Source organism: Enterococcus sp. AZ188 (assembly GCF_050544075.1).
GTDB classification, from domain to species: Bacteria; Bacillota; Bacilli; order Lactobacillales; family Enterococcaceae; genus Enterococcus_D; species Enterococcus_D entomosocium.
The window spans coordinates 3208253-3265923 of sequence record NZ_CP172943.1 but is presented as its reverse complement, the minus strand read 5'-3'; the positions used below and the strand labels follow the sequence as shown (position 1 = coordinate 3265923).

Annotated in this window: 50 protein-coding genes (2 of these 50 running past the window's edge); 40 read left to right on the top strand and 10 right to left on the bottom strand. The window is 42.9% G+C overall.

The annotated features are described in order from the left end of the window. The 12 genes from IGI86_RS14960 to IGI86_RS14905 all read left to right on the top strand — a co-directional run. A protein-coding gene (locus IGI86_RS14960) for a D-alanine--D-alanine ligase (protein WP_005233659.1) crosses the window boundary here: on the top strand, positions 1–328 show its end. Its footprint begins 767 nt before the window's first position; 328 of the gene's 1095 nt are visible here — the last part of the coding sequence; its start codon lies off the left edge, out of view; the stop codon is at positions 326–328. A gap of 86 nt (positions 329–414) precedes the next feature. Further along, a complete protein-coding gene (locus IGI86_RS14955; protein WP_008379410.1) occupies positions 415–1764 on the top strand; it encodes a UDP-N-acetylmuramoyl-tripeptide--D-alanyl-D-alanine ligase in 1350 nt (449 codons plus the stop codon). A 290-nt stretch (positions 1765–2054) separates the two neighbouring features. After that, complete coding sequence (gene cshA, locus IGI86_RS14950; protein WP_005233663.1) at positions 2055–3581, top strand: degradosome RNA helicase CshA; 1527 nt, start codon at positions 2055–2057, stop codon at positions 3579–3581. 202 nt (positions 3582–3783) lie between these two features. Next, entirely contained in the window at positions 3784–4149 is a 366-nt protein-coding gene (acpS, locus tag IGI86_RS14945; protein WP_005233665.1) for a holo-ACP synthase, read from the top strand. 121 nt (positions 4150–4270) lie between these two features. Beyond that, on the top strand, positions 4271–5392 hold the full coding sequence (gene alr, locus IGI86_RS14940) for an alanine racemase (protein ID WP_061053329.1): 1122 nt from the start codon (positions 4271–4273) through the stop codon (positions 5390–5392). A gap of 9 nt (positions 5393–5401) precedes the next feature. After that, on the top strand, positions 5402–5773 hold the full coding sequence (locus tag IGI86_RS14935; protein ID WP_005227961.1) for a type II toxin-antitoxin system PemK/MazF family toxin: 372 nt from the start codon (positions 5402–5404) through the stop codon (positions 5771–5773). A gap of 8 nt (positions 5774–5781) precedes the next feature. After that, positions 5782–6078, top strand: a complete 297-nt coding sequence (locus IGI86_RS14930; RefSeq protein WP_016612926.1) for a hypothetical protein — start codon at positions 5782–5784, stop codon at positions 6076–6078. A gap of 305 nt (positions 6079–6383) precedes the next feature. Continuing rightward, positions 6384–7451 (top strand): 23S rRNA (adenine(2503)-C(2))-methyltransferase RlmN, encoded by a 1068-nt coding sequence (rlmN, locus tag IGI86_RS14925; RefSeq protein ID WP_010749104.1) that lies wholly within the window; start codon positions 6384–6386, stop codon positions 7449–7451. A 196-nt stretch (positions 7452–7647) separates the two neighbouring features. Then, a complete protein-coding gene (locus IGI86_RS14920) occupies positions 7648–8331 on the top strand; it encodes a DUF969 domain-containing protein (RefSeq protein WP_005233676.1) in 684 nt (227 codons plus the stop codon). Then, a complete protein-coding gene (locus IGI86_RS14915; RefSeq protein WP_005233677.1) occupies positions 8332–9252 on the top strand; it encodes a DUF979 domain-containing protein in 921 nt (306 codons plus the stop codon). 30 nt (positions 9253–9282) lie between these two features. After that, the gene (gene pcp / locus IGI86_RS14910) at positions 9283–9930 is read left to right on the top strand and encodes a pyroglutamyl-peptidase I (RefSeq protein WP_008379428.1); all 648 of its coding nucleotides are present in this window, start codon (positions 9283–9285) and stop codon (positions 9928–9930) included. Positions 9931–10371: 441 nt separating this feature from the next. Then, positions 10372–12033 (top strand): peptide ABC transporter substrate-binding protein, encoded by a 1662-nt coding sequence (locus tag IGI86_RS14905; RefSeq protein WP_005233679.1) that lies wholly within the window; start codon positions 10372–10374, stop codon positions 12031–12033. A 100-nt stretch (positions 12034–12133) separates the two neighbouring features. Here the strand turns inward: IGI86_RS14905 and IGI86_RS14900 are convergent, their stop codons facing one another. Continuing rightward, the gene (locus IGI86_RS14900) at positions 12134–12469 is read right to left on the bottom strand and encodes a DUF3899 domain-containing protein (protein ID WP_005227990.1); all 336 of its coding nucleotides are present in this window, start codon (positions 12467–12469) and stop codon (positions 12134–12136) included. Between the two features lie 84 nt (positions 12470–12553). Here IGI86_RS14900 and opp3b point away from each other — a divergent pair, with 84 nt between their 5' ends. Genes opp3b through IGI86_RS14875 form a run of 5 tightly spaced genes read left to right on the top strand, consistent with a single transcriptional unit; the run spans position 12554 to position 17572 of the window. Then, complete coding sequence (gene opp3b, locus IGI86_RS14895) at positions 12554–13495, top strand: oligopeptide ABC transporter permease (protein WP_005233681.1); 942 nt, start codon at positions 12554–12556, stop codon at positions 13493–13495. Beyond that, positions 13495–14538 carry an ABC transporter permease gene (locus tag IGI86_RS14890; protein ID WP_005233683.1) on the top strand — a complete coding sequence of 348 codons (1044 nt, stop codon included), beginning with the start codon at positions 13495–13497 and terminating at the stop codon, positions 14536–14538. Before opp3b ends, IGI86_RS14890 begins: the two co-directional genes overlap by 1 nt. Beyond that, on the top strand, positions 14538–15590 hold the full coding sequence (locus IGI86_RS14885; RefSeq protein WP_216593164.1) for an ABC transporter ATP-binding protein: 1053 nt from the start codon (positions 14538–14540) through the stop codon (positions 15588–15590). The genes IGI86_RS14890 and IGI86_RS14885 overlap by 1 nt, the downstream gene beginning before the upstream one ends. Before the next feature lie 14 nt (positions 15591–15604). Then, the gene (locus IGI86_RS14880) at positions 15605–16543 is read left to right on the top strand and encodes an ABC transporter ATP-binding protein (protein ID WP_005233685.1); all 939 of its coding nucleotides are present in this window, start codon (positions 15605–15607) and stop codon (positions 16541–16543) included. Between the two features lie 30 nt (positions 16544–16573). Continuing rightward, positions 16574–17572, top strand: coding sequence for an RNA-guided endonuclease TnpB family protein (locus IGI86_RS14875; RefSeq protein WP_008379437.1), 999 nt, complete (start codon positions 16574–16576; stop codon positions 17570–17572). Positions 17573–17717: 145 nt separating this feature from the next. Here IGI86_RS14875 and IGI86_RS14870 read toward each other — a convergent pair whose 3' ends face one another. Both IGI86_RS14870 and IGI86_RS14865 read right to left on the bottom strand, forming a co-directional pair. Continuing rightward, the gene (locus IGI86_RS14870; protein ID WP_430617507.1) at positions 17718–18548 is read right to left on the bottom strand and encodes an NUDIX domain-containing protein; all 831 of its coding nucleotides are present in this window, start codon (positions 18546–18548) and stop codon (positions 17718–17720) included. 50 nt (positions 18549–18598) lie between these two features. Further along, positions 18599–18874, bottom strand: a complete 276-nt coding sequence (locus IGI86_RS14865; protein ID WP_034872151.1) for a hypothetical protein — start codon at positions 18872–18874, stop codon at positions 18599–18601. Between the two features lie 356 nt (positions 18875–19230). Between IGI86_RS14865 and metG the strand changes: the two genes are divergently transcribed. The 10 genes from metG (at position 19231) to IGI86_RS14815 (ending at position 34312) form a co-directional block, all read left to right on the top strand. Beyond that, a complete protein-coding gene (gene metG, locus IGI86_RS14860) occupies positions 19231–21237 on the top strand; it encodes a methionine--tRNA ligase (RefSeq protein ID WP_005233704.1) in 2007 nt (668 codons plus the stop codon). A 262-nt stretch (positions 21238–21499) separates the two neighbouring features. After that, complete coding sequence (locus tag IGI86_RS14855) at positions 21500–24178, top strand: cation-translocating P-type ATPase (RefSeq protein WP_086332708.1); 2679 nt, start codon at positions 21500–21502, stop codon at positions 24176–24178. A gap of 171 nt (positions 24179–24349) precedes the next feature. Then, positions 24350–24778 (top strand): hypothetical protein, encoded by a 429-nt coding sequence (locus IGI86_RS14850; RefSeq protein WP_005228008.1) that lies wholly within the window; start codon positions 24350–24352, stop codon positions 24776–24778. A gap of 485 nt (positions 24779–25263) precedes the next feature. After that, the gene (gene abc-f / locus IGI86_RS14845; protein ID WP_086316601.1) at positions 25264–26766 is read left to right on the top strand and encodes a ribosomal protection-like ABC-F family protein; all 1503 of its coding nucleotides are present in this window, start codon (positions 25264–25266) and stop codon (positions 26764–26766) included. A gap of 469 nt (positions 26767–27235) precedes the next feature. Beyond that, complete coding sequence (locus IGI86_RS14840; protein ID WP_005233711.1) at positions 27236–28309, top strand: ABC transporter ATP-binding protein; 1074 nt, start codon at positions 27236–27238, stop codon at positions 28307–28309. Next, complete coding sequence (locus IGI86_RS14835) at positions 28309–29190, top strand: carbohydrate ABC transporter permease (RefSeq protein ID WP_008379450.1); 882 nt, start codon at positions 28309–28311, stop codon at positions 29188–29190. The genes IGI86_RS14840 and IGI86_RS14835 overlap by 1 nt, the downstream gene beginning before the upstream one ends. A 4-nt stretch (positions 29191–29194) precedes the next feature. Next, the gene (locus tag IGI86_RS14830; protein ID WP_005228015.1) at positions 29195–30013 is read left to right on the top strand and encodes a carbohydrate ABC transporter permease; all 819 of its coding nucleotides are present in this window, start codon (positions 29195–29197) and stop codon (positions 30011–30013) included. After that, positions 29997–31289: an MBL fold metallo-hydrolase gene (locus tag IGI86_RS14825; RefSeq protein ID WP_008379452.1), complete on the top strand. Its 1293-nt coding sequence runs from the start codon at positions 29997–29999 to the stop codon at positions 31287–31289. The genes IGI86_RS14830 and IGI86_RS14825 overlap by 17 nt, the downstream gene beginning before the upstream one ends. Before the next feature lie 16 nt (positions 31290–31305). Beyond that, complete coding sequence (locus IGI86_RS14820) at positions 31306–32589, top strand: ABC transporter substrate-binding protein (RefSeq protein ID WP_008379453.1); 1284 nt, start codon at positions 31306–31308, stop codon at positions 32587–32589. A 175-nt stretch (positions 32590–32764) separates the two neighbouring features. After that, positions 32765–34312 carry a bifunctional metallophosphatase/5'-nucleotidase gene (locus IGI86_RS14815; protein WP_005228018.1) on the top strand — a complete coding sequence of 516 codons (1548 nt, stop codon included), beginning with the start codon at positions 32765–32767 and terminating at the stop codon, positions 34310–34312. A gap of 43 nt (positions 34313–34355) precedes the next feature. On the opposite strand, the gene IGI86_RS14810 is transcribed toward IGI86_RS14815, so the two are convergent. Genes IGI86_RS14810 through IGI86_RS14800 form a run of 3 tightly spaced genes read right to left on the bottom strand, consistent with a single transcriptional unit; the run spans position 34356 to position 35943 of the window. Then, the gene (locus IGI86_RS14810; protein ID WP_005233739.1) at positions 34356–34517 is read right to left on the bottom strand and encodes a hypothetical protein; all 162 of its coding nucleotides are present in this window, start codon (positions 34515–34517) and stop codon (positions 34356–34358) included. A gap of 33 nt (positions 34518–34550) precedes the next feature. After that, positions 34551–34901 (bottom strand): hypothetical protein, encoded by a 351-nt coding sequence (locus tag IGI86_RS14805; RefSeq protein WP_005233740.1) that lies wholly within the window; start codon positions 34899–34901, stop codon positions 34551–34553. A 19-nt stretch (positions 34902–34920) separates the two neighbouring features. Beyond that, entirely contained in the window at positions 34921–35943 is a 1023-nt protein-coding gene (locus tag IGI86_RS14800; protein WP_008379454.1) for a lactonase family protein, read from the bottom strand. Positions 35944–36061: 118 nt separating this feature from the next. Here IGI86_RS14800 and IGI86_RS14795 point away from each other — a divergent pair, with 118 nt between their 5' ends. From IGI86_RS14795 to IGI86_RS14760, 8 genes are all read left to right on the top strand, one after another. Next, complete coding sequence (locus IGI86_RS14795; RefSeq protein ID WP_008379455.1) at positions 36062–36415, top strand: PTS glucitol/sorbitol transporter subunit IIA; 354 nt, start codon at positions 36062–36064, stop codon at positions 36413–36415. A 15-nt stretch (positions 36416–36430) separates the two neighbouring features. Then, positions 36431–37612, top strand: coding sequence for an AI-2E family transporter (locus IGI86_RS14790; protein WP_005233743.1), 1182 nt, complete (start codon positions 36431–36433; stop codon positions 37610–37612). Positions 37613–37894: 282 nt separating this feature from the next. Next, a complete protein-coding gene (locus IGI86_RS14785) occupies positions 37895–38476 on the top strand; it encodes a TetR/AcrR family transcriptional regulator (protein WP_008379456.1) in 582 nt (193 codons plus the stop codon). 19 nt (positions 38477–38495) lie between these two features. Then, positions 38496–39032 (top strand): flavodoxin domain-containing protein, encoded by a 537-nt coding sequence (locus tag IGI86_RS14780; RefSeq protein ID WP_008379457.1) that lies wholly within the window; start codon positions 38496–38498, stop codon positions 39030–39032. Between the two features lie 530 nt (positions 39033–39562). After that, the gene (locus IGI86_RS14775) at positions 39563–40489 is read left to right on the top strand and encodes an ROK family protein (RefSeq protein WP_101699360.1); all 927 of its coding nucleotides are present in this window, start codon (positions 39563–39565) and stop codon (positions 40487–40489) included. Between the two features lie 129 nt (positions 40490–40618). Continuing rightward, positions 40619–42886 carry a helix-turn-helix domain-containing protein gene (locus IGI86_RS14770; RefSeq protein WP_430617506.1) on the top strand — a complete coding sequence of 756 codons (2268 nt, stop codon included), beginning with the start codon at positions 40619–40621 and terminating at the stop codon, positions 42884–42886. A gap of 19 nt (positions 42887–42905) precedes the next feature. Continuing rightward, positions 42906–44207, top strand: a complete 1302-nt coding sequence (locus IGI86_RS14765) for a family 20 glycosylhydrolase (RefSeq protein ID WP_430617505.1) — start codon at positions 42906–42908, stop codon at positions 44205–44207. A gap of 150 nt (positions 44208–44357) precedes the next feature. Further along, positions 44358–44858, top strand: a complete 501-nt coding sequence (locus IGI86_RS14760; RefSeq protein WP_005233764.1) for a GNAT family N-acetyltransferase — start codon at positions 44358–44360, stop codon at positions 44856–44858. A gap of 238 nt (positions 44859–45096) precedes the next feature. Here IGI86_RS14760 and IGI86_RS14755 read toward each other — a convergent pair whose 3' ends face one another. From IGI86_RS14755 to IGI86_RS14740, 4 genes are read right to left on the bottom strand one after another with little or no spacing between them, the layout of a single operon-like run. Continuing rightward, the gene (locus IGI86_RS14755) at positions 45097–46401 is read right to left on the bottom strand and encodes an alpha-L-fucosidase (protein WP_016612908.1); all 1305 of its coding nucleotides are present in this window, start codon (positions 46399–46401) and stop codon (positions 45097–45099) included. Between the two features lie 25 nt (positions 46402–46426). Beyond that, positions 46427–46924, bottom strand: coding sequence for a hypothetical protein (locus IGI86_RS14750; RefSeq protein ID WP_060791531.1), 498 nt, complete (start codon positions 46922–46924; stop codon positions 46427–46429). An 18-nt stretch (positions 46925–46942) separates the two neighbouring features. Then, positions 46943–48814 carry a beta-N-acetylhexosaminidase gene (locus IGI86_RS14745; RefSeq protein WP_301387851.1) on the bottom strand — a complete coding sequence of 624 codons (1872 nt, stop codon included), beginning with the start codon at positions 48812–48814 and terminating at the stop codon, positions 46943–46945. A gap of 15 nt (positions 48815–48829) precedes the next feature. Continuing rightward, on the bottom strand, positions 48830–49459 hold the full coding sequence (locus tag IGI86_RS14740) for a YesL family protein (RefSeq protein ID WP_005233769.1): 630 nt from the start codon (positions 49457–49459) through the stop codon (positions 48830–48832). 296 nt (positions 49460–49755) lie between these two features. Between IGI86_RS14740 and IGI86_RS14735 the strand changes: the two genes are divergently transcribed. From IGI86_RS14735 to IGI86_RS14715, 5 genes are all read left to right on the top strand, one after another. Further along, positions 49756–51114 (top strand): alpha-L-fucosidase, encoded by a 1359-nt coding sequence (locus IGI86_RS14735; RefSeq protein WP_005233770.1) that lies wholly within the window; start codon positions 49756–49758, stop codon positions 51112–51114. Positions 51115–51169: 55 nt separating this feature from the next. Further along, a complete protein-coding gene (locus IGI86_RS14730) occupies positions 51170–52123 on the top strand; it encodes an ABC transporter permease (protein ID WP_008379472.1) in 954 nt (317 codons plus the stop codon). Positions 52124–52138: 15 nt separating this feature from the next. Next, positions 52139–53053 carry a carbohydrate ABC transporter permease gene (locus tag IGI86_RS14725; RefSeq protein WP_008379474.1) on the top strand — a complete coding sequence of 305 codons (915 nt, stop codon included), beginning with the start codon at positions 52139–52141 and terminating at the stop codon, positions 53051–53053. 21 nt (positions 53054–53074) lie between these two features. Beyond that, positions 53075–54727 carry an extracellular solute-binding protein gene (locus IGI86_RS14720; RefSeq protein WP_008379477.1) on the top strand — a complete coding sequence of 551 codons (1653 nt, stop codon included), beginning with the start codon at positions 53075–53077 and terminating at the stop codon, positions 54725–54727. Between the two features lie 84 nt (positions 54728–54811). Beyond that, positions 54812–57671: the 5' portion of an alpha-mannosidase gene (locus IGI86_RS14715; protein WP_430617504.1), read on the top strand. The gene runs 188 nt beyond the window's last position; the window shows 2860 of its 3048 coding nt (coding positions 1–2860); the start codon lies at positions 54812–54814; its stop codon lies beyond the right edge, outside the window.

Sequence of the window (57671 nt, the reverse complement as noted above, 5' to 3'; positions counted from 1 at the left end):
TCCTGCACAAATTCCCGAAGAAACACAAGCCAAAGCCCAAGAGTTTGCGAAAAAAGCCTATACGATGTTGGGCGGCAGTGGGTTGAGCCGTTGTGATTTCTTTTTGACCAATAAAAACGAGCTCTTTTTAAATGAGCTGAACACGATGCCGGGATTCACTGAATTCAGCATGTACCCATTGCTATGGGAAAAGACCGGATTGCCGTATGGTGATTTGATTGAAGAATTGATCCAATTAGGGATGAATCGTTTCAACCAAAGACGTTCTTTCTTGACGAATGTGGAAGAAGCAGAAGTTGAAGCAGAGAATGAAAAAGAAGCAGAATAAATAGCAGGAAGAAAGCCAGCTCAACTCAAGGAAAATACTTGAAGCGATCTTGGGCTTTCTTTTTTTGTAAAAAAGGAGCGAAACTGATGAATTTTACTGTAAAAGAAGCCGCTGCCGTATTTGGTCAGCCAATTGAAAATGAGACACCACTTGCCTCTGTGGAGTTTGACAGCCGTCTAATCAAAGAAAACAGTCTTTTTGTTCCCTTGGCGGGGACTCGGGATGGACATGAATTTGCCCAACAAGCCAAAGACAATGGTGCGATCGCGACATTGTGGAGTCATCCCACCATCCAACCACCGCAAGGCATCCTTGTGATCCCCGTCAAGGATACTGTCAAAGCGTTCCAACAGTTAGCACGAGCCTACAAAGAAAAACTTGCGCCAAAAATCATCGCTATTACCGGAAGTAATGGGAAAACAACCACAAAAGATATGGTAGACGCGGTTATGGCACAAAAATACCAGACCTACAAAACTCAAGGTAACCATAACAATGAACTAGGCGTGCCTTTGACTATCTTGCATGCACCAGAAGATACGCAAGTGTTGATTTTAGAAATGGGAATGGACCATGCAGGAGAGATCGAAGTCCTTTCGCGCTTAGCAGAACCTGATGCTGCTGCTATCACGTTGATTGGCGAAGCCCACATTGAAAACTTAGGGTCCAGAGAAGGGATCGCCAAAGCCAAAATGGAGATCACCGCAGGATTGAAAAAAGACGGCTTCTTTATGATGCCGGCGGATGAACCATTGTTAGACCCCTTTGTTCCTAACTTGACGCAGCCCATTGAAACTTTTGGCTTAACAGAGGGAGATCTGCAAGGAGACATCGTAGAGGAATCGCAAGATCAAACGATTTTTACGGTAGCAGGTACGACTTTTACCTTACCGGTATTAGGCGGTTATAATGTCAAAAATGCCTTGATCGCGATTGGTTTAGGACGTCATTTTGGTGTATCAAATGAAGCCATCAAGGAGGGCTTGGCGCATTTTCAATTAACGAAAAATCGGACCCAATGGGTGACTGCCGGTAATGGAGCAGCGATTTTGAGCGATATTTACAATGCCAATCCGACTGCCATGGGTCTCGTATTGGATAGTTTCCGCAAATTGCCGTTAGAAGGACGACGGATCGCCGTATTGGCAGATATGCTTGAATTAGGACCAGATTCTGCACAAATGCACGAGCAGATGGCCGCACATTTAGATGACTCGTTCCAACTAGTTTTTCTTTATGGCAAAGAAATGCAAGCATTGCAAAAACGACTAGCTCAGTCACCACTTGCTGACAAGGTGCGCTATTTTGCGACAGATGAAAAACCACAACTGATCGCCTCCTTAAAGGAAACTTTAGAACCTTCCGACAGCTTGGTAATCAAAGGGAGCAATGGCATGGGCTTGAGCGAAGTCGTTGATGCACTAAAAGGAATGTAAAGCGGAGTTGAAATCTTGCTGAAACTTTCAAAACGTGTTATACTTATCTAACGCCGAAAGATGAAGCACAGAATGATTACTGTAAAAAACATTGACGTTTTGAGATAAAATGATGGCTGAGACAAACAACACTTGTTTTAGCCTTTTATAATGCCTTCGTGAAGCGGTTTTTCGGTACCGAGAGAAAGATAAGAGTAAATGGGACTACTCTTGTGTTTCTGAAGAACTAACCTACGCTTCGATGATAGAAAAACAGGCATCGAAAAGATGACCAGCCTAGGAGGATCCATTTGAAATTTAAAGATCTAGAATTATCCAACGAATTATTGACTTCTGTTGAGCGTGCCGGCTTTGAAGAAGCAACACCCATCCAAGAAGCAACGATTCCATTAGCCTTAGCAGGCAAAGACGTGATCGGTCAAGCACAGACCGGTACTGGTAAAACCGCCGCATTTGGTTTGCCAATGTTAGAAAAAATCGACCCAGCGAACCATCAACTACAAGGATTAGTGATTGCCCCAACCCGTGAATTAGCGATCCAAACCCAAGAAGAATTGTATCGTCTTGGTAAAGACAAAAAAATTCGCGTTCAAGCAGTTTACGGTGGAGCCGATATCGGCCGTCAAATCCGTCAATTAAAAGATCGTCCCCATATCGTAGTTGGTACGCCAGGACGTATGTTAGACCATATCAACCGCCACACCTTAAAATTAGGTACGGTTGAAACGCTTGTATTAGATGAAGCAGACGAAATGTTGAACATGGGCTTCTTGGAAGATATTGAAAAAATCATCAGCCAAGTGCCAGATGTTCGTCAAACGTTACTATTTTCAGCAACAATGCCGCCAGCAATCAAAAATATCGGCGTGAAATTCATGAAAGAGCCTGAACATGTTCAAATCAAAGCCAAAGAAATGACCGCTGATTTGATTGATCAATACTATGTTCGCTCAAAAGATTACGAAAAATTCGATGTCATGACTCGTTTGTTGGATGTGCAATCACCAGAATTGACGATCGTTTTCGGTCGTACGAAACGTCGTGTTGATGAATTGGCACGTGGTTTAGAAGCCCGTGGCTACAAAGCTGAAGGCATTCATGGGGACCTTTCTCAACAAAAACGGATGAGCGTTTTACGTTCATTTAAGAGTGGTCAATTAGATATCTTAGTTGCCACAGACGTAGCAGCTCGCGGATTAGATATTTCTGGTGTTACACACGTTTACAACTACGATATCCCTCAAGATCCTGAAAGCTATGTTCACCGGATCGGACGTACAGGTCGTGCCGGAAAAGGCGGAATGTCAGTGACTTTCGTTACACCAAACGAAATGAGCTACTTGCATGTCATTGAAAACTTAACGAAAAAACGGATGACACCAATGCGCCCACCAACCGAAAAAGAAGCTTTTAAAGGTCAATTAGGTGCCGCAATCGAATCTGTTGAAACAAAATTGGATGAAAATGGTTTGGATAAATACTTGCAAGCAGCCGACGATCTTTTGGAACGTTATTCTGCACAAGATTTAGCAGCACTGCTTCTAAAAACAATGGCGAAAGATCCAGCTGATTTAGAACCAGTCAAAATCACACCAGAACGCCCATTACCTCAAGGAAAAAAATCATTCAATAAAAACGGACGTCGCAGCAATAACAGCAATGGCGGCAATCGTAACCGCAAAGAAAACGGTGGGAACCGTAGCGGCGGCAACGGCAATAAAGCCCGTGGTAACTATTCAAAAGATGGTGCCCGTAAAAACAATCGCCGTAGCAACGACAAAAAACGCGGTTTCGTTATCAGAAATAACCAAGACTAATTGAGTTTGTGGACCTTGTAAGGAAACTTGCAAGGTCTTTTTTATATAAAAAACAAATACGAGCAAATGAAAATCTTAATCTCCGTATAAACTCGTCAGATTTGAATGGTAATTCGCCATTTTTTTGGTAGAATGGTAACTAGCTAAACAAGGGCCAATTCCAATTTGGAAACCCCTATCTTAAGTAAAGGTAGCGAGAAGAATGATTAAAGGAATCGGGATCGATGCAGTCGAGCTGCCTCGAATGAAAGAATTAATTGAAAAAAAACCTCAGTTTATAACGCGTATTTTAACAGAGAAGGAAGCAAAATTATTTGCCCGTTTGCCCCTGAAACGTCAGGTAGAGTTCCTCGGGGGGCGCTATGCCTGCAAAGAAGCGTTCTCCAAAGCTTGGGGGACAGGGATCGGCAAAGTTTCTTTTCATGATATTGAAGTCTTGACCAATGAATTCGGTGCACCGATCGTTACCAAAGCACCGCACCCTTTAGAAAAAACGTTTGTCAGTATCACCCATACAAATGATACTGCCTTTGCACAAATTATCTTAGAAGTATCGGATAGTGAGTAACCTGAGTGGAAGTCGTCACTTGGTGAAAAAACTACGATACTTTATGGACGAACAGCCGACTACATAAAACCAACTTAATTTGTTTGTCTGATCAAGCATTAGTAGAAAGAAGGAACTGGAAATGGTGGTTGCTTACCATAGACCAACGAAAGCGATTATTGATACGACCGCGATTACCGAAAACATCAAAAATGAGATTGCTCACTTACCAAGCGAGACGTTTCTTTTTGCGGTGGTAAAAGCCAATGGGTACGGACACGGAGCGGTACAAACTGCTCAAGCAGCCAAAGAAGGCGGTGCAGCCGGTTTTTGCGTTGCGACGATCGATGAGGCAATCGAATTGCGAGAAGCAGGAATCACTGACCCGCTGCTGATTTTAGGGGTTGTGAACGTGCAAGATATTCCCTTACTTGCAGAATACGATTTTTCTTTTCCAGTCGCTTCGATGGACTGGTTGGTAGAAGCCGGTACTTATTTGGAGGAGAATCCTATAAAGACACCGCTTAAAGTACATGTCAAAGTGGATACCGGCATGGGGAGAATCGGTTTTTTGACCCCAGAAGAAGTGCTTCAAGCCGTTCTTTGGTTGGAAACTCATCCCACATTTGATTGGGAAGGAATCTTTACCCATTTCTCCACAGCCGATCAAGCTGATACAACTTATTGGGAAACACAGCACCAGCGGTTTAAAGAAGTCTTAACTGTTTTGCCTTATTTGCCGACATATATACATACAGGCAATAGCGCGACCTCCTTGTGGCACAAAGAGGCCGTTGGGAATATGGTCCGTTTTGGGATCGCGATGTATGGATTGAATCCGTCAGGTCATGCATTGAAGGAACCATTTTCCTTAAAACCAGCCCTTTCACTTGTTTCTGAACTGATCCAAGTGAAATTACTTGAAAAAGGAGCGGGGATTGGCTATGGTGAGACATATATCACGCCCCGTCAGGAATGGATCGGCACTGTGCCTATCGGTTATGCGGATGGCTGGTTACGAAAAATGCAAGGCTTCTCACTCTTAGTAGAAGGCGAACCTTGTGAAATCGTCGGTCGGGTGTGTATGGATCAACTGATGATTCGTTTGCCGCGAGCCTTTGCTGTCGGTACAACGGTCACGTTGATTGGTGAGAATCATGGGAAACGAATTACGATGCAGGATGTTGCAGACCAGTTAGAAACGATTCACTATGAAGTAGCGTGCACCCTCTCAGCAAGGGTTCCGCGAGAATATAAAAGTTAGGGTGGTCCTATGGTAAAAAGGGGAGATATTTATTTTGCCGATCTTTCACCAGTCGTTGGATCGGAGCAAGGCGGAATACGACCGGTCTTGATCATTCAAAATGACTTGGGCAATCACTTCAGTCCCACCGTGATCATTGCGGCGATCACGGCAAAAATGGCGAAGCCGAAATTACCAACCCACATTGGGATTTCCGCTTCTTGCACAGGGATTGGCAAAGACTCCGTCATTTTGATGGAACAGATCCGCACGATCGACAAAAGTCGGTTGAAAGAAAAAGTTTGTCATTTAGACGATAAAGTGATGTGTGAAGTCGATGCTGCTTTGATGATCAGTATTGGTGTGGAGCCGACCTTTGCTACATCAACGATCGAGGTGTAAGACAAGCAATGGGGTATGTAGTATTAATAGTAGTTGTCATTTTATTGATTCTCTTTACTTATAAACATATTCGCCGTTTTCTTTCAGAAACCAAAAAGCGCAACGAAACCATGGAACAAGGGTATTACCTTGTCAGTCATACATATGAAGAGAAACGGGAACAGACCCATTATTACGGCGTTTTTCAACAAGGAGACAAAGAACTGATATTAGAAATGTCACTCCAGCTTTATTTACAGCTACAGCCACCGCAACGGGGGATGTTGACCGCCAAAGAAGGCCGAGTCCTTTCTTTTGAAGGGTGATCATGTGAAGAAAGCAGTGCCCATGAGAGAGTATCTCTTCAAGGAAAAGCAAACAAGCAGGAAAGAGCTGCTCCATTTATTTCACAGGAGTTGGTTCATTCACTGCTTGTTTTTTATGACTAAAATGTTTGTGAGAGCTATTTCAAGCAAGATGGCGTGATGGATGGGAACATTGAGCATCGAAAAAATGATCAACCAGCGCAGTAGAGCAACGGTTTTGCTTTGACAAACAACCAAGGTACGGTTGCTTTTCACAAAGAATTCAGTTATAGTATGTAGCGACTAGTTTGAAAAGAGGGAAAAAAGTGAACCCATCGATTTATGGACTTACCAAATCAGATCTATCTTTGTGGATAACTGAACAAAATGAAAAGAAATTTCGAGCCAACCAAGTGTGGGAGTGGCTCTATGAAAAACGAGTAACCAGCTTTGAAGAAATGACCAATTTACCGAAACCTTTGATTGAGAAACTGACGGCAGCCTTTGTGATCAATCCCCTGAAGCAGATGGTGGTACAAGAAGCCAGTGATGGGACCGTCAAGTATTTATTTCAATTGCCCGACAATCACATGATTGAAACGGTCTTGATGCGTCAAGAGTATGGCATGTCGGTTTGTGTGACGACCCAAGTCGGTTGCAACATCGGCTGTACCTTTTGTGCCAGTGGGTTATTAAAGAAACAGCGGGATTTAACAGCAGGCGAGATCGTGGCTCAAATCATGTTAGTACAACACTATTTTGATGAACGCAACGAGGGAGAACGGGTCTCTCACGTAGTCGTCATGGGGATCGGCGAACCCTTTGATAACTATGACAATGTGATGCATTTCTTGCAGATTATTAACGACCCAAAAGGTTTAGCGATCGGTGCGCGGCATATTACCGTGTCAACCAGCGGCTTGGCGCATAAAATCAAAGAGTTTGCGGAGAACGGCTTGCAAGTGAACCTAGCGATTTCGCTGCATGCCCCAAATAATGAAGTCAGAACCTCCATGATGCGGATCAATCGGAGCTTCCCGATTGAAAAACTGATGGCAGCGGTCGATTATTATTTAGAAAAAACCAATCGTCGCATCACGTTTGAGTATATCATGCTGGATCATGTCAACGACCGACCGGAACATGCCCGTCAGTTGGCAGCATTATTGAAGGATAAAAAGAAATTGTCTTACGTCAACTTGATTCCTTATAACCCAGTGAGTGAGCATGACCAATATGCTCGAAGTAAAAAAGCCGATGTGTTAGCTTTTTATGACATTTTAAAGAAAAACGGCATCAACTGTGTGATTCGTAAAGAACATGGGACAGATATCGACGCAGCATGCGGACAGCTGCGAAGCAAACAAATGAAAAAAGAAGCTTCTGCTTCTTAAACAAAAAAAACCAAAAGAAGGACTGCACAAGCGCAGTTCTTCTTTTGGTTTTTTATTATCTAAGCAATTAAAAAACGCCTTAAAGAAAGCGTATTCCTGTAAAGAAAATTCAAAAAACATTGTTTTACAAGAAAAAAATAGATTATACTAAAAGCTGGTATTCATTAAAAATAACTTACTGTGAAAGGATGATTTGATGGAATGGATTAAATTAATTGGTATTCTAGTTATTTTAGTCGGCTTTTTGCTGAAGCTAGATACTATTGCTGTCGTAATCGTTGCTGGTTTTGTCACCGCGCTTGTATCGGGAATTTCTGTTGTTGATTTTTTAACAATGTTAGGAGAAGCGTTTGTCAATAATCGACTCGTGACACTGTTCTTGTTGACATTACCAATGGTCGGCTTGTCGGAACGTTTTGGCTTGAAACAGCAGGCCGTCATATTGATTGAAAAAATCAAAGGCTTGACACCAGGGAAGTTTTTGAGTTTGTACTTATTTATTCGGGAACTTGCTGGCTTTTTCTCTATTCGGATCCAAGGACATACGCAATTTATCCGCCCAATCGTTAACCCGATGGCGCAAGCTGCTGGGGAAAATAAATTTGGGGAACTGGATGAAAAAGATCAGGAAAAAATCAAAGCTCGGGCTGCCGCTAATGAAAATTTCGGGAATTTCTTTGCCCAAAATACCTTCGTGGCTGCTTCTGGTGTGCTGTTGATCGTAGGAACGTTGCAATCACTTGGATATGATGTGGCAGCTAGTTCGATCGCGCAAGCATCATTGCCGATCGCATTGATCGTCTTAGTTATTGCCACGTTATCGAACTTGCTCTTTGATCGCAAATTAGCAAAAAAATATGGCAAGAAGGAGGAGAAATAGATGGAAGGAATCGTTAACGGATTACTAGAATTCTTTTATATCTTGATTGGGCTGCTGTCGATCATGACGGCTGTCCGGGTTTTTCGTGAAGCAGACCATCCTACACGATTAGGCACCTCTGCCTTTTGGTTACTGCTAGGGGTCGTCTTTGCTTTCGGAAATTTTTTGCCGTATCTTGTGGACGGAATTTTGATCGTTTTGATGGGCTGTTTGACCTTCTTCAAACAAGTACAGATCGGTAAAATCGTCGACGTTGATGATGAAAAAGCCGAAGCGTCAGCAAAACGGATCGGTAGTACGATCTTCGTACCATGTATCAGCTTGGCATTGATCGCTGTGGTGATTTCTTATACACCATTAGGGGGCCAAGTGGGGATCGGGATCGCGTCGATCTTAGCACTCTTGTTGGCAGTCGTGCTAACTTCCGCTAAACCAAAAACAGTGTTAGACGATTCCGACCGGATGCTTCGCCAAGTCGGAACTGCCGGTATCTTGCCGCAGTTATTAGCAGCACTAGGTGTCATTTTTAACGCTGCTGGTGTTGGTGATGTGATTTCTCAAGGAATCTCTGGCGTCGTGCCAGAAGGCAATCGTTTTATCGGTGTCGTGGCTTACTGTTTAGGAATGATGATCTTTACTATGATCATGGGAAATGGCTTTGCAGCATTTACCGTTATAACTGCCGGTATTGGCGTACCTTTCGTAATGGCGCAAGGCGGCGATCCAGTTGTTGCTGGCGCTTTAGCAATGACCGCTGGTTTTTGCGGCACGTTGCTGACCCCGATGGCAGCCAATTTCAATGCACTGCCAGTGGCTTTGTTAGAGATGAAAGACCCTAATGGTGTCATTAAAGCACAAGCCCCAATTGCTTTATTATTGTTAGTGATCCACATCGCTTTAATGTACTTTTGGGCATTTTAGTGGTAAAACAGAGATGGAAGGATGATGGAAATGAAACTATTAATTACCGGATTTGATCCATTTGGCGGAGAAGCAATCAATCCTGCCTTAGAAGCAGTGAAATTACTGCCAGATACAATTCATGGTGCACAGATCGTGAAAGCAGAGATCCCCACTGTATTTGGGAAATCAGCGGCGATCGTCGAAGAGAAAATTGAAGAGGTCCACCCAGATGTCGTCTTAAACATCGGTCAAGCGGGCGGCCGGTTTGCCATCTCACCAGAACGAGTGGCAATCAATGTGGATGATGCCCGGATTCCTGATAATGAAGGCAATCAACCCGTCGATGAAGCGATCCAAACAGAAGGAAAGCCTGCCTACTTCACACAACTGCCAATCAAAGCAATGGTAGAAAATATGAAAAAAGCAGGAATACCTGCAGCCGTTTCTAATACTGCTGGAACTTTCGTCTGCAACCACATCATGTATCAAGTACAATACATGATCGATACAAAATACCCTGAAATGAAAGGCGGTTTTATTCACGTGCCATTTATTCCTCAGCAAGTCGTCGATAAAGCAGGACAGCCTGCAATGAGCATCGAAGACATCGCCAAAGGATTAACTGCAGCAGTGGAAGCTATCGTTGATTATGCCGACAAAGAAGATTTAAAAGCGATTGGCGGCGCGATCCATTAATCATTGAAGGACATCCTTTCGAGGACAAAACAAAAGTTCTTAAAATGAAAAGACCTGATCAGTAAGCATGCGATCAGGTCTTTTTTGTCTGAATTTGATAAGAAATCATCCTTGTTTTCTGCATGTTTACTTTTCTATCAGACATTTCTCATTTTGATGACTGAAATGAAAAAAGCAGACAGAAAATGAATGTAAGTTACATTTAACCATGTTTTTTTATTATTTTTTTCGCTTTATTTCTTATAAATAAAGAAAGGAAAAATAGCATTTAACGAATGTTTGATGAGAGTAAGGTAAGTAAATACCAAGAAAACTTTCTTCCAAAGGTGTTTTTTATCGAAAAAGGGATTGCTTTTTTAATAATTATTAATTAAAATCTTATCTAACTTCAGAAATCGAATGATTATTCTGAAAATTAATTCAATTAAGGGGTAGGACAGGATGAAAAATAAATGGGCCTATGGTTTAGTAGCTGTGTGTGGCGTGGTGTTAGCCGGCTGTACAACAGGCGGAACAAATAGTTCAAGCAATGACACAGCAACTAGCGGCGATAGCAACGCAGAACAAGTATTTAACGTAGTGGTTTCACAAGAAATGCCAAGTGCGGATCTTTCATTAGCAACCGATACGATCAGCTTCAGTGCATTGAACAATGTATATGAAGGACTGTATCGTTTGGATGCTGACAGCACACCACAACCTGCTGGTGCAGCTGAAGCAGCTGAAGTCAGCGAGGATGGACTAACTTACAAGATCAAATTGCGTGAAGATGCGAAATGGTCAAATGGTGACCCTGTTACAGCAGCGGATTATGTTTATGGCTGGCAACGGACGGTCAAACCTGAAACTGCATCAGAATATGCGTATCTATTTTCACCAGTCAAAAATGCGGATGCCATCACAGCTGGCGATACGGATCCATCAGAGCTAGGCATCAAAGCAGTGGGGGATTACGAATTAGAAATCACCCTAGAAAAAGCAACACCTTACTTTGATTACTTATTAGCATTCCCATCATTCTTCCCACAAAATCAAAAAGTAGTGGAAGAAAATGGCGATCAATATGCATCAACAAGCGACAATGCCGTTTATAATGGACCATTTGTCCTGACTGGTTTTGATGGACCAGGAACGGATACAGAATGGGCTTATGAAAAGAACGATCAGTATTGGGACAAAGACACTGTTAAATTACAAACGATCAACGTAAGCGTCGTGAAAGAATCCTCAACTGCCTTGAATCTTTTCCAAGATGGTCAAGCAGATGATGTCATCCTAACAGGTGAACTGGCGCAACAGATGGCTAACGACGAAGCATTCGTTTCTCAACCAGAAGCAACGACTTCTTACTTAGAATTGAATCAACGTGATGAAGATTCACCTTTCCGTAACGAAAATTTGCGTAAAGCAATCTCTTATGCGATCGACCGTGATGCCTTAGTAACATCGATCTTAGGTGATGGTTCAATTGCTTCAAGTGGTTTGGTTCCAGAAGGCATGACTTTCAGCCCTGGCGATCATACAGACTTCACAGAAGCAGCTGGCAGCGTCATTAGCTACGATCAAGAGAAAGCAAAAGAATATTGGGAAAAAGCCAAAGAAGAATTAGGAATCGATTCATTAGAATTTGATATCTTAGCTTCTGATACAGACTCAACCAAGAAAATCATTGAGTACTTGCAAGACACGATCGAAAAAACATTGGACGGTGTGAAAGTCACGTTAAGTCCAGTTCCATTCTCTGTTCGTTTGGATCGTTCAAATGCGGGTGATTTTGATACAGTAATGGGCGGTTGGGGTGCTGACTATGCCGATGCAAGTAGCTTTACTGACTTGTTTACGACAGGTAACTCATACAACCGTGGTCAATGGAGCAGTGAAGAATACGATGCAGCTGTAAAAGCAGCAGGTACGACCAATGCCAATGACCCTGACAAACGTTGGGAAGATTTAGTCAATGCAGAAAAAATCATTATGAATGAACAAGGTGTCATTCCAGTTTATCAAAAAGCGGAAGCACATTTACGTGCAACAAAAGTCAAAGGTGTTGTTGCTCACGCAGCGGGCGCACAATACGACTACAAGTGGACATCAATCGAATAATCACGAGTAGTTGACTTGAAATGCCGAAGAAAAGGCTGGGACAATTTCTTGTCTCAGCCTTTTGCTTCTCATTTCAATGAGTAAAAATATAAGAGTGAAATTAACTAGTAGCAATCATTAAAAAGAGCAATGAAAGGAATAACAAGAAGACACCAGGCCATAACCAAAAGGCGTAACTCTGTTTGCCGACTTGGGATAATTTCAGATAATCTGTTTTATTTTTGGAAAAAGCTTTCTTCATGGAATATTGAAAATGGTCAAAGAAACCAGAAGCAAATACCCATAAAAAACCGCCAATGATCAAAAAGAACAGCGCCCACAAGAAAAGGGCATCTGAAAGAGCTGCTATGGAAAATTCATTTTTTATGGCTAACCATCCGCCAGAAATTGCGAGGCATAGGAGGGGTATGAGCCCACTACTTTTTTTTATTTTCATGATCTGACTCCTTTTTAATGATTCGTACTATGTTAATTTACATAATTATTGAATAGAAGTCAAAATACTTAAGGGGGAAACTGCGTGAACAGCTTTTTGAAATATTTATTGAAACGAGTGTTCTACATGGTCTTAACATTATGGCTGATTGCCACGATCACCTTTTTCTTGATGCAATTTTTGCCAGGAACACCATATACGAATGCTGAAAAATTAAGTCCAGAACAAATTGCCTTGCTAAATGAGCAAGCAGGATTGGACAAACCGATCATTACCCAATATTGGCTTTATTTGACCAATCTACTAAAAGGTGACTTTGGGATCTCTTTCCAATTTAAAAACCAGCCAGTAGCGAATTTATTATCAGGAAGAATCGGACCTTCACTGCAACTAGGACTACAAGCGATCATCTTTGGTACCTTCTTTGGGATCATTTTAGGAACGATCTCTGCAATGAAACAAAATACTTGGGTCGACACAACGTCTACCTTAGTGGCGATCTTAGGGCGTTCGATCCCTAACTTTGTCTTTGCCGTTTTGCTGCAATATATTTTTGCCATCAAACTAGGGATCTTGCCGATTGCCAAGTGGGAGACCTTTGCCAGCACGATCTTACCGACCGTCGCCTTAGCGATGTCGCCGTTAGCGGATTCCGCTAGGTTTATTCGAACCGAGATGGTGGAAGTGCTGCATAGTGATTATGTCGAGTTGGCACGAGCAAAAGGTTTGAGCCGCTGGGAAATTGCCTTCAAGCATGGTTTGCGGAATAGTTTGATTCCGTTATTGACGTTGTTAGGACCGCTAGCTGTCGGTTTGATGACTGGTTCCCTTGTCGTAGAAAATATTTTTGCGATCCCGGGTATCGGTGAACAGTTCGTAAAATCAATCATGACCAATGACTATCCGACGATCATGGCGGTAACGATCCTTTATTCCGCAATGTTGGTCTTTGTGATTCTTGTTGTTGATATTTTATATGGAATCGTTGATCCGCGGATCCGAGTTTCAGAAGGGAGTCGTGGCTAATGGCAGAGAAACCTTACACAGCAAATGATGTTGCTGCCATCGATGCAGCCAAATTTCAACCGTTACAAAAAAATACCAATGAAGAGCGTGAAGCGATCGCAACCCCCTCATTAACCTTTTTCCAAGATTCGTGGCGTCGTTTGAAAAAGAACAAAGCCGCTGTTTTCTCAATCGTTTTGTTGCTGATCATTATTACGATCTCAATCATTACCATTTTTGTCTCGCCACATGATCCGACCGCGCAAAATGTGACCTTTACAAATCTGCCGCCGAAAATTCCCGGTATCAACATCAATGGCTTAAACGGCTATGCGATGGTGGGAGGCGAGCTAGTAGATAAGTATGCAGCTGCCAATGTACCTGACGGGACATATTTCCTTTTAGGAACGGATGGATTAGGTCGTGACTTATTGAGTCGTCTATTTGTAGGGACACGTATCTCCTTATTGATTGCGTTTATCGCAGCGATGCTAGATATCATCTTTGGTGTAACCTATGGTTTGATCTCTGGTCTTTTAGGTGGACGAATCGATAATGTGATGCAACGTTTCCTAGAAATCTTATCAGGTATTCCCAACTTGGTGGTAATGATCTTAATGCTGGTAGTTTTCGAACCTGGGATCTTCTCGATCGTGGCAGCAATGGCGATCACTAACTGGATTCCAATGGCGCGGATCGTACGGGCCCAAACAATGAAACTAAAAGATCAGGAATTCGTTTTAGCCGCAACAACGCTGGGGGAAAGCCGTCTCAAGATTGCGATGAAACACGTATTACCAAATATTTCCAGCGTGATCATCGTACAAATGATGTTCAGTATTCCCTCGGCGATTTTCTTCGAGGCCTTCCTAAGCTTTATTGGGCTAGGATTAAAACCACCTTCAGCATCTTTAGGGATGTTACTAAGCGATGGCTACAAAACCTTCTTGTTCCTGCCTTACCAAATGTGGGTACCGGCTGTGACCTTGTCTGTGATTATGATTGGGTTCAACTTGCTGGCAGACGGTTTGCGTGATGCCTTTGATCCGAAAATGAAAGAGTGATTGCTATGAAAAAAGTCTTAGAAGTGAAAAACTTAGAAATTTCTTTTGACACCTTTGCTGGGAAAGTCCAAGCGATCCGCGATGTCAGTTTCGATCTATACAAAGGAGAAACCTTGGCGATCGTGGGCGAATCCGGGAGCGGCAAGTCCGTGACAACCCGCAGTATCATGGGGTTATTAGCCAGCAATGCCAATGTCGATAATGGCCAGATCCTCTTCAATGGGACGGACATTTTGAAAAAATCCGAAAAAGAACTGCAAAAAATCCGTGGCAAGGAAATCGCCATGATTTTCCAAGATCCAATGACTTCACTAGACCCAACGATGCCGATTGGCAAGCAAGTGGCAGAGTCATTGATGAAGCACAACAAAATCAGTAAAAAAGAGGGCTTGCGACAAGCGTTGGAATTACTGAACCTTGTCGGCATCCCGAATGCTGAGAAACGCTTGAAAAATTATCCGCATCAATTTTCGGGTGGTCAGCGGCAGCGGATCGTTATTGCGATCGCGCTGATCTGTTACCCACAGATCTTAATTGCAGATGAACCGACGACTGCATTGGATGTAACGATCCAAGCACAGATCTTAGAGTTATTAAAAGATATTCAGAAGAAAATCAATTCGTCCATCGTCTTTATCACCCATGACTTGGGTGTCGTTGCCAATGTGGCTGACCGAGTAGCCGTGATGTATGGTGGGAAAATCGTCGAAGTGGGCACCGCAGAAGAAATCTTCTACAACCCGCAACATCCATACACCTGGGGCTTGTTGGGTTCGATGCCAACGTTAGAAGGGACAGGCGATCGTTTGTACGCGATTCCTGGTTCACCGCCGGATCTGTTGGACCCGCCAACCGGGGACGCTTTTTATCCACGAAACGAATTTGCTTTGCAGATCGATGCAGAACAGCAACCGCCGTTCTTTGATGTTTCACCGACCCACAAAGCAGCAACTTGGCTGTTAGCGCCGCAAGCACCGAAGGTAACTCCGCCGGATGAGATCTTGATTCGCTGGAAAAAATTCCAAGAAAAAAATACTCAGGCATCTGTCTAAAGGAGGAGAAACGGTTGGAAAAAGTTTTACTTGAAGTAAAGAATCTCAAACAATATTTTAACGTTGGCCGCAAAGACGAAGTCAAAGCCGTCGATGATATCTCCTTCCAAATCTATGAAGGAGAAACCTTTGGTCTAGTAGGTGAATCCGGAAGCGGAAAATCGACCACTGGACGGACGGTGATTCGTTTGAATAATCCTACCGGAGGCGAAGTTCTTTTTGATGGACAAGATGTTATGAAAATCAAAGGCAAGAAACCGCTGGCTGATTTTCGCCGGGAAGTTCAAATGGTCTTCCAAGATCCTTATGCCTCCTTGAATCCACGGATGAAAGTTCGCGACATTATTGCCGAAGGGATCGATATCAACGGATTAGCTAAAAATGAAAAAGAACGCAATGATCGGGTGGATGAACTCTTGCGAACCGTCGGACTAAACCCAAGTCATGGAACCCGTTATCCTCATGAATTTTCAGGGGGACAACGTCAGCGGATCGGAATCGCCCGAGCATTAGCCGTCGATCCAAAATTCATCATTTGTGATGAACCGATCTCGGCATTGGATGTTTCGATCCAAGCCCAAGTTGTCAACTTGCTGCAAGATCTGCAAGAAGAACATAAATTGACGTACTTGTTTATCGCCCATGATTTATCGATGGTCAAACACATCAGCGATCGGATCGGCGTGATGCACAATGGCAAACTGCTAGAAGTAGGAACCAGTGATGAAATCTATCATTACGGGGTCCATCCGTATACTGAAAGTCTTTTATCAGCGATTCCGCTGCCAGATCCTGACCATGAGCGTCAACGCAAACGGATCAAATACGTCAGCGAACCAAACGATAACCAAGAACGAGCAATGGAAGAGATCGCACCAGGACATTTCGTTTATGCCACGAAACAAGAAGCCAAGATCTACCAAGAAAAGTTAGCACAAAAAAAGGGGAACTAGCGTCAAAGGTATAGGGAGTGTTAGGAGGAGATGAAACTGGGTGTTTTAAAAGCATACAAATTTCGGATCTATCCTAATGGACAGCAAAAACAGTTTTTCATCGAAACCTTCGGCTGTGTTCGGTTTACGTACAATCAACTGCTGGAGGCGAAGATGGAGGAGCTGGCCAACAATGAAGCAAAGCAAGGGTTGACGCCAGCCAAACTAAAAAAGGAGTATCCTTTTTTGAAGGAGACCGATAGTTTGGCATTGGCGAATGCACAAAGGAATCTGGACCGAGCGTTTCGAAATTACTTTCAAAAGCGGGCTGGCTTTCCAAAAATGAAAACCAAAAAAAGTATTTGGCAATCGTATACTACGAATAATCAGCAGCACACCATTTACTTTGAAGAGGATCAAATCAAGCTGCCAAAGCTCAAAACACTGGTTCCAGTAAAAAAGCATCGGGAGATCAAAGGGAAAATCAAATCGGCAACGATCTCAGCGAAAAACAATGAAGAGTTTTATATCTCGATTCTTTGTTTGGAAGAGATCACACCACTCCCGAAACAGCAAGCGTCTATCGCGGTTGTTTATGATCCGCAGCAGCTGATCAAAGCCAACCAATCGGTACCGGTCACTTGTGAGCATGCGATCCAAACAAAACAGAAGCTGACACGAGCAGAACGCAAACTTCAGGTGAAAGCTACGGCGGTCAAACGGAAAAAAATCCTTTTGACTCAGGCACGAAATTATCAGAAGCTAAAAGGAAAAGTCGCTCGCCTCTATCGTTTTCACTGCTGTCAAAAGCGGGAATTCATCGATCAAGTCAGTTATCATCTCGTAAAACAGTACGATACAATCTATTTGGAACAAATTGCTGAAGAAACGGTTCTAAAAGCCGGTCATTACAGCATCAGCGATTGGCATCAGTTTGTTCGCAAAATCCAGTACAAAGCGCAGTGGTACGGCAAAGAACTGCGTTTTGTCACGTTGGACACGCAGGACCAACAGAAGCTAGAGCGGCTCTCAGGCGAAATGAGCAGCTGATCTGCTTGAACTGGAAGGAACGCCAGGGATCGCCTAGGGTATAGAAAAAATCTTTCTGATTTTTGTTTCTAGGAACCACGTTCACTAATTATGATTAACCAGCAACCCCCTGCCAAACTACGGTCTGACAGGGGGTTGTATTTTTTTACATTTTGTCACCTAAAAATGCGTCATTTAAGCGATAGATCTTTGAGGGACGCCCGATGCCGACGGGCTTTTCGCCAACTTCCGTAAAATATTGGAGCATGGATTTTTTAAAGTTGGAATGATCGATCATTTTAAAATCGATCCCTAAAAACTTGGCGAATACTTTACGGGCTTCCGTGATCGTAAAGTCTTTGCCTAACACGAGCAGCACTTGTGGCTCGTGTTCCATCTTGTTGGCAACCCGTTTGAAAGCTTTGAGGATGATCGCGCTGTGGTCAAAAGCCAACGTATCTTTTCCAACAGAGGCGCCAGTCACTAGGTTAAGAATGATCTCGATCTCGCCGCTGGTCAAATAAATTTGATTGGCTTTTCTTTCTAAAGAGAACCAGCGTACTTGGTTCGCATCGTCACCGGCACTTAAGGGTTCTTCACCGATAAAAGCCAAATAGCTGACGGTGATCACCCAACCGCGAGGATCGCGATCTGGGGTGCTGAAGGTATGCAGCTGTTCGATGTTTTGCTTGGAGATGGTGACCCCGATCTCTTCTTGCGTCTCACGGATAACACTTTGCCCCGTCGATTCATTGGGATTGACGAAGCCTCCCGGCAATGCCCAAGAATTACGGAAAGGGTGGCCTTTTCTTTGGATCAGCGCAATTTTTAATTGTTCTTCTTCTTTGTTGTAACACATCAAAACCATATCGACGGTTACGGAAGGTTTCTCGTATTTCGGCTGATCTTGTGCCTGATACCACGTAAGAAAGTCTGCTTCAGAAGCTTCTTTCTCATAGTAGTGTTTTTCAGCTGATTTTGAGGTAAATTCTTTCATTGGTTTCTCCTGCCTTAGATAAAGTAAGTAACTGAGCGCGATGGTTTTCCTTAACGGAAAAAATAAGGAACGATCAAATTAATGAAAAACAGTGCGAGATAAAGCCAAGAAGACCGAGGGTGTTCTTTGAGTGCTAAATAGCCCCAAAGAGCGATCCATAGCAGAAAAGCTACCCGTAGGATTGCCAGCGCTGTCGCAAAAAGCGCCGCGTAATCATGGCTGTTGAAGTAAGCAAACAAAAAGGGGTAACCTGTGGTTGAAAAGAGCAAGTGCCCCACAGAAAGCGCGGTTAAAAGCAAAAAATGCTGTTTGTTTTTTCGAGTCATAGCGTTCCTTTCTATAAGAGAAGTCTTCCTCATTATAGCAAAAGAAGTACCTGTTAATCAAAGAGAGATAAAACACCTTTATTTCTTATGAGATTCGTTGTCAGGATCAGATTCTTCCCCTAGAACATTGAAGTGAACGGCTATCTGCGCTATGATAACTAGTAGAAAAGAAATACTCAAATCTGCTGGTTTATTTGCTGCGTTTTAAGGACGAAAACGATTCCTTTGCTTCTTTTAGAGCATGAAGAAAGGTCTTATTATGTCCGCTTTTTTGATTAAATTTATAGCATTTTTGGGTTGCGAACTGTATACTACCTAAGTATACACTTTACTAGTGAAAAGGAGGACTTGCGTCCATGGCTGAAAAAGAAACATTCTATATTACGACGCCAATTTATTATCCAAGCGGCAAGCTGCATATCGGGAATTCTTACACGACGATCGCTTGTGATGCGGTAGCACGATACAAACGATTGATGGGCTTTGATGTCTTTTATTTAACGGGTGTCGATGAGCACGGTCAAAAAATCGAGAAAAAAGCAGAAGAACTTGGCGTAGATCCGCAAGAATACGTCGACAAAATGGCAGCTGACGTCAAGAAATTATGGAACACACTAGACATCAGTTATGACAAATTTATCCGTACAACGGATGACTACCATAAAACAGCCGTTCAAAAAATCTTCCAGCAATTGCTTGATCAAGGCGATATCTATCTTGGTGAATATGAAGGCTGGTATTCTGTTTCTGATGAAGAATACTTTACTGAAACGCAATTAGCAGAAGTTTACCGAGATGAAGAGGGCAAAGTCATCGGCGGCAAAGCGCCAAGCGGTCATGAGGTAGAATTGGTGAAGGAATCTTCTTATTTCTTCCGCATGAGCAAATACGCCGATCGTTTGGTTCAATACTATGATGAACATCCAGAGTTCATTCAACCAGAATCACGCAAAAATGAAATGCTGAATAACTTCATCAAACCAGGTTTAGAAGACCTGGCTGTTTCCAGAACGACCTTTAAATGGGGCATTCCTGTCACGGCTAGTCCTGAACACGTGGTGTATGTTTGGATCGATGCGTTATCTAACTATATTACGGCATTAGGCTATGGCTCAGAGGACGATTCCTTGTTCCAAAAATACTGGCCAGCTGACGTGCATATGGTTGGGAAAGAAATCGTGCGTTTCCATACGATCTATTGGCCAATCATGCTGATGGCCTTAGACTTGCCCTTACCGAAAAAAATCTTTGGTCATGGCTGGTTGATGATGAAAGACGGCAAGATGTCGAAATCAAAAGGCAATGTCGTTTATCCAGAAATGTTAGTGGAGCGCTACAGCTTAGATGCGTTGCGTTACTATCTATTACGGGCGGTTCCTTTTGGTAGCGATGGTGTGTTTACACCAGAAGATTTCGTTTCTCGTTTGAACTACGATCTAGCCAACGACTTAGGCAACCTGCTGAATCGGACGATCGCCATGATCAATAAATATTGTGATGGCTTAGTGCCCGATTATGCCTCAAAAGTAACGCCTTTTGATAGCGAGCTGTCAACGACTGCGGCCAATGTGGTTGGTCGTTACCATGAAGCCATGGATAAAATGGAATTCAGTACGGCATTGTCAGAAGTTTGGACATTGATTTCCCGTGCCAACAAATACATTGACGAAACCCAACCATGGGTGTTAGCCAAAGAAGAAGAAAAGCGCGCGGAATTAAACAGTGTGATGGTTCATTTGGCGGAAAGCTTACGCATCGTTGCGATCTTATTGCAACCGGTGATGACAGAAACACCAGCCAACATTTTCCAACAATTAGGATTGGCTTCTGTTGCCATGGATCTGAAAGATTTACGCTTTGGTGAATTTCCAAGTGGCACGAAAGTCGTTGCCAAAGGCACACCGATTTTCCCTCGGTTGGAACTTGAAACAGAAGTAGCCTACATCCAAAAGAAAATGGCTGAAGGGACACAAAGTCCAGAAGAAACAGTCAAATGGAATCCAGAAGAAACCACATTGCAATCAGACAAAGCCGAGATCAAATACGAAGACTTCGACAAGATCGAATTAAAAGTGGCAGAAGTCGTTGATTGTCAAAAAGTCAAAGGGGCCGACAAGCTGCTACAATTCCGCTTAGCTGCGGGAGATGATCAAGATCGTCAAATTTTATCGGGGATTGCTGAATTTTATCCAGAACCACAAGATTTGATCGGCAAAAAAGTCGTGATCGTTGCCAACTTGAAACCACGGAAAATGCGGGGGCAAGTCAGCCAAGGAATGATCCTTTCTGCAGAAGACAATGATGGTCGTCTGCAAATCGTGGAAGCGCCAAAAGGCATGCCAAACGGCTCGGTCATCGCTTGATTTTTAAGAGAAATTCTTTGTTGAATTTCAGCGAAAATAAAATTGCCAGACCCGAAAAGTTTTTGTATAATGTAGGTTATTGATATGAACATGAGGGAGTAATTGGCGGATTTTATCTGCGGCAGTATCACCATCCTGAAAGAAATTTCTGGTGCTGTCTTAAACAGTGAGACTTATGTATGCTTAGACAGTGCATACATAAGTCTATTTTTTTTCATATCATGTACAATAAAGGAAGAGTAAGTATAAAAGGAGGAGAAACATGTCAGAAGAAAACAAAAAGGAGCAGCTATCGCAGGCGTTTTATGCGCAAGAAGCGCAGCATGTTCTGGAAGAAATGCAAACAGATGCCAATGGATTAACGAACGATGAAGCGCAAAAACGCTTATCTGAGTATGGTCCCAACGAATTAGAAGAAGGCAAAAAGAAATCGATGGCACAAAAATTCTTTGAGCAATTTAAAGATTTGATGATCATCGTTTTGCTAGCGGCGGCGATTATCTCAGCAGTCGTTTCCCATGAGGTCGTGGACTCAATTATTATTTTAGCAGTTGTCATTATCAACGCGATCATGGGTGTTGTTCAAGAGGCAAAGGCAGAGCAGGCCATCGAAGCACTAAGAGAAATGTCCACACCAAATGCCAATGTCCTGCGTAATGGTCATACCGTCACCATCAAGAGCGATGAATTGGTTCCGGGGGATATTGTCCTATTAGAAGCTGGCGATGTCGTACCGGCAGATTTACGCCTCTTAGAAGCAAGTTCGTTAAAAATTGAAGAAGCCGCTTTGACCGGTGAATCCGTACCAGTCGAAAAAGAATTGACTGTCATCGAAGGGACGGATGTCGGGATCGGCGATCGCGTCAATATGGCTTATTCAAACAGTAATGTGACCTATGGCCGCGGAAAAGGGGTCGTGGTCAATACAGGGATGGGAACGGAAGTTGGGAAAATCGCTGGCATGCTAGCTAGCGCCCAAGAAACCGAAACACCATTGAAACGTAACTTAAATGAACTAGGAAAATTCCTGACGATCGCCATCATTATCATTGCAGTGATCATGTTCTTTGTTGGAACGATCTTTAACAATACGTCATGGGTCGACATGCTATTGACTTCGATCTCATTAGCAGTAGCGGCGATCCCAGAAGGGCTGCCAGCGATCGTAACGATCATCTTAGCCTTAGGTACGCAAGTAATGGCGAAACGAAATGCAGTGATCCGTAAATTACCAGCGGTTGAAACCCTTGGGGCAACGGATATTATCGCTTCTGATAAAACTGGTACTTTGACGTTGAATCAAATGACCGTGGAAAAATTGTATGTCAATAACAAACAACATGCTGCTTCAGAAGATATTCCGTTAGACAACATGGCATTAAAAGTCATGAACTTTGCCAATGATACAAAATTTGGTGAAGAAGGCAACTTGATCGGTGATCCGACCGAGACCGCATTGGTGCAATTCGGGATGGATCAAGGATTCCATGTGCGGGATCTCGTCAATCAAGAACCACGGATAGCGGATCTGCCCTTTGATTCTGACCGAAAACTTATGAGTACGATCCACCAACAAGAAGACGGCCGCTATTTAGTTGCTGTCAAAGGTGCACCGGATGTCTTACTAGGCAGAACCTCAAAAGTACTATTGGATGGCCAAGAGCTACCAATGACGAATGAAGAAAAAGAAAAAATCTTATTCAACAATACCGATATGGCAAAACAAGCGCTGCGGGTATTGGGAATGGCCTACAAATACGTAGATCAAGTGCCAGAAAACTTAGAATCAGAAATCGTCGAAAATGATTTGGTCTTTGCTGGCTTAGTCGGAATGATTGACCCAGAACGGGCAGAAGCAGCCGATGCGGTACGTTTAGCCAAAGAAGCTGGGATTCGTCCCATCATGATCACCGGAGACCACCGGGATACAGCTGAAGCCATTGCGGGACGTTTAGGGATCATCAAACCGGGCGATGATGATGCTGTCTTGACCGGCGCTGAACTCAATAAAATGAGCGAAGAAGAGTTTGCCCAAAAGGTAGCCCACTATTCAGTCTATGCGCGGGTATCGCCGGAACATAAAGTCCGCATCGTCAAAGCTTGGCAGCAAGAAGGCAAAGTCGTTGCCATGACTGGTGACGGGGTCAATGATGCACCATCCTTGAAGCAAGCAGATATTGGGGTAGGTATGGGGATTACGGGTACCGAAGTTTCTAAAGGTGCTTCCGATATGGTCCTAGCAGATGACAACTTTGCTACGATCGTCGTAGCAGTGGAAGAAGGACGTAAAGTCTTCTCCAATATTCAAAAAGCGATTCAATACTTGCTAGCCGCTAACCTAGGGGAAGTTTTGACCTTGTTCTTAGCAACCTTGTGGGGTTGGGACTCGCTATTGCCGATCCACTTGCTTTGGATCAACCTAGTAACCGATACCTTCCCAGCAATTGCCTTAGGAATGGAGCCTGCTGAAAAAGATTTAATGAAACATGCACCGCGGGGACGCAGTTCCAACTTCTTCTCCGGTGGTGTGATGAGCAGTATCATCTACCAAGGGATCTTAGAAGCAGCAACCGTGCTGTTCGTTTATTGGTCAGCGATCCAATGGCCCGTTCACAATACGTACGATGCGATCCATGCCGATGCCTTAACGATGGCCTTTGCCACGTTAGGATTGATGCAATTGTTCCATGCCTTCAACGTCAAATCGATCCATCAGTCGCTCTTTAAAGTAGGAGCATTTAGAAACAAAGCCTTCAACTGGGCGATCCTACTTTCCTTTGCATTGATGCTAGTGATCTTCATTGTGCCAGGATTGAATGATATCTTCCGTGTCGCACACCTTGACTTGTATCAATGGGGCATCGTTTTAGGCGCCTCCTTTGCGATCATTCCAGTCGTTGAGATCGTCAAAGCGATCCAACGAGCAATGGGACGCAAATAAGCCAAAAATAAACAGAAAAACAACGAATGGTCTGCTGTCCTTCTCCATGGGCAGCAGGCCTTTTTTTGCTGGCTTATTTTCGATAAACCCTATGGCTGTTTCTTGACCTTTTCATTTGCAGCAAGAAACGGTAAAATAGAAGATAATAACAAAGAAAGTAGGGGACCCACTGTGCGACCAAACTTAGGTTTTTATGTACAAACAATCAACGATCTTGTCAAAGAAACAGAAGCGATCGGGGAGAAAATGAATCCCAATTATGAAGAGATCCGCAAAGCGATCGACGAGAAGAAAGAAGCAGAGGTAACACCTGAGCGGCTAGCTGAGATTACCAGAATTTTTAAAGAAGGCACGGACAAATACCGCTTGATGCTGGAAAAAATCAGCAAATTGCGTCCACCAGCGAATGTGATGGGGATCCATAAAAAATTCGAGCGAGCGTATATGAAATATGTTGCCGGCTGTGATGAGATGATTTTGAGTCTGGATAACAAAATCGACCAAGAAGCCTTTGATGCAGCTGAAGCTAAGCAAGATGAAGCAACGGACGAAATTTCTTTTGCTATCCAACGGATGACCGCTTTATTGTTAAAAAAATGATAAACATTCAAGTTAAACAAGAGTTATTTAATTTAACTGTTATGTTTTTCACATGTAAAGTTTTTTTATCGGAGGTATAATGAATTCACAACCAACAACCTTTTTATTTTTCATTTTACTCCTTTTGCCATCAGGACTAACCAACCTGATGGTTTTTTTTTGTTTTTTAATGAAATGTTTCCATCAAAAGCGGGGATAGTTTGTGAACAAAATATAAAGTTGGAATAGCAAGGAATAGCAAGCTTGCGCTTTTTTGTCGATCAATGCTATACTTAGGGCACTATTAAACGAAATGAGGGATCCTCCATTGAAAAATTAACCAATTTGTTGAAAGCTGCATGAAACTGTTCCTCCAAGGGGATAGTCTGCAGATTTTCAGGATTGGTTGACTTTTTCAATGGGGGATCTTTTTGTGTACCTCTAAAAACTGATTCTGAAAATAGCTTTAGTCTACTCTATTCCGTGAATAGAGACGAGGTATATTTATGTCGAATATCAGTATTAATCATTTAACTTTTGGCTTTGATAGCCAGGAACGGTTGCTTTTTGAGGATGCCAACTTGAACCTTGATACTCAATGGAAATTAGGGTTGATTGGCAGAAATGGTCGCGGCAAAACGACCTTGCTGCGTTTGCTGCTCAATGAATTGCCGTATAGCGGCTCGATTACCCATGAGCAGCAATTCGTTTATTTTCCCTTAACCGTCGCTGACGATCAGCAACTGACGCTTTTTGTTTTACAAGAATCAGGTGAATTTGAGCAGTGGCGTTTGGAACGAGAATTGAACCTGCTGCAACTTGATCCAGAAGTTCTTTGGCGGCCCTTTGCCACTTTATCTGGCGGCGAGCAAACGAAAGTTCTATTGGCGCGTTTGTTCGTTGATGAAGAGAATTTTGCTTTGATCGATGAGCCAACCAACCATTTGGATGTGACCGCTCGCCAACATGTTGCCCGCTATTTGCAGCAAAAAACCGGGTTTATCGTTGTGAGCCATGATCGACAGTTTGTCGATGAAGTCGTCGATCATGTATTGGCGATCGAAAAAAGCCGCTTGGTGTTGTACAAAGGGAATTATTCAGTTTATGAACTGCAAAAGCAGCAAAAAGATGCCTATGAGCAAGAACAAAACAGCAAGTTGAAAAAAGAAATCGGTCGTTTGAAGCAGACGGCAGCCGAGAAAGCGGAGTGGTCCCGAGGACGCGAACGGGACAAATTAGGGTCGCCGACCAAAAAAGGCAGTGGGGCAATCTATGATACGGGGGCGATCGGTGCCCGAGCGGCACGGACCATGAAGCGCTCGAAAGCGATCGTTAAACGGATGGAAGATCAAATTCAAGACAAGTCTGCGTTGTTAAAAGACATTGAGTGGATCGATCCTCTGAAAATGACCCCGCTTGTTAGCCATCATGACGTGTTGCTGGAAGCAGAGCATTTTCAGCTCGGCTATGAGAAGCCTTTGTTTAAACCGCTGACGTTTGCGATCCGTCAAAAAGAGCGCTTGGGGATTCAAGGGGCCAACGGATCTGGCAAGTCCAGTTTGATTGCGAGTATTTTAGGTACTTTCGAAGGACAGCAGACAGGGACGATCAAAACAGCCCATGGGATCACCATCAGTTATGTTCGACAAAACTACGAGGACAATTGTGGGATGCTGACAGAGTTTGCCCAAGAACATGGCTTGAATTATCAAGATCTGCTAAATAATTTGAAAAAACTTGGCTTGGAAAGAGCTGTTTTTCAAACGCCGATCCAGCAAATGAGCATGGGGCAGCGTAAACGCGTGGAACTAGCCAAATCATTAGCAACACCAGCAGAATTGTTTATCTGGGATGAACCTCTGAATTATTTGGATGTCTTCAATCAGAAGCAATTAGAGGAAGTAATCCATTTGGTGGAGCCTTCTATGCTGATCATTGAACACGACCGTTATTTTCTTGAGCAAGTCTCAACGAAATTGCTGACGTTGACGATCGATGAAGTCGAATAACTGAAGGGGAAAAAGGACGATTGTTTTCTTTGGGGAAACCGTCCTTTTTTGTTATTTTAATCGGAGAGATACTGACGATTTTAGTAAGTATTTAATAAGGGTGCTTTTGATAAAAAAGCTGTGTAAAAATAGTGTTATTATACACAGGTATGTATATTTGATAAAATTCATTCATTTTTTCATGAAAATTTTCGAAAAATGACGAAATGTTCGGGATTAGCGGGTAGAATTCCCTTTGGATCACTCATCGTTTTCTCATTGTTTGGTAAATTAATTAAAAATTCTTTCATAATTCCCATTGGTTTTTACAAAACATTTACAATAATAGTATCGAATAAAAACATTCGTTTGTTATGATTAAAATCGAATTTCTTTGAGCGTTTGACCGAAACATCAAGAGTTCGTTTTTTTTGTGACTTGAAATGCCAGTCAACTATTCGGAGGAAAAAGAGAAAATGGAGGGGCAGTTTTGATAGAAGTAGTCGGGTTGAAGAAGGTTTTTGATAATAAGTTCGAAGCCTTGAAAGCAGTAGATTTTACAATAGAAAAAGGCGATTTGGTTTGTTTGTTGGGACCTAGTGGTTGCGGGAAATCGACGATATTGAATTTGATCGCGGGGTTGTTAAGTCCCACCGATGGTGATATCCGCTTTAATGGTACTTCCGTTGTTAAGACGGAGCCGAAAGACCGCAATATCGGGTTTGTTTTTCAGAACTATGCCCTTTATCCCCATATGACTGTGTTAGAAAATGTCATGTTTCCCTTGACAGTCGGAGAGAAAAAAATCAAGAAAAACGAAGCACAGAAAATTGCTGAAAAGTTCATGAAGCTGACCAATATTGAAGAATTAAGTCAGAAAAAACCAGGAACCCTTTCCGGTGGACAACAGCAACGGGTCGCCATTACTCGTGCTTTGGTGCAAAGTCCAGAAGTGTTACTGCTGGATGAACCATTGAGTAACTTAGATGCCCGTTTGCGCTTGAAGATCCGTGAAGAAATTCGTCGGTTAGTCAAAGAAGTAGGAATCACTACGATCTTCGTGACTCATGACCAAGAAGAAGCTCTTTCTATCAGTGATAAGATTATTTTGATGAATGAAGGGATCATTCAACAAAATGATGATCCGCAAAACCTTTACTTAGAACCAAACAATCTTTTCGTAGCGAAATTCATTGGTAATCCAATCATCAACATCTTGCCAGTAGAAGTCAAAGAGGGACAAATGATCCATCCAGCATTCACGATCCCAGTTGACCGCTTTACCGACATTCGCTTCAAGAAACCATTGACAGACGGCCAATATACGTTAGGTATTCGTCCAGAAGATGTGCTGACCACCTTACAAACGGGGTTGTTCCAAACAGAAATCAAGAGTGTGGAGCTGATCGGACGAGAACGAATCTTGAACTTTGATCTGGCTGCAAAACATATGAAATCGATCGTTAGTATTGAAGAGATCATTGAAGAAGGCGCGCAAGTGTCATTTGATTTTCATTACAAAAAAGCCTTTATCTTTGATGAAAAAGGAGAGCGGGTCTACTAATGTTCAAAAAAAATTATAACCCTGAGAATCAACCAAAGGCGTGGCTGTTTTTACTGCCTTCATTGGTCATTATTTTCTTATTCAGTGTGTATCCGCTGTTTCGTTCCTTCATCATGAGTTTCCAAAAAGGAACCTTGATTAACCAACAGTATGCTGGGCTTGAGAACTATCAAAGGGTTTTAACGGACCCCGTATTCTTTCGAGCACTGCAAAACACAGCACTGTTTGCTTTTGCGGTCGTGCCGATCTCGCTGATTCTCTCATTAGCGATTGCTTGGATCATTTTTGAAAAAGTCAAATACAAAAGTTTTTTTGAAACGATCTTCTTTATGCCCTATGTCACAAGTACGATTGCGATCGGGATCGTGTTTCGTTACTTTTTCAATGGCTCTTACGGGATCATTAATTATCTGCTAGGTCTTGTCGGCATTGCGCCAGTCAACTGGCTAGATAACGTCAACATGAGTATGACGACCTTGATCATCTTCGGCGTTTGGACGAGCCTCGCCTTCAACATTATTATCTTGTTGGCAGGAATGCGCAACATCGACAAAGAACATTATAAAATCGCAAAAATGTTTGGCGCTACCGATGGCGAAATTTTTCGGAAAATCACCTTTCCGCAATTGATCCCGACCTTTGCTTTCTTGTTGACGGTCAATCTGATCAGTGCCTTTAAAGTTTATACTCAAGTATATGCTTTGTTTGGCGGCCAGCCAGGGATCGCTCGTAGTGCAACGACGGCAGTCTTTTATATTTATGACAAATTCCATATCGCCGGACGTCCGGGGATTGCAATGGCGGCAACCGTGATCTTGTTCATCATTATTTTGCTCGTCACCTTTATCCAAAATAAACTTTTGAAGAAAGTGGGCGAATAAACGAATGAAAAAAATTGTCACGATTGTTTCGATGCTGTTTTTAGCAATTTTAGCAGTGATCACGCTGTTTCCCTTTGTCTATATGATTTTAGCTGGGCTAATGACCTACAGTGAAGCAACCAGTATTCCACCGACGATCATGCCAGAGTCCTTCCAATGGAGCAACTACGGGGAAGTCTTTACCCGAGCACCGTTTTTACGCTACTTCTTCAATACGGTCTTTGTTTCAGCGGTCACTACCATAGCGACGCTGATCACGGCAATTTTAGCTGCTTTTGCATTAACGAGTCTTGAATTCAAATACAAGCGTCTCGTGATTGGTTTGATGATCTCCTTACTGATGGTTCCTTATGAATCCATCATCTTTACCAATTACAATACGATTGCTCGAATGGGCTTATTGAATACGTATAGTGCCTTGATCATTCCGTTTCTGACCAGTATTTTTTACATCTATTATTTAAACGGTTATTTACAAAGTATTTCTAATACCTTTTATAAGGCAGCCAAAATTGACGGTGCCAGCGACCTAGCTTATATCCGCCGAATTTTGATCCCCATGTCTAAACCAGCCTTGGTGACAGTCGGGATTCTGACGTTCATCTCTAGCTGGAATTCTTTCTTATGGCCGTTGTTAGTGACGAATGAGAAAAAATACCGTCTCTTAAATAATGGATTGGCTGCCTTTACCACAGAAAGCGGCAGTGACGTTCATTTACAAATGGCGGCAGCGACCTTGACCGTCATTCCAATTCTGATCATTTACTTGATCTTTAGAAAAGAAATTATCAAAGGAGTGGCTAAAGATGGCATCAAAGGATAAAACAACGATCACCTTCCATAGCGGAATTTTAACGATTGGAGGAACCGTCATCGAAGTTGCGTACAAAGATGCCCATATCTTTTTTGATTTCGGTTCGGAGTATCATCCAGAAACACCCTTACCAGATGAAGAATTACAAACGTTAGTTGCGCATCGCTGGATACCAGAACTGAAAAATGTCTACGATCCACGCTTAGACTACACGTACCAAGGAAGCGAAACGAAAGAATACCAAGAAACAGCAGTTTTTCTTTCCCACGCCCATCTGGATCATTCCAAGATGATCAACTTTTTAGACCCAAATATTCCTATGTACACCTTGAAGGAAACCAAAGCGATCCTCGAAGTGTTGAATCAAAAAGGGGACTTCTTGCTGCCCGTTCCTCATGAGGAAAAAAGCTTTGTCCGAGAATTGATCGGCTTAGAACCCCATGATGTGATTCGGATCGGGGAAATCGAAGTCGAGATCATTCCAGTCGATCATGATGCGTACGGTGCGGCGGCCTTGTTAATTCGCACGCCGGATCATTTTATCGCTTATACCGGTGATTTGCGTTTGCATGGCTATCATCCAGAGCGTACCAAAGAATTCTGTCAATTAGCCAAACACACGGATCTATTGATGATGGAAGGGGTCAGCATCAGCTTCCCAGAAAGAGAACCGGACCCCAAAGCGATCACGGTGGAAAGTGAAACAGAATTGATTGAGACCTTCGTGCGTTTGGTCAAAGAAAATCCCCAACGACAAATTACCTTCAATGGCTATCCAGCCAATGTTGAGCGCTTTATGGCGCTTGTTGAAGCCGCGCCGCGGACGGTTGTTTTAGAGGCGACGCAAGCTGCTTTGTTGAAAGAAATTTTCAATAAAGATGTACCGTTCTATACGATCGATGATCAAGTACCAGCGACTCTCGATCCAGCCTTCGCCATTTCTTATCAGGCATTATGTGCCGACACGAGCCAGTACCTTTGGCAAGTAGTCGCGCATTTTGAAAACTTGCAAACAGGTGGATTGTATATTCACAGTGATGCGCAGCCGTTAGGCGATTTTGATCCAGCTTATCAAGTCTTTTTGGATCAACTGGCAGCACTGGAGATCGAATTTGTCCGTTTGCCAAACTCGGGACATGCGAAACCAGCTGATTTAGATCAGATCATTGCATGGATCGAGCCCCAACGATTGGTTCCAATCCATACGCTGAAACCAGAAAATCTGGTGAATCCGTATGGTGAAAGAATATTGCCGCAACGCGGTGAAAAAATTATTTTAGAGTGATAGAGGAGAGGAAAAAATGAAAACAAAGAAACTTGCATTTGCAGCAGCTGCAGCCGCGACATTGGTATTAGGGGCTTGTGGAAACAACAACGATTCATCTGGTTCTACCGAAAGTGATGAAATCGTTACAGAACTAAGCGATGATACGACTGTCACCTTTTGGCATGCAATGAATGGCGCGCAAGAAGAATCATTGACGAAATTGACGGAGCAATTCATGGACGAAAATCCAAACATCAAGATCGAATTGCAAAACCAATCCAGCTACTCTGATCTACAAGCAAAGGTGAATTCAACCTTGCCTTCACCAAAAGATCTACCAACTATCACCCAAGCATATCCTGGTTGGTTATGGAATGCTGCCCAAGATGACATGTTGGTTGATCTTGGCGAATACATCAACGATGATACTATCGGTTGGGGTGACCAAGAAGAGATCCGCAGTGCCCTTTTAGAAGGCGCGCAGATCGACGGCGTGCAATACGGGATTCCTTTCAACAAATCAACAGAAATGCTGTTCTACAATGCAGACATGTTAGACGAGTATGGTATTGACGTACCGACAAACCTTGAAGAATTAAAAGAAGCTTCTCAAGAAATCTATGAAAAATCAAACGGTGAAGTAGTAGGTGCTGGTTTTGACTCATTAAACAACTACTACGCCATCGCAATGAAAAACCAAGGTGTTGATTTTGACAAAGACTTGCAACTAGACAGCGATGAATCAAAAGAAGTCATCAACTACTACCTGGATGGTGTCAAAGAGGGCTACTTCCGAATCGCTGGTTCTGATCAATACTTGTCTGGACCATTTGCCAACGAGCAAGTCGCAATGTATGTCGGCTCAATCGCAGGGGAAGGTTTTGTTAAAAAAGATACCGAAGGCAAATTTGAATATGACGTAGCAGCTCGTCCAGAACCAATCAACTTGCAACAAGGAACTGACTTGTACATGTTCAACAGCGCAACACCAGAGCAACGCACCGCTGCTTTTGAATACATGAAATACTTAACTTCTCCAGAAGCGCAAAAAACATGGGCGATCGATACCGGCTACATGCCAGTTGTTGAATCTGTTTTGGAAAGCGATGAATACAAAAACAATCCTGAAACAAAAGTAGCTGCCAAATTAGAAGATGCAACCAAAGAATTGTTCTCGATCCCAGTGATTGAAAATGCTGATCCTGCTTACAATGAAATGCGCTCAATCATGGAAAACATTTTGTCTAATACAGATCAAGATGTCGATCAATTGATTGAAAACGCAAAACCACAATTAGAAGATGCTTGGAACCAATAATTCTGAATTTCTTCGTCAAAATAGGGTATAATCAGGGAAACACCTGAGATGAAACACCAAAGGGTTTGTATCATAAGGTTTGAAGACGCAAGGAAGCAGAATTTGCTGGCTTTCGAGGGTTTTCGACTTATGCGCATGCCCTTTTGGTGTATTGAGAGGAAAAGGAGTCTTTTGAATGAAAATCACGTTTTTAGAAACGAGCGATATGCATGGCTATGTCTATCCAACCAATTTTGCCGATGACACGGAACAAGGATTCGGCGTGGCAAAAGTTGCCACCAAAATGAAAGAACTGCGCCAAGCAGCCACCGGACCGGTCGTAACGATCGAAAATGGCGACTTTATCCAAGGCTCGCCCTTAAGCTATTACATTGCCAAAAGCCAGCACTCCGTTGCCGCATTGACCGCTGTCGTCAACCACCTAGACGTTGATGTTCATGTCTTAGGCAATCATGAGTTCAACTACGGTCTGCCTTATTTGCAAGAAGCGATCGCCAGCTACCAAACACCAGTACTGGCAGCGAATATTTTAAATGAAGCGGGAGAACCATTTTTTGGACAAGCCTACACCATCATTGAAAAAGAAGGGGTCAAGATCGCGATCTTAGGAATGGTGACGCCCTATATTCCTCACTGGGAACAGCCTGCGACGATTCGCGGGATGCAGTTTGTCAGCATCGTTGAGACAGCGAAAAACTATGTACCTTACTTACGAGAACAAGCCGATATTGTTGTTGTCAGTTATCATGGCGGCTTCGAGCGTGATTTAGTCACTGGGGAACCGACTGAATTATTGACCGGCGAAAATGAGGGCTATCAATTATTGCAGGAAGTCTCAGGAATCGATGCCTTCTTCACAGGACACCAACATCGTGAGATCGCCACAAAAATCAATGGTGTCCCTGTTGTGCAGCCCGGTTATCGTGGAAGCTTTATCGGCGCCATCGAATTGACGGTTGAAAAAAATCAGACAGGGGTTCATGTCACAAACAGTACGGCTGCGTTGATCCCTGTTGCGGATGCTGTCCCAGATCAAGAGACGTTGGCTTTGTTAGCACCCATCGAAGAAGAGTTACAAACATGGCTAGATCAGCCGTTAGGCAAAGTCAGTGGGGATATGCGAATCACCGATCCGATGGGGGCACGCTTGAAAGAGCATCCTTATATTGAATTCATCAATCGTGTTCAGATGGCTGCCAGTGGCGCCAAAATTTCTGGCACTGCTCTTTTCAACAATGAAGGCAAAGGCTTTGGCGCAACCATCACGATGCGGGATGTGATTACCAATTATATTTACCCAAATACGTTAGCTGTAGTCAAAATAACAGGTGCCGAATTAAAAGCTGCTTTAGAACAAACGGCGGATTATTTAGCCGTTGTTGACGGTCAGATCGTTTTCAATCCTGCTTTTATTGAACCAAAACCGCAATATTATAACTACGATATGTATGAAGGCATCGAGTATACGATCGATCTTAGTCAACCCGTTGGTCAACGAATCACCCGTTTGGACTTTGAAGAAAAAGCCATTGCGATGGACCAAGAATTAGAGATCGTCATCAACCAATACCGTGCCGTGGGCGGTGGCAACTACGCCATGTTTTCTGCCGAAAAAATCGTTCGTGAGATTCAAGTCGATATGACGGAACTGATTGCTGACTATTTGAAACAGCATCCTCAGATCGAAGCCACGACGAATCAAAACTTTCTAGTGACGTTATAATAGCAAAACAGCCTGCGATGAATGAATCATCGCAGGCTGTTTCTTAATTTTCTACATTACGTACATAGTCATCAAAGTATTTTACCAAATCCGCTTTGACTTGTTGATAGTCTTCTTCGGAATAGTCTTTGTCTTCTAGTTTTGCTTCGAAAAATGGCATGGCCAATTCTTCTCGTAAACGATCCAACACTTGTTCTTGGTTCATAACGTCACCTTTTTCACTTTTGATTTGATTTCATCATAACAAATGAAATGAGGCTGTCAATGCTTCGTAAGTGTCTTTCATTTTTTCTAAACGATTTTTTAAAGAAACAAAATCATCGTCATCATGAAAAAGGACTTGTTTTAATTCAAAATAATAGATCTCAAAAGCATCAAAGAAAGCAATGACTTCCGCTGTTTGCAGCTCTTTGGCAGTATCGCAGCGAATATAGGCTTTTTCAGCGATCGCATACGTTTCCGCAGTCGTTAATAGGACCAATGATTCATTGTATTTGCGGCTCGTCACTAGTTCAAAGGTTGATTGACATTTATTGTAGATATTAGAAAAATCTTTGAGCACGAGTTCCTTCGGTGTTTTATCAAACATGGGGGAATCCTCCAAAACTTTATTTTTTGAATAAGACGCAGACACATTCTGGTGCGTAGATGTCTTTTTCTAAGACAGTCAATTTGCCAGTGGCTTCATCGCGTTTGTATAACGTTAGGTTATCAGAATTTTGGTTGGCACAAACCAGATAATCGTTTGTCGGGTCCAAATCGAAATCGCGAGGGAAGTCGCCTTCTGTTGAGATTGATTGAACAAAAGCCAGGCCAGCGCCTTCATCGGTTACTTCAAAAACAGCGATTGAATTATGGCCGCGATTTGAGCTGTAAACAAAACGTCCATCGTTCGAGATACGTACCGCAGCGCCACTGTTGAAATCCGTAAAGTCCGCAGGGATCGTTGGCACCTTTTGGATTTTCTCAAAACTGCCATCTGCTTGATTGTAGCGTAAAACAGTCAATGAGCTGTCTAATTCGCCCACTAAGTAAGCGTATTGGTTATTTGGATGGAAGACTAAGTGACGAGGACCAGTTCCGTCTTCTGCCACATAGACAGCTACTTCTGTCAGTTTGCCATCTTCTGAAATATCATAAGTATAGACCCGGTCTGTTCCAAGGTCACAAACTGCTAAACGTTGGTCTGGTGTTAAGTCAGTATAGTGGACATGAGGTTTGTCTTGGTTTTCATGAGAGCCGACGGGTTCATCATGGTAGATGCTGTCCGTTGCTTCGATGCTGCCATCCTCTAGAATTTTATAAACATTCACTTCACCTTTATGGTAGTTGGCACCATATAAAAGCTGACGGGTTTCATCAACTGCTACATAGCAAAGGGGTGCGCCTTCTTCCGTTGCGGTATTCAGCAAGGTAAAGTCTGGGGTATAAGCAGCGGCGCCGCCGTTGCCAGCTACTTCTGTGACGCTGTAAACTGCTTCTTTTTTACTGCGGGCAAGATAAGTCGGACTTTTTTCTTCCGCGCATAAGGTCAAATCGGTCAGTGTTCCTTTTTCCGTATCTAAAGCGATCGAATAGATCCCTTTACTTTCGCGACGAGTGTACGTACCTAAATAAATCGTTTGCAACATAAAAAAACCTCCTAATAGTTTCATTCCTATTTAATTCTACCATAGAATGCGGTTTTGGGCGGGTAGAAAAACTCTTTATGTTATAATAAACGAGAAGATAGAAAGGGGAGTTTGTCATATGAAAAAAGGGACGATCAAAGAAATTGGTCCACAGGCGATCGATTCGCAAGAAAGAATGATCATCTTCTTTGGGGAAGAAGCGACCGATACATTGCGAGAATATTCAGTCATCCAAACGATTCCTGATTCGCAAGAGTTAGTCGTAAAGAAAGAGGATCAGATTACTTTTGGTGATCAGACCTATCAAGTCCAATATGTAGGAACGGTGGCTAACCAAATCCTGCAAACGATCCAGCATGTGACCTTTGTCTTTGACGAAGTGCCGGCTGAAGAACCGCTTTCAAGTGCGATTTATTTAACGCCAACTGTTTTGCCGAACCTAGAAGTCGGCATGCAAGTGACGTACAACTAGGAGGCAAAGAATGTCATGAAAGAAACGCAGAAAAAGCCGCATTCCTGGTTTTGGAAATGGTTTTTAAACAATCAAGCAGTGACCAGCTTGCTGGTCATTTTATTGATTCTCTTAATTTTGCTGCTCTTCACGAAAGTTTCATATTTGTTTGAGCCTGTCTGGCAATTTTTAGCCATCGTCGGATTGCCAATCATTTTGGCGGGGATCTTGTATTACTTGATGAATCCCACTGTTGACTATTTGGAGCGCAAAGGAATCAAACGAATTTACAGTATTTTTGGTCTTTTTGTTTTGGTGGTTGGTCTGATTGTCTGGGGGGTGGTGGTCATCATTCCTAAGATCCAAGAGCAATCCATGAGTTTTGCGGATAATCTGCCGGGGTATTTGACGATTATTGAGAATAAGGTGAATGAAATCTTGTCTGATCCAATCTTCTCGCAAGTCCAAGATCAGATCGAAGCTTCCAATGAGAAGTTGATTTCTTCTCTGACGGATATCGTCCAAAATCTTTCCCGCAGTACGATTCAAAATCTAGGTAGTTTCTTCGGGGCCGTTGCGACGATCGTTTTAGCGGTCATTACCATGCCGTTTATTTTGTTCTACCTACTGAAAGATGGCCGCAAACTAGCCCCTTATTTTGTCAAATTTTTACCAACCAAAATGCGCCAGCCGTCACTGATCGTTTTAAAAGAAATGAATGACCAGGTATCCTCCTATATTCGGGGACAGCTGACAGTGGCGTTTGCGGTCGCAGTGATGTTTATGATCGGCTTTAGTATTATTGGCTTAGATTATGCCATCACACTGGGGATTGCAGCTGGCTTTTTAAATTTGATCCCTTATTTAGGATCTTTTTTGGCCATGATTCCAGCGGTCTTTTTAGGAATTGTTGGTGGGCCGGTATTGCTGATCCAAGTCCTGATCGTCTTTGTCATTGAGCAGACCATTGAAGGACGCTTGATCTCACCGTTAGTTTTAGGAAACGAATTGTCGATCCATCCTGTCACGATTCTTTTAGTCCTCTTGACTTCAGGAAAACTATTTGGTCTTGTTGGGGTCATTTTAGGGATTCCTGTCTATGCGGCTGCCAAGGTGATCATTACCCATGTGTTTGAATGGTATACGCGGGTTTCCTCCTTGTATGAAGAGGAAGAACCAATCCTCGAAGCACCACCAGAGGACACCCCAGAAGTTTAGCAGCTTCGAGTGCAAAAGAGTCCATACGTATTATCAACGGTACAGCCTTTTTCTGTGGGCTGTACCTTTTTTGTGCGGATAAAAGAGCCAGCAATCACTGGGAAGTAATGCAAGATTTACAACCTATGAACGATGATTTGGGAGAAACCGACAGCTCTTTATTCAATAGAAAGAGTGAGGGAGTAGTGTCTTGGATCCGATTGACTTCGCAGGAACAAAAGAATATAATCGAGTTATATAAATCGTTTATATAATGTGACTTGTGCTTAAGGAGGGTCTTGGATGCCAAAACAACGAATAACAAAGGAAATGGTGGTTGATGCCGCTTTTGAGATTGCTCGAAAAGGCGGTATGGAGCAAGTGATTGTCAAAAATATTGCGGAAAGGTTAGGCTGTTCAGTCCAGCCCATTTATAGTTATTGCACCAATATGGAAGGACTGCGGACAGAAGTAGAGCAGAGAGCACGGCAATTTTTACAAGAGTTTTTAGAAGCCCATAGTGACTCCCAGGATCTGTTTCGCAGCACCGGACACGCATATTTGCAATTGGCGAAAGAAGAACCCCAAATTTTGAGAATTTTTGTCTTACAAAAAAGAGCGAATGTTTCGTCATTAGAAGAGCTGTATCAGTTGGAGACGAATCCTCAAGTAGCCCAAAGGATTGCCGCCGATTTGAATATTAGCATAGAAACCGCCAAACAGCTGCACTTGCATATGCTCATTTACACGATCGGAATCGGTACGATTTTCGCAGTAACGACACCTGGTATTCCACTAGATGAAATCTATGCACAACAGGAAAAAGCTTACGAGATGTTTTTGAAACAGGCAATAGATGGCGCAAAAAGTAGGTCGCAGTCCTAACTGCAGGGAGGAATTCCTCATGAAAAATGGCATTATTGTTTATCAATCGAAATACGGCGCTGTCAAAAAGTATGTCCACTGGCTTCAAGAAGCAACAGGTTTTCCCTGCCTAGAAACCCCAAAAGCCAAAATAGCTGAAGTAATGGATTATGACACAATTATCTTCTGTGGGGGAATCTATGCTTCGGGTATTGCTGGACTGTCCTTTTTAAAAAAGAATAGCAATCAGCTAAAAGGCAAAGAGATACTCATCTTTTGTGCGGGAGCTTCTGTTCCTGAAAAAGTGGTAGTGAAAAAACTCAGAGAACAGAATCTCACGGGTCCGCTAAAGGACATCCCCTTTTTTTACGGAAGAGGACAATGGCAGGAAAGCAAAATGAACTTTTTCGATCGAACCTTAGTGAAAATGTTAAGAAAAGCGGCCGCTAAAAAAGAGCCACACACCTATGACCCACAGACGAAGGTACTCATGGAAGCCAATGGACAAGATTGCGATTGGACGGATAAAAAATACTTGGTTCCGTTGGTGGATTATTTGGAGCAGGAATTGTATTGAACGAGCACAAGCGCTTTATTGAGGTTTTATGAATCAAATGAGCAATAAGTGACCAGAGTGTAAGAACAGAACAAAATTAGTTTACTGCGAATAGATTTTTTGTTGTGACACCAAGAGTCTGCAACTAAGTTCTTAAAATTGTTTGATCTATTCCTAAAATTCAATGAGTAAGTAGAATGCCGATCACGCATGAGAGGATGTCTTATGCGTGACGGTTTTTTTGTTTATAGCTTATCTTAATAGAAAAAACGGGAGTAGCTGATTCCTTTGTTTATAAAATTCTCAGACATTGTATCTAATAGTTCTATTTTTTAGCTTTGCATGATGAACATTTTTGTGAAGCTGAACGTTAAACCAGGTCTTTCAAGTGCTAAAAAAATAAGCAGAGAAGCTATCTCTGTATGTACAATGTATATTCTTTCTAAATGCAAGATATCTTTCGTTGCGGGCTTTTTTATGGCTTGGACGGATTTGACATATTGTTGCAAGAAATACATATGGTCGCTGAAAACATTGGTTGCGTATACTGAATGCAAGACAAAAGAAAACCTTGTGAGGTCAAGAAAATGTGGATTTTAGCAATTGATATTGGCGGTACTGCTATTAAATGTGGGTTAGTGAATAGTCAAGGGGAACGCAGACAATTGACTCAATTTCCTATGAACAAGGAATATTCCACAGTCACGCAACGTATATGTCGACAGATCGATGCATTCTATGCAGCAGCATTTGATGGCATCGCTATTAGCTCAACGGGACTGGTTGATCCCCGAAGCCAAGAAATCGGGATGACATCACCTTTATATGAAGGATTTGGTAAAAGACTGGTTAAGCATTTGCGCAGTACATACCAATGTCCAGTGGCTGCCGAAAATGATGGCAACTGTGCGTTATTGGCAGAAAAATGGTTGGGTCACGCTCAAAATTGTGCGTCCTTTGCGACAATTGTCCTAGGTACATCCGTTGGCGGTGGCTTGATGATCGATCATCAATTGATTCGCGGCAAACACTTACTAGCAGGAGAGTTTGGTTATCTGCTTTTTCCGACCGAAAGGAAGGATTGGGAACTTTGGAGCATTGCAGGGTCAACCAGAACATTAGTAGAGAAAACAGCAAAACGTATCGGAGACCCAACAATCAATGGCCAGCGTATTGATACACTGGTTCAAGAACAAGATCCGCGATGTCTGCCAGTAGTAGCTGATTTTGTCGATAAACTGGCGGCAGCTTGCTATAGCCTGCAATATATGATTGATCCGGAAATCATCTTGATTGGCGGTGGAATCAGTGCGAGCCGTTTCTTGATCCCACATGTAAACGCACGATTAGCTATGATTGCTGAGCAGATTCCTAGTACTGTTATCGTGCCAAACATTTGTGCCTGTCGTTTCGGCAATGAATCTAATTTATTGGGCGCTTGTTATAACTGGTTAAGAAAATACAAGCCTGATAGCTGACTTGTAAAAAAGCATTGTTTTTTATTAAAATAAAGCGTATTTTATTAGAGTATCATACATTCTTTTCTCCTAAATAAGTACCGATAAATGAAAGCGTTTTTGAGCTTTCGAAATAACAGAGAATAGGTGATGCAAATGGGAAAGTACACGGAACTGAATCGTCAAAAACTATTTAGGGGAATCATTCGTGCCATCAGCTCTTATTTAATCGTATTTTTAGTGCCTTTTTTAGCCGTGTCATGGATTTGGTATGATACCTCTGTCAAAAGTATCAATGAACAGGTGATGCTGACCGCTAGAAACCAATTGATTCAGTTGAAATATTCTTTAGAAAATACGTTTATTCAATTGAATTATCTGACGCAAAAAATGACCAATGATCATGTTGTCTCAATGAAATATTTGCAGCATCCTTACTTGACCAAAGAAGCAAGAGAGGCCATGCAAACATACAAAATCACCAACGACTTAGTCGAAGAAGTCTATTTATATTATAAAGAGTCCCCAGCAACCTTGTATTCAACCGTAGGATCATTCTCTTTTGACACATTTTTGAAAAAAGTACTGCCGAAAAATGAAATGGGCCAGGAACAGTTAGCCGCACAATTGGATTCCTCAGCGCCTACATTGTTGACATTAGAAGGCGCCGGTGAGGAACAGCGCTATTCCCGCTTTTTTTATATCGTTCCCATTCAAAGTGAAGAGATGACTGTCTATGGCTCAGCGATCTATGAAATCAAAGAGAACAATTTGAAGAGAATTCTTGATCTTAGCAATAACGATGGGATCAGTAACACCTATATTATCAATGATGAGTACCAGTTATTAGCCAGTACCACCAATGATGAGTTAGCGCGCTTTTTAAATCATCCCGAACGCATGAAAAAAGGCATTCAAACAGGACGAATGCGGTTTGAACAATCAACGTATTTTGTTCAAGCGATTGCCAATAATGAATTGAATATTTCAGTGGTAGCCGTTGCTAATCCGAATCAAGCGCTGGCTTCAGTCAACCGTGTCCAAGAGCAGTTCGTCCTAGTATTTATTGCCATATTGTTTACGGGGATCACCGCAGTCGTGATGCTTGGTTTACGCAGTTATCGGCCGATTCGCAAAATCGAAAATCTGGTTCAGGAGTTTCATCGGGACCCCAAAATGACCCTTCATTCGATGGATGATGTCCATAATACCTTGGCGGCATTTTTGGTTGAGCACCAAGAACTACATCAGGAAGTCCGCCTGCAAACACCTCATGCCAGAGAGCAAGTGCTGCGCAAATTAATGAGCGGACGTTTTCGGTCCGAGCAAGAACTGGCTTTGCTTTTAGAAGCGGTTCATGTCTGCTTTCCTAAGTCAAATTACTTTGTGATCGCCATCGATACGAAAACTGTGGATTCCAAAGCCAAGCAAGGAGATAAAAAATTTCTGATCGATTATATCGAGGAAATCAAAGAGGCGGATTATACGGCATATGCGACGGAAATTTTATCCAAAGAAATGTTAGCCTTGACCGTAGGGTTTGTTGATGGCAAAGAACAACAAGAAATTGTGGATGCCATTGCGGAAAAAATTACCCATGCGATCTCCCTAACACCCACAATGGGTGTCGGTATGACGGTCGATCAACTAACCGCCATCAATGAATCCTATATCGAAGGGTTGGCAGCACTGGAAAATCAAGGGAGTCAAGGCAAGCAAATCAGCTACTATGCGGAGCTTTCCAAAGAGACCAATCATTTGCCAATCAATTACCCAGACAATCAAAAATTAAAATTGATCCAAGCCTTGAATCAAGGAAATATTGAGATTGCCAGTGAAACGATCCAGCGGTTAATCGAAGAAGGCGAGAGTAAACAGACTTCGCCTCGTGTCCAAAAAATGTATGGCTACTACTTGTTGAATACGATCGCGCAAGTCGGCGGTGAATTGGTGGGGGCAGAAGTACTGCATACCGCTTCTGAAAGTGCTGATTTCAACAGCTTGAATCAATTGCAGTCTGCCTTGTTAACGATTGCCCAGCAGATTTGCACGAAGGTGCAGAAACAGCCGCTGGATGACGAGTCGGAAATGAATGAGAAAATCTTCAGTTTTATCCAAGAAAATTACCATTCCTCACAGCTCTCCTTGGAATCGGTGGCAGAGGAGGTTGGTGTTTCTGTCTCTTATGTCAGCCGTTTTGTAAAAAAAGAAAGCGGCAAAACCTTCTCCAAATATATTCAAGAACTAAGACTGAAAAAAATCAAAGAGGAACTGATTGAAACAGATTTGCCAATCAAAGAAATTATTCGCAACAATGGGTATTATGATGTTTCCAATTATACGAGAAAGTTCCGAAAAATAGTGGGTGTGACACCAGGGCAATACCGTGAAATGAACCAAAAAATGAGAAATTATTGAAAGTATGGGGGAAAATGAGATGAACAAACAAGTTGATTTGACAAAAGTTCAGCAACGAGCAGCCGTCTTTTTTGAGGAAATAGGTTGGCAGTCGGCGAAAGATCCGTTACCGAAAATAGTGATCGATCCGCAGCTGGATGCTGATTTTCGATTTGAAAACCAAACAATCAGTGTGTCCTCGCCAGAACATGCCTTTTACGCGTTAACCAAATATGGCCGAGATCAGGCGACGGGTCAATTAGCACAGAAAAGCTATATAGCAGCGCTTAAAGAACGCTGTCTGATGATCGATATCGGGCGCAAATTTTATTCGCTTGCTGATTTGAAAGCAATCGTCCGCAGCATGGCTTGCTTCCAATTCACGCATCTGCAACTTCATTTTTCGGAAAACGAAGGCTTTCGGATTGAATCCCAGCAATTTCCAGAAATTGTTTCGGAAGAATGTTTGACCAAGCAAGAAATTCGTGAATTGATTGCGTATGCTCAAAACCATGAAATTGCCATTATCCCTGATTTTGATTCTCCTGGTCATTTGCGTCAAGTCCTAGCACAAAAACCTCAATGGCAATTGCCGACAGCAGCTGGCACTCGTGATGATCGAGCACTGAACATTTTGGATTCAGAAGCGGTAGCCTTTATTCAGGAAGTTTATCGAGAATATGCGCAACTGTTTGAAGACAGCACCTATTTTCACATCGGGGCCGATGAGTTTATTGATTTTGACCAGTTAGAAAACTTTCCACAAATGATCGAAGCTGCCCGCGAGCGTTATGGGGAAAAAGCCAGCGGAATCGAAGTCTTTATTGATTATGTCAATGAGCTGGCGGCCTTTGTTGAAAGTCTCGGCTTTGTTGTGCGGGTCTGGAATGATGGTTTTTACCGCTTGAATCGCCAAGAGCAGACAACGTTGACGGAGAATTGTCAAATCTCCTATTGGACCCGTTGGAACCAGAATATGGCGTCGGCGGATGTCTTTTTTGAAAAGGGCTATACCATGGTCAATCACAATGATAATTTTTTCTATTATGTCTTAGGAGAAGCGGCAGGGTATACCTACCCAACTTACGAAAAAATCAGCAATGAATTCCAGTTGACGACGTTTGCCAATGGACAACCAGTTGCACAGGAACAGCTTGCCCAAACACAGGCGATCGCTTTATCCGTCTGGGCGGATGTACCTGAGGCTCAGACTAGTCGTGAAGTGATCCAAGCGATTTTTTGGCTCCAAACGGCCATTAGCCAAAAAGTTTATAATGAGCCAAATCGACCAAAAGAGACATTTCGAAAGCTTTATGATGGGTGGGAAGCGACATTTAGCTGATTGTTAGAGGAATTGGGTGAAAGGGCACATCGCTGACAATCCCTGTTGTTTTCTTTATGATGAATAAGTTTAGCGACAAGTGAAACAAAAGCCAATAGTATTTTGATAAAATGAACGTAACTCCGAGTGAGGGGAGAAATGGAGCAATAAGTGATCATAGACATTCAACCGTTGAAGAAAAAAGATATCCTTGAAATGGATCAAATGTTTTTAAAGCAAGGGTGGCCTTCTCGCCAGCAGCTCTTGATGGAGTATTTAAACGAGCAAGAAGCGGGGGAGAGATACATTTTGCTTGCCAAAATAAACAACAAAACTGCCGGGTATTTGACATTGGTCCCTCTAGCAAAGCACGGACCATTTAAAGGCTTGTACCCAGAAATTGTGGATTTTAATGTTTTTGAATCTTATCAAAAACAAGGGGTAGGCAGTCAGCTTTTAAAAGCAGCCGAAGAAAAGGCACGAGAAATAGCTGCCGTGGTGACATTAGGGGTAGGTTTACACAATGGTTATGGATCGGCCCAGAGACTGTATGTAAAACAAGGCTATATTCCAGATGGATCTGGTGTTTGGTTCAATAATCAGAATTGTGCGATGAATGTGCCTTGTTGTAACAATGACGATCTTGTTCTTTATTTGTCTAAGGAACTTTGACCCTCCCGTGGTAAGTACCTTTAAAAAAGGATTAATCCCGCAGCTTGTTTGCATGTTCTCATCACCTGTTCAACAAGCTAGCTCGCTACTTTCGTATAAGCGAATTTAGGGAGTTTTTGAAAAAATAGCCATAAAAAATGACTAGAAACGATCAGTTTCTAGTCATTTTTTTGTAAAGAAAGTAAGGACAATGTTTTTGTATCAATAAAATATTCATTTAGTACAGTGCAATAGGCGCTTATATTTCTTTTAAAGTGATTTCGACCACTGGTACCAACACATCTGGGGGGCAGACGGGTAAGCTGAGAACAAGGTCCTCTTTGTTGATGATAGCTTCCGTTGACGTGAGAACTTCCTCGGGATCAAATCCTCGATAAAACAACTCGGAGCCATCATGTAAGAAACGGATATGCTTCACGCATCCTGCAAGTCCCGGAAGATGCAAGGATTTGTAGGGGTAGGAGAAGAGGTGCAAGTAAAGTTTATTCCCGTTTTGGGTGTAACGACTGTCAATAGGCGGTTGAAAAGTGCTGGCACCACAGCCGATAATCGCTTGCTGATGATAATGCATCCATGAACCGATGGCTTCTAAATGGCCACGAGTTGGTAAGTTGATTTCTCCACGAGCATTCGGGCCGATATTTAAGAGAAAGTTCCCATCTTTTGCTACTGTGTCAATCAGCATTTTGGTCATCATTTCACTGGATTTCCAGTGCTGAGCATCACGATCATAGCCCCACGTTTCGTACATCGTTTGGCACGCTTCCCATATTAAAGGCAATCCATTCGCTTCTAATGGTTTGTCTGGTTGGAATTGCTCAGGGGTGGTAATCCCTCGGCCCAAATCCAAACGGTCATTCAGTAACATCTCCGGCTGTAGACTTCGGCAAATTTCTTCGATCCGCTTACTATCCCAATCGGCGGCACCCTTGCCTTTTGACCAGCCCCAATCTCGATGGCTATAAGGAAAATCAAACCACATATAATCGATGGTTCCATAATTGGTCAATAGTTCGGTGACTTGACCAGCCAAAAAATCTTGATAACGGCGCATGTCCCGCTGGTCATTGGCTTGACGGGCTTGAATAGTCTCTCGTTGCGGATGCAGGCCGTCGAGCGTGAAATCTGGATGATACCAATCGATCAGCGAATGATACAGTCCGACCTTAATGCCTACCTTGCGAAATGCCGGCAGCAGTTCTGCTAAGAGGTCTCGCTTGAATGGGGTGTTGGTTACTTTGTAGTCGCTGAGCGCGGTGTCCCAAAGGGCAAAGCCTTCATGATGTTTCGTCGTGAAGACCATGTATTGAAAACCGGCCTTCTTTGCGGTTTGAGCCCATTCCTCCGCGTTGAAAAGATCAGGATCAAACTGAGAAAAATAGTTCTCGCGATAGGTGGTGGGTTCAATTTTTTCTGTCGTCATAAACCATTCGTGTCGAGCGCCAATACTGAATAGGCCGAAATGGATGAATAAGCCAAACCGATCATGGAGGAACCAGTTTGGATCAGGGTAGTTGGCAGGCCAATTCTTATACGTTCTCATTAAAAATCACTCCTTTTTCACTCACTTAAAGAAATTCTGTATTCGTCATGACTGTTTCTTGAATTTTCCAGCCATCTGCTTCCTTAACGAAAGTATGGTAAGCCTCTGTGATGTGATCACGGTAGGAAGAATCTTTTGGGCTGATCGTTTTCTGCTGCGCCGCGACCAGCATGGATCCTGTCTCTTGTTTAACGACTTCAAAAGAAAGCAGCGTGTGCTGCAGCTGTTCTTCTGCAAAAAAATCAGCCAATTCTTGGGTCGTCTCTGCTCGCGCCGCTGCCACGAGCGTGGCGGCATAAGCTGTCGCATCTTGGTCAGAGGCTGCTTGTAAATTTTCTTTCAGCACTGCCAAACAAGCCTCCGCCGCTGCTTGATTTGTAATATTACCTGTCATCTCCAGTTTTTCTGAAGGTTGGGCATGAACTGGAGCAGAAGAATCGGTTGTTAGAAAATAGAGAAAGAATAGGCTAACAATAGCTAGCAGACTCACGATGACGGTTCGGCGCAGCAAGGATGTTTTCATAAGTTCTCACTCCTTCTTTTAAACATTAGAAATTTTCCCCGCACTATAGATTCCATGAAATAAATTGCGACCCACAGAAGTGCTGCCGCTGAAAGGGGTTACCATTGGTAAGGACGGTTGAGTCAATTCTTCCAAAGTATCGAGCTCCCCGTCCAAGAAGGCAGTAAGCCGCCAGAGTGTCGTGTCGCAGCGCATCAGCAAGGCGCCGTAGCGCAGATCGATACTCTCAAAACCGAAAGGTCGATTCCAGTCAAACCAGACTTTACGATGGGCTTCATAAAGGGATTGCAAGGCGGATTTATAGACACTGAGCTCATCGACTGCTTGGCGCAATTCCGTGAAGTCCTTGCTTTTATAGGCACTGGTGATTTGGTCGGTAATACAAGCTTTTTGTGCCAAAACATCAGCCAGCTGCTGATAAAAGGCAAACATCGTTTGTGTGTCCCGTGTTGATTTCACAGCTGCCAACTCTTGAGCCAATGTTTGATAGTGGGATGCTAAAGAAAGATCGGTTAAGTTTTCCTGATACAAACCATACAGCAAGTCTTGGTAGAGCAGTAGCTTGCTGGGGTTTTCTCCGTGAGGATTGTTTTCTGGTACACCTGCAGTTTGATCAAAACGATCAAGCAGCAAGAAATCGCTACTAACTGACTCGTGAAAGAGCTGGAATTTTTCATTTAATTTCTCTAACGAAAGGTCGTTTCCAAACTGCGCTTCACTGAAATATTGCAAACCTAATAGCGCAGCAATCAGCGGTGTTTCGGCTCCGTCGTCGCCCCAAAGTGTGGCATAAACTTCCTGAACATCGTTTTCTTTGGCGGCTTGCAAGGCATGACGCATGGTGGCGAAACTCTTGCCATAGTTCGGCGCCAAACCGTTCCAAGTCCAGATACCTCCAGCAAAGGCGATCGGCTGTTTTAATTCCCGATGTTTCGCAAACATTCGCTGATAAGAGGCATGATCATGGTGGTAATAATCCCAGTAAACCATTTTGACAGCAGGAAGGTCAGCAAACAATTCTGTGGGAAAACACACGTCTGGATCGTAATAATCACCAGTAGGTGCACCGATCCTAAAAAACATATCGCTCCACATCATCGGCTTAAAACCCACTTTTTGACAAAGCGCAGCTACCCGCTGCAGATGTTCGGCCATAATCGAGAAACGGTCTTTTAAACCGTGCAATACCAAATATCTTCCTTTCCCCAATTGGTGTGCTTCATCCATGCCAATGTGTAGCTGATCCGTCGAAAAACACGAACGGATCGAACAGATCGCTGCTTCCAAAAAGGTATATGTTTCTTCTTCTCCCACCAGTAAAATATCTTCCGTGTCCCGAATGTTTTTAGCAAATCCCCATTTTAAGGGATTCGTTAAGTGTGCCAATGTTTGAATCGCCGGAATCAAAGTTACACCTATAGCTTGCGCGTAGCTATCAAGCTTCTTTAACTCACCTTGTGTATAACGGCCTCGTAAATGACCAAAATAAGGATACTCTGGAATTTCATAAGTGTCTTCCATATAAAGCGTGAGACGATTAAGCCCCATCTTGCTTGTCAATAGAATAAAGCGTTGCAGTTTTTCAACGGTCATTACTGCATTGCGGGACAGATCGATCATTGGTCCAATTGCTTCAAAATGCGGCTGTTCTTCTAAGACATAGACTGGGCGGTCTTCATGCACCCATAAAGTTAATGCCCGAAATAAATGGGCCTTTTCTTGATAGTAAATGATTGTTGCTAGCGGACCGTGGCAAATTTTCAGAGAACCGGGCCGTTGAATCAGCTGTAATGGATGCCCTTGCGGTGATTCTCGCAACGCTAGTTCCGGTAGTATGTTACTAAAAAAATCATCAAGATTTTCATTACTTTGGATAAAAATGTCTTTCATTACGAACGTCCCTTCTTAAGTTTCTTTTATCAGCAATGATTCTGAACGTTGGATCGCTTGAAAAGAGAACCAACTATTTGGAAAAAGGAAAAAAGGAACAAAGCCGATGACTAATAAAATCGGTAAAAAAGTCAAAATGATTGTAGTTACTAAGATTCCCAAAATCATCGCAATCGTTTGGGGAATACTGATAACCATCAGTATTACTGCTTGCTTAAAATAGTGAAGAAGGGGCAAGTCATAACGCAAATACACTGGCAGCAGATACAAGCTGATCAAAAGGGCACTGATAAACAACAGCAGCAAAAAAAAGTGAATCAAGCTATTTTGGATAAAGGTACTAGAGATGCGCAATTCTAGCCATAAGAAAAGCAGCAAACCCGCTTGCATGGCTCCTAATTGATTGGCGCGACGGAAATTTTTTTTCACGACAGTTCTGAACCAAGGCTTCAAAGCCGCTGGGCGTTCCTTTTTTTGGAAACTGTTGAAAAAAGCTTGGATAATCGTAGCGGTGGCAGGGAAAATGCCTAAAAATATCCCATATCGAAATACCCAATAAAACCAAAGAAACTGCAATTTTAGGCAATGGAGGAGCCATTCACCGACTTGATAGGAAACATGATAAAGACCATTGGATTGTTTCATAAAATCCTCACTTTCTTACGGATTACCATTTTGTATCCGCTTTAATTGTTGTCCTTATCGTACCATTGATCCATGGATAATGGGCATGGATGAAAAAATCACACATCCCATACAGGAAAAACACAGCAAATATATTTGATCCGCTTTATTTCTCCTAACGTTTTTATGGAAGGAAGCTTTCTTCATTACAAATTTTACAAACGCTCTTGCTTGGTTTAACACAGTGAAAAAAGTTACATATTGTTAGATGGACTTTTTTTCGCTTACATTTAGAACAAAGAAAGGAGTGCAAATGCATGACAAAAATTCGCGGTGATATTGAAGAAGCCAAGGAGAGAGAGCAAGCAGCGTGGGTCCCAGAAACAGAAATGCTCAAGCAGCGTCTGGAATGGTTTCAAGACTTGAAATTCGGAGTGATCTTCCATTATGGGCTGTATGCCGAAGCGGGGATCGTTGAATCATGGCAATTATCTGAAAAAGATGAATGGGCTAGAGAAAACCAGCCCTATCGAGAAACTATCGAAGCACTGCGTTTGGATTATTGGCAGTTGATTAATCAATTTGAGCCGAAGAAGCTGGATACCCGTAAATGGGCCAAGATCTGTAAGAAGGCGGGATTTAAGTACTGTTTATTCACAACAAAGCATCATGATGGGTTTTCGATGTTCAACACAATGGAGTCAGAGTTTAAAATCGGCGGGAAATTAAGTCCCTTTAAACGCGACATTTTACAAGAAGTGTTTACGGCGTTTCAAGAAGCAGGGATTGCAACAGGAGCCTACTATTCTAAAGCTGACTGGTATTCTCCTTTTTACTGGTTGGATGATGATACCGTCAAAGGCCGTCATGCCAGCTATGACACCCACCTTCACCCAGAAATCTGGGCGCGCTATGTGTCATTTGTGCATCGTCAGATTGTAGAGATTACTTCCAATTACGGAAAAGTCGATTTTCTTTGGCTAGATGCCGGTTGGTGCGGGCAAGGAAAAGAAGACCTACAAATGGATCGTTTAGCTGAGATTGCACGTGAGAAACAGCCGGAATTGATCATCGTTGATCGAATGATGGGTGGCCGTCATGAAAACTATGTGACACCAGAACGCAAAATTCCTGCATTAGCAGAAATTCCTAAAAAAGTTTGGGAAAGCAATATCCCGATTGGGAATGATTGGGGATATGTGCCAAATGATACCTTCAAGAGCAGCCAAGAACTGCTGGAAACCTTGATTGAGGTAGTCAGCAAAGGGGGAAATTTGATTTTAGGTGTCGGCCCAACACCTGATGGCGAATTTACATTCGAAGAGACCCAACGCTTAGAAGAAATCGGCAATTGGTTGGCGCTATATGGTGAAGGCATCTATGAAACGCGGGCGAACCCAATAGCTTGGCCAAATGAATGGCATTTGACCTATCAAAAAGAGGGCAAGGCTCATTTTGCATTTCGCAGTATCGCTGCAGGCGCTTTCGAACAGATTCCTTTAACAGAGATTGGCGCAACTGAAGAAGACGAGCTAATTGATCTAGCCACTAAAAAAGCGTTACCAGTCTATAAAAACGCTACCGAACCGTACCTCTTATGGTCGGATATCAGTCAGCCGAACGTTGGGGCAGTTGGGATTCGCGTTTCGACACATAGGGAAAAAAATACACATTGATTTGAAAGCGAATACAATTCATGATAAGGCTAACACCAAGCAAGGAGGAGGAAGAATGGAAACAGCGCCAATCAGACAAACCGTTTCAGTACCTAAAACAAAGAAACAAGATATAAAAATGAAGATCAAGAAAAATCGGCAATTGTACTTGTTTGTGTTGCCAGCATTTTTGATTATTTTGATTTTCTCTTATGGACCGATGTATGGAATCATTATTGCATTCAAGGATTATATGCCTTCATTAGGGATTTTGGGAAGTCCTTGGGTTGGATTTAAACATTTTCAACGTTTCTTCGATTCCTATTATTTTTGGGAACTCATCAAAAATACTTTAGGAATCAGTATCTATTCATTGGTTGTCGGTTTTCCGCTGCCGATCATCCTGGCATTGGCTTTGAATGAGATCAAAGACGGCCCGTTTAAAAAGATTACCCAAACAGTCACCTATGCCCCAAACTTTATTGCTGTGGTGGTCATGGTTGGTATGGTCATTGCTTTCTTATCTCCCTCAACAGGGATCATCAATCACCTATTAGAATTTTTGGGTTTCGAGCGGATCAGCTTTATGACCAATCCTCGTTGGTTTAAAACGATTTATGTCCTGTCCGGAGTTTGGCAAGGAACGGGATGGGGGTCTGTGATTTATCTGGCAGCTCTATCTGGAGTCGATACGCAACTGCACGAAGCGGCAACGATCGATGGCGCTTCTCGTCTGCAACGCGTTTGGTATATCAATATTCCAACGATCATGCCCACGATGGTGATCTTATTGATCATGAGCTTCGGCAGCTTGATGTCAGTTGGGTTTGAAAAAATCATCTTGATGCAGAATCCTTTGAACATGCAATCCTCGAATGTGATTGCGACCTTTGTTTACCAGCAAGGGCTGTTAGATGCGCAGTACAGTTTTGCTGCGGCAGTCGGCCTATTTAACTCATTGATCAATTCAGTTTTGTTGATCGTAGTCAATCATATTGCCAAACGTTTAAGCAATTCTAGTCTATTGTAGGAGGGAGGACCAAAAGTGAAAACAACTTCTTTAATAAAAGATACCCGTGCTGATAAAATCTTTTTGATCTTTGTTTATGTGTTTTTAGCAATTTCATTGCTGATCGTTTTATATCCGCTGATCTATATCGTCAGCGCTTCGATCTCAAATCCGCATCTGGTAAACTCAGGTGAAATGTGGCTTTTACCAAAAGGAATCACCTTCGAAGGCTATCGAACATTATTGGGCAACAGCAGTATCTGGCGTGGCTATTTGAACACGATCTACTATACAGTGTTAGGAACATCGATCAATCTCTTGGTAACCTTGCCTTGTGCCTATGCGTTATCGCGAGAAGATTTTTATGGGCGACGGGCCTTCACCAATTTTATGCTGGTTACCATGTTCCTGTCTGGTGGCTTGATTCCCAGCTATTTGCTGATTCGCAGCTTAGGTATGCTGAATACCGTTTGGGCACTGGTGATTCCAGGGGCCGTCTCGGTTTACAATGTGGTTGTCACACGAACGTTTTTTCAATCCACAATTCCGCGAGAGATGGAAGAAGCAGCGATTGTGGATGGTTGTTCCGATTTTCGTCTATTCATGCAGATCGTTTTACCATTATCAACGCCGATCATTGCGGTAATGGCTTTGTTCTATGGCGTCGGACATTGGAACAGCTTCTTTAACGCATTGATCTATCTTTCTGATCGATCGATGTACCCGCTGCAGATGATTTTAAGAGAAATTTTGATTCTTCAAGATATGTCTTCAAATACCGTCAGCAATGTGACTTCAGAAATGGCGAACATGCTATATAGCAAACAGCAACTCGCTCAAGTCATCAAGTACGGTGTCATGATCGTTTCTTCGTTACCGGTAATCATCGTCTATCCGTTCTTACAAAAGTATTTTGTCAAGGGCATGATGGTCGGTTCAATTAAAGGATAAAAAAATCAAAGGAGGAAGAAAATGGGATTAAAAAAGAAACTTTTAGGAATGGCGGGTGTCGCTTTATGCAGTACCCTCGTCTTGGGTGCCTGCGGCAATTCTTCAGATGAGGGAACTGGAGAAAAGAAAGAGGTTGCTATCAATCATGACAGCCAATTTCCAATCATCAAAGAAGGCGAAGAGCTGACCTTGAATATCATGGCACCAGGTGTGGGAATGGCCGAGTGGGAAGACATGCCGACGCTACAGGATTACCAAGAAAAAACCGGTATCAAACTGACTTATACGACACCGCCATCGGCTGACTTTAGTACGAAACTGAACTTAGCCTTTGCTTCCGGCGACTTGCCGGATATCGTTTACGGTGCTGGTTCGCAAGCACTGACTGCTTCGATGGAGATCGATTACGGTTCACAAGGGATTTTACTTCCCTTAGAGGAGTATATCACGCCAGAAATCATGCCAAATCTTTATGCACTGACGCAAGAAGATCCTTCTATTTTAAAATCGATCACCACGCCAGATGGGCACATTTACTCCTTACCAATGATCTCTCGGAATGCGACTTCAATCTGGTGGCAAGGCCCGATGTGGTACAACGGCACGTGGCTAGATAATTTAGGTGTATCAGAACTGCCGAAAACCACAGAGGAACTGCAAGAATTGTTGACGCGTTTCAAAGACGAAGATCCTAACGGAAATGGTCAAGCAGACGAGATTCCATTGACGGATGTCGATATGAACTCGACACGTGTTTGGTTGATGGCCGCCTTTGGCTTACGGACTCGCGGGATTCAAGTGGACGATGATGTGGTCTCCTACACACCGACATCAGAAAACTACAAAGCATTCTTGGAATACATGAATACACTTTACGATGAAGGCTTGCTGGATAAAGAAGTTTATGGACAGTCAGATGAGCAGAAAAAAGCGAAGGGTGAAAACAATCAACTAGGGCTTTTTGCCGACTATTTCAGCTTCTTTACTACTGGTCGCAGTGAGGCAGAGGCGATGAACGATCCGATGTTCCAACCGTTGACCTCTGAATGGGCACCAGAAGCCAAGATTCCTGGCAGTCCACGAATCTCTCGGGGAACTTTTGCATTGACCAATGTCAATCCTTCCCCAGAAGCTTCCATGCGTTGGGTGGATTACTTCTATTCGGAAGAAGGCACAAAATATATTGAACAAGGGCCAGAAGGTGTTCTTTGGGAGTACCAAGAAAATGCGGATGGCGAAAAAGTCCGGGTTTATGTGGATGGCATTGATACAGACAACACGGAAGACGAACGCGGCAAAATCACGCCGGCATATGGATTGACTACACCAAACATTGTCATTGATACAACAGGTGAATACCATATCCGCAAAACGGCTGATGAAGAACCAGATACTCGTTTTAGTGATTGGGTTGCACAAGAAACGGCAGAAAAGATGGAAGACATCGCTGAAGTACCATTCCCGCTACTGTATTTAACGATTGAAGAAAATGACAAAGTAGCAGCCACTGCCACTGATTTGACAACTTATGTAGAACAAATGGAAGCGAAGTTTATCACAGGTGTCGAGCCATTAGACAAGTGGGACGATTATGTGAAAACGATCGAAGCAATGGGCATTGACGAATATGTCGAAGTCTATCAAACGGCCTATGACCGCTGGAAAGCAAACTAATATCATACGATAAGAGAAACGGGTCGAGACAATCAATCTCCACCCGTTTTTTTTCAAAAAATAGATAGAGGAGTCAAAAGAAAAATGAGAGTTATGCAGCCTTACGAGTTTGAACGCATCCGAAAAATTTTCTACAAATTAAAACAGTACCGTGTACGCTATCAACAGCCAATAGACCCGCTTTTTTTAAAACAAGAGGATTGGGTACCGTATGAGCAAGGGAGTTATTTCGGAGAAAAAAACACCTATTATCAGCTGAAAGGCAGCTTTCAAGTTCCCAATGATTGGGTAGGGAATCCTTGTGTCTTACAAGTCTATTCAAGCCTCTCAGAGTGGGACAACACCACCAATCCCCAAATCAAAATTTATTTGGACGATACCTATGTCCAAGCTATCGATGTCAATCATCGAGAGGTCACTTTGGCTGAAGGATATCAACAAAAAGCAGTCAAACTGAAGATTGATCTGTTCTCGGGCCGTTCCGATAAACCATTCCCACTGCATATCAACTTATTGGCATTGGATCCTGTCGTCAATGAACTCTGGTTTGATTTTTATACGCTGTTTGATAGTTGGCGTGCCATTCGTGCGTTTGGCGGTGACGAAGCATTTTATCAACAAGTTCTTGGTCAAGTCGCCAATGTCTTGGATTTTCGTACGCCCTACTCAGCGGCATTCTATGAAAGTCTCGCAAAAGCCAAGCAACTGCTTGCGTCATGTTACTTACCAGCGCATACACCAAAACAAAAAGTGACGGCTGTCGGCCATACCCACATCGATCTGGCGTGGCTTTGGACGGCACAGCAAGCAATTGAAAAAGGTGAGCGCAGTTTCCAGACGGTCTTGAAATTGATGGAGGAGTATCCAGATTACACGTTTTTTCAAAGCCAACCACAACTGTATCTCTCCATGAAAACACATTATCCTGAACTTTACGCTGCAATCAAAGAAAAAGTTCGAGAAGGAAGATGGGAAGTTGACGGGGCGATGTGGGTGGAAGCCGATTGCAATTTGACTTCAGGGGAATCACTGGTTCGTCAGATCCTTTATGGCAAACGGTTTATGAAAGAGGAATTTCAAGTCGATAGCCGAGTCTTATGGCTTCCAGACGTCTTCGGTTATTCAGCCGCCTTACCGCAAATTTTACGCAAAACAAATACGCCCTACTTTATGACGACGAAGCTGTCATGGAACCAGTTCAATCAAATTCCTTTTGATTCTTTCTACTGGCAAGGAATTGATGGCAGCCGAGTTTTGACGCATTTTATTACCACCATCAGTGAAGGGTACAGTCCCAGAGATTATTACACGACATATAATGGATTGCTAGATCCTTACACGATCAAAGGCAGTTTTGAACGTTATCAGCAAAAAGATCAGCACGACGAAATTTTGATTGACTATGGGTATGGTGACGGTGGCGGAGGCCCGACGAAAGAGATGCTAGAAGTCCAGAAACGGCTGCAAAAAACATTGCCGGATATGCCGACGATTACTGGCAATCATGTGGGGGGCTTTTTTGATCGACTGGCAGATTCTTTTAAGGAAAAATCTGGCCCAGTCTGGTACGGCGAATTGTACTTTGAATACCATCGTGGAACACTGACTTCGATTGGCAAAAACAAGAAGGCCAATCGCCAAGGAGAATTTTTCTTACAGACGATTGAAAAACTTTATAGTATTTGTGCAATCAATCGTTATCCGCAAGCTGAATTAGAACAACTTTGGAAACAGCTGCTATTTAATCAATTCCATGACATTCTGCCGGGAAGCTCGATCAAAGAAGTTTATGATCAGACGGATCAAGAGTATCAACAGCTCTTTGATAAAGGCTGCAAGCTGATCGAAACTTTGTTTCCAGCGGTGCAAGCAGCCGAAGCTACGTCATGGCATGTCTTTAATCCGCTGGGACAAGAGCGGACGGGTCTGGTCTATTTAGACGATCAGACAGGGATCAAAGAAGCTTACCTGACTCAGCGGACCTATGATGACCGGCTCTTAGTCAAAATTCCCGCCATGGCTGGATTGAGCTGCAAAACACTGACCTCTGTCTCAGCTGTGCCTCAATCAAAGCAAGTGGCAATGCGGCTGGAGGAATCGTTTGAAACGGTTGATTTTAAAGTGATTTTTGACGAACACTTTGACATCATCTCTTTATTTGACAAACGGCAGCAGCGAGAAATCGTGCCAAAAGGCGAGCGGTTGAATCAGTTAGTGGCTTACGAAGATCTGCCAATGGATTATGATGCGTGGGACATTGATATTTATTACCAGAAGAAGCCTTATCCTGTGAAGCAAGTTCTCTCAGCTGAGGTTGTTGAGCAAGGGGAGATTCGCGATACCTTGAAGATCAAACGTCAGTTTGAAGATTCTTTTATTACGCAATGGCTGCATTTTTACCATGGCACGGGAAGAATCGATTTTGAAACAGCGGTTGATTGGCACCAGCATCAACTGCTGTTAAAGGCATTGATGCCGATTGATGTTAACACATTGGAAGCAACGTTTGATATTCAATTCGGGCAGGTAAAACGACCTGTGCATCAAAACACGACATGGGACCAAGCACGTTTTGAGAGCTGTGGTCAAAAATGGGTTGATCTCTCAGAAGGAAATTATGGGGTTAGTATTTTGACAGATTCGAAATATGGGTTCAATACGGATTATCAAAAGATCGGGCTTTCTTTGATCAAATCGCCGATCGATCCGTATCCAGAAGCGGATCAAGGCTTTCATGAGTTTACCTACTCCTTGTACGCCCACGAAGGGACTTGGCAAGACGCGCAAACGATGGAAGAAGCTTTGGCATTGAATGTTCCCGTTCTAACCGTTCCAAGTGTGCCACAACTATCAGCAGAAGCTTTTCTAGCAGTCGATCAAAAGAATGTCTTGCTGGATACGGTGAAAAAAGCCGAAGATGAAGAGGCACTGATCGTGCGGTTGT

Coding starts and splice junctions, on each gene's coding strand:
- IGI86_RS14930 (WP_016612926.1), top strand. CDS start 5,782: ATGGGGTATGTAGTATTAATAGTAGTTGTCATTTTATTGATTCTCTTT.
- IGI86_RS14905 (WP_005233679.1), top strand. CDS start 10,372: ATGAAAAATAAATGGGCCTATGGTTTAGTAGCTGTGTGTGGCGTGGTG.
- IGI86_RS14810 (WP_005233739.1), bottom strand. CDS start 34,517: ATGAACCAAGAACAAGTGTTGGATCGTTTACGAGAAGAATTGGCCATG.
- IGI86_RS14900 (WP_005227990.1), bottom strand. CDS start 12,469: ATGAAAATAAAAAAAAGTAGTGGGCTCATACCCCTCCTATGCCTCGCA.
- IGI86_RS14800 (WP_008379454.1), bottom strand. CDS start 35,943: ATGTTGCAAACGATTTATTTAGGTACGTACACTCGTCGCGAAAGTAAA.
- IGI86_RS14825 (WP_008379452.1), top strand. CDS start 29,997: ATGGCATCAAAGGATAAAACAACGATCACCTTCCATAGCGGAATTTTA.
- IGI86_RS14955 (WP_008379410.1), top strand. CDS start 415: ATGAATTTTACTGTAAAAGAAGCCGCTGCCGTATTTGGTCAGCCAATT.
- IGI86_RS14785 (WP_008379456.1), top strand. CDS start 37,895: ATGCCAAAACAACGAATAACAAAGGAAATGGTGGTTGATGCCGCTTTT.
- IGI86_RS14830 (WP_005228015.1), top strand. CDS start 29,195: ATGAAAAAAATTGTCACGATTGTTTCGATGCTGTTTTTAGCAATTTTA.
- IGI86_RS14735 (WP_005233770.1), top strand. CDS start 49,756: ATGACAAAAATTCGCGGTGATATTGAAGAAGCCAAGGAGAGAGAGCAA.
- IGI86_RS14875 (WP_008379437.1), top strand. CDS start 16,574: ATGAAACTGGGTGTTTTAAAAGCATACAAATTTCGGATCTATCCTAAT.
- IGI86_RS14915 (WP_005233677.1), top strand. CDS start 8,332: ATGGAAGGAATCGTTAACGGATTACTAGAATTCTTTTATATCTTGATT.
- IGI86_RS14745 (WP_301387851.1), bottom strand. CDS start 48,814: ATGAAAGACATTTTTATCCAAAGTAATGAAAATCTTGATGATTTTTTT.
- IGI86_RS14935 (WP_005227961.1), top strand. CDS start 5,402: ATGGTAAAAAGGGGAGATATTTATTTTGCCGATCTTTCACCAGTCGTT.
- acpS (WP_005233665.1), top strand. CDS start 3,784: ATGATTAAAGGAATCGGGATCGATGCAGTCGAGCTGCCTCGAATGAAA.
- pcp (WP_008379428.1), top strand. CDS start 9,283: ATGAAACTATTAATTACCGGATTTGATCCATTTGGCGGAGAAGCAATC.
- IGI86_RS14815 (WP_005228018.1), top strand. CDS start 32,765: ATGAAAATCACGTTTTTAGAAACGAGCGATATGCATGGCTATGTCTAT.
- alr (WP_061053329.1), top strand. CDS start 4,271: ATGGTGGTTGCTTACCATAGACCAACGAAAGCGATTATTGATACGACC.
- IGI86_RS14780 (WP_008379457.1), top strand. CDS start 38,496: ATGAAAAATGGCATTATTGTTTATCAATCGAAATACGGCGCTGTCAAA.
- IGI86_RS14865 (WP_034872151.1), bottom strand. CDS start 18,874: ATGACTCGAAAAAACAAACAGCATTTTTTGCTTTTAACCGCGCTTTCT.
- IGI86_RS14820 (WP_008379453.1), top strand. CDS start 31,306: ATGAAAACAAAGAAACTTGCATTTGCAGCAGCTGCAGCCGCGACATTG.
- IGI86_RS14765 (WP_430617505.1), top strand. CDS start 42,906: ATGAACAAACAAGTTGATTTGACAAAAGTTCAGCAACGAGCAGCCGTC.
- IGI86_RS14805 (WP_005233740.1), bottom strand. CDS start 34,901: ATGTTTGATAAAACACCGAAGGAACTCGTGCTCAAAGATTTTTCTAAT.
- IGI86_RS14755 (WP_016612908.1), bottom strand. CDS start 46,401: ATGAGAACGTATAAGAATTGGCCTGCCAACTACCCTGATCCAAACTGG.
- IGI86_RS14770 (WP_430617506.1), top strand. CDS start 40,619: ATGCAAATGGGAAAGTACACGGAACTGAATCGTCAAAAACTATTTAGG.
- abc-f (WP_086316601.1), top strand. CDS start 25,264: ATGTCGAATATCAGTATTAATCATTTAACTTTTGGCTTTGATAGCCAG.
- IGI86_RS14775 (WP_101699360.1), top strand. CDS start 39,563: ATGCAAGACAAAAGAAAACCTTGTGAGGTCAAGAAAATGTGGATTTTA.
- IGI86_RS14790 (WP_005233743.1), top strand. CDS start 36,431: ATGAAAGAAACGCAGAAAAAGCCGCATTCCTGGTTTTGGAAATGGTTT.
- IGI86_RS14740 (WP_005233769.1), bottom strand. CDS start 49,459: ATGAAACAATCCAATGGTCTTTATCATGTTTCCTATCAAGTCGGTGAA.
- IGI86_RS14870 (WP_430617507.1), bottom strand. CDS start 18,548: ATGAAAGAATTTACCTCAAAATCAGCTGAAAAACACTACTATGAGAAA.
- IGI86_RS14855 (WP_086332708.1), top strand. CDS start 21,500: ATGTCAGAAGAAAACAAAAAGGAGCAGCTATCGCAGGCGTTTTATGCG.
- IGI86_RS14835 (WP_008379450.1), top strand. CDS start 28,309: ATGTTCAAAAAAAATTATAACCCTGAGAATCAACCAAAGGCGTGGCTG.
- IGI86_RS14730 (WP_008379472.1), top strand. CDS start 51,170: ATGGAAACAGCGCCAATCAGACAAACCGTTTCAGTACCTAAAACAAAG.
- IGI86_RS14720 (WP_008379477.1), top strand. CDS start 53,075: ATGGGATTAAAAAAGAAACTTTTAGGAATGGCGGGTGTCGCTTTATGC.
- IGI86_RS14890 (WP_005233683.1), top strand. CDS start 13,495: ATGGCAGAGAAACCTTACACAGCAAATGATGTTGCTGCCATCGATGCA.
- IGI86_RS14750 (WP_060791531.1), bottom strand. CDS start 46,924: ATGAAAACATCCTTGCTGCGCCGAACCGTCATCGTGAGTCTGCTAGCT.
- IGI86_RS14920 (WP_005233676.1), top strand. CDS start 7,648: ATGGAATGGATTAAATTAATTGGTATTCTAGTTATTTTAGTCGGCTTT.
- IGI86_RS14795 (WP_008379455.1), top strand. CDS start 36,062: ATGAAAAAAGGGACGATCAAAGAAATTGGTCCACAGGCGATCGATTCG.
- metG (WP_005233704.1), top strand. CDS start 19,231: ATGGCTGAAAAAGAAACATTCTATATTACGACGCCAATTTATTATCCA.